Raw genomic sequence first — 55,805 nt, forward strand, 5'->3', positions numbered from 1 at the left:
AGGCCAGTGCCGACTCGCGAAGGCGCAGCCTGAGCGATGGTCAGCCCGGCCCCTTTGCGCGCAGGCGCAAAGGGGCCGGGCTGACCACGGCACTCGGGGGAACGACTTAGGGCTGCTTCTTCCGACCTGACCCGGTTCATCGCACCCCGATGCATGGGGCCCGGCTTGCCTCCAGGGTAGCCCGCAAAGGGTGTGCCGCGCCAGGGTAAGGCCCCTGCGCGGAGGCGCACCGGCCCTCGAAGTGCCGGATTTCATGGGGTTTTTTAATCGCTGGAAAAATCCGGTGCTGGACCCTTGACACCCCTACATGTTGGGGCCATCCTTTTCTCCCGGCACAACCCCTTGAGGTTTCCCATCAAACCCCCTCCACGGAAGGGGCAGGTTCGTGCGCCTCAAGCGGATGGGTCCCCACCCCGACCGTCCTCCACCCCCCTACCCAGGACCGCACCCATGAAGATCTCCCGCCACTTCACCAAGGCAGGCCACGACCCCCTGGAAGGCTTCCGCTTCGTCCCCCGGACGAGCCGGATCTCCAAGCTCGACGGCACCGTGGTCTTCGAGGCCAAGGACGTGATGGTCCCCGAGGCCTGGTCCCAGGTGGCCGTGGACATCCTGGCCCAGAAGTACTTCCGCCGGAAGGGCATCGACGCCCAGAACGGCGGGGAGAAGGACGCGCGCCAGGTCTTCCACCGGCTGGCGGGCTGCTGGCGGCACTGGGGCGAGACCCACGGCTACTTCGACTCCGCCGACGACGCCCAGGCCTTCTACGACGAGCTCACCTACATGCTCGCCGACCAGATGTGCGCGCCGAACTCGCCGCAGTGGTTCAACACGGGCCTGCACTTCGCGTACGGCATCGCCGGCCCGGCCCAGGGCCACAGCTATGTGGATCCCAAGACCGGCCAGATGATGAGGTCCACCTCGGCCTATGAGCGGCCCCAGCCCCACGCCTGCTTCATCCAGAGCGTGGCCGACGACCTCGTGAACGAGGGCGGCATCATGGACCTGTGGACCCGCGAGGCCCGCATCTTCAAGTACGGCTCCGGCACAGGCACGAACTTCTCCAAGGTGCGCGGCTCGGAGGAGCCCCTCTCCGGCGGCGGCCGCAGCTCCGGCTTGATGAGCTTCCTGGCCGTGGGCGACCGCGCCGCCGGCGCCATCAAGAGCGGCGGCACCACCCGCCGCGCCGCCAAGATGGTCTGCCTCGACCTGGACCACCCCGACATCGAGGCCTTCATCGACTGGAAGGTGACCGAGGAGCGTAAGGTCGCCATGATGGCCGCCGGCAGCGCCGTGGTGCGCCGCCACTGGGACGCCCTCTGCCAGGCCGTGGAAGGCTCCACCTCGAAGGACGCCGACCCCAAGACCAACGAGCCCCTGCGCAAGGCCCTGGCCCGGGCCAAACGCGAGGGCGTGCCCGCCGCTTTCCTCACCCAGTGCCTGGGCCGCCTGGCCGAGGGCGACTTCGAGCGCGACCTCAAGGGCTACGACACCTCCTGGGACGGCGACGCCTACTACACCGTGGGCGGCATGAACTCCAACAACTCCGTGCGGGTGCCCGACGCGTTCATGCGCGCCATGGAGATGGACGGCGACTGGGAGCTGAAGCGCCGCATTGACGGCAAGACCAGCAAGAAGCTCCGGGCCCGGGACCTCTGGGAGAAGGTGAACAAGGCCGCCTGGGCCTGCGCCGATCCCGGCATCCAGTTCGACACCACCATCAACGACTGGCACACCTGCCCCGAGGACGGGCCCATCAACGCGAGCAACCCCTGCTCCGAGTACATGTTCCTGGATGACACCGCCTGCAACCTGGCCTCCCTGAACCTGTGCACCTTCCTCACGGACGATGGCGGCTTCGACCTGGTGGGCTACCGCCACGCCATCCGCCTCTGGACAGTGGTCCTCGAGATCAGCGTGCTCATGGCCCAGTTCCCCAGCGAGGCCATCGCGCAGCGCAGCTACGACTTCCGCACCCTGGGCCTCGGCTACGCCAACCTGGGCGCCATGCTCATGCGCATGGGCATCCCCTACGACAGCGCCGAGGGCACCCAGTGGTGCGCGGCCCTGACGGCCATCCTCACCGGCGACGCCTACGCCGCCAGCGCCGAGATGGCCCATGAGCACGGCCCCTTCCCGGGCTACCAGAAGAATGCCGCCCAGATGCTGCGTGTCATCCGGAACCACCGCCGCGCCGCCTACAACGCCCCGGACTCAGAGTACGAGCAGCTGTCCATCCGGCCCCAGGGGCTCAAGGGCACCGGCGTGCCCAAGCGCATCGTCGAGGCCGCTCGCGAGAGCTGGGACACGGCCCTCACCTACGGCGAGCAGTGGGGCTACCGCAACGCCCAGGTGACGGTGCTGGCGCCCACGGGCACCATCGGCCTGCTCATGGACTGCGACACCACCGGCGTCGAGCCCGACTTCGCCCTGGTGAAGTTCAAGAAGCTGGCCGGCGGCGGCTACTTCAAGCTCGTGAACAGCGCCATCCCCGAAGCCCTCGCCCGCCTGGGCTACGCGCCCTCGCAGATCCAGGAGATCGTGCGCCACGTGGTGGGCTGGCAGGAGATCACCGACGAGACGCCCGGCATCACCCGCGGCATGCTGAAGGGGGCCGGCTGGGCGGAGGAGGAGATCGCCGCCGTCGAGCAGAAGCTCCCCACCGCCTTCGATCCCGCCTTCGCCATCGACGTGGCGCGGCTGAAGGGCGGCTTCAGCGCCGAGCAGGTGGACACCTTCCTGCTGGCCCTGGCCGGCACCATGACCGTCGAAGGCGCGCCCCACCTCAAGGACGAGCACCTCGCCATCTTCGACTGCGCCAACCGCTGCGGACGCACAGGCAGGCGCTACATCGCCCCCATGGGCCACCTGAAGATGATGGGCGCGGCCCAGCCCTTCCTCAGCGGCGCCATCAGCAAGACCATCAACCTGCCCGCCGAGGCCACGGTCACCGAGATCGGGAAGATCTACGACGCCAGCTGGCACCTCATGCTCAAGGCCGTGGCCCTCTACCGCGACGGCTCCAAGATGAGCCAGGCCATGGCGACGAACCTGGACCTGCTGGACGGCGCCGACACCCTGCTCGACGAGTCCGCCACCGCGGCGGAGAAGGCCCCCGCCGTGGCCCAGGCCCTCACGCAGCAGCTGGTGCGCACCTACCGGCGCCGCATGCCCAACCGCCGCGGCGGCTACACCCAGGCGGCCACCGTGGGCGGCACCAAGCTCTACCTCCGCACCGGCGAATACGAGGACGGCAGCCTCGGCGAGATCTTCCTCGACATCCACAAGGAGGGCGCCGCCTTCCGGGCCGTGCTCAACTGCTTCGCCATCGCCGTGAGCATGGGCCTCCAGCACGGCGTGCCGCTCGAAGAGTTCTGCGACGCCTTCCTCTTCACCCGCTTCGAGCCCGGTGGCATGGTCTCCGGCAGCGACACGATCAAGATGAGCACCAGCATCATCGACTTCGTCTTCCGCGAGCTGGCCATCAGCTACCTGGGCCGCTACGACCTGGCCCACGTGGAGCCCGATCAGATCGTGAACGCCGCCACGGGCCTGCGCCCCGGCAGCCAGGCCCCCGGCCTCGCCGCCGCCCTGCCCAGCCTGCCCACGGGCACGCCCCTGCCCTTCCCCGAGGCCGAGGCCACGGGCGCCGCGCCGGCCGCCGCCCCTGCCCCCGTGCAGCCCACCCTCCAGCCTGTCCTGGTGGGCGCACGCGCGGCCGTCAGCGCCGCCCAGGCCGCCCGCGAGAAGGGCTACACCGGCGACCCCTGCCCCGAGTGCGGCCACCTCACCCTCGTCCGCAACGGCGCCTGCATGAAGTGCCAGACCTGCGGCGCGACCACCGGCTGCAGCTGATCCGAGGATCAGATCCACCCCGAAGACGGGAAGACCACGAGGAGGAACGCCTGATTCACCTCGTGGTCTTCCCGTCTTCGGGGTTTCCTCTCTTCAGGTAGTACGGCGCTGGCTCTCCGCCACGGCCGCATCGATCATCCAGCGCGCGATACTGAGGGGGGCGGGAAGCGGGGGGAGGTCGTCGAGGCTGAACCAGCGGGCGTCCTCCAGCTCGGCCGGATCGGGGCGAAGCTCACCCTCCAGGTGCTCGGCGGTGAAGGCCACCATGAGGCCATTGGGGAAGGGCCAGGGCTGGCTGCCGAAATAGCGCAGGTTCTGGACCGTGATGCCCAGTTCCTCGGCCACCTCCCGCTGGACGGCCTGCTCCAGGGACTCGCCGGGCTCTGTGAAGCCCGCGATGGCGCTGTACACGCCGGGCTTGAAGTGGGGCGAACGCGCCAGGGCCAGTTCGCGCACGGTCCCCGCCCCGCGCTGGATGAGCACGATGATGGCCGTGGCATTCGAGGGGAACACCGTCCGGCCGCAGGCCGGGCAGCGCCGCCCGTGTCCCTCGCAGGGTTCCAGGGCCGTGGCGCAGGCGCCGCAGAACCGGTGGCCCGCCTCCCACTCCAGCCACTGGTAGGCCCGCCCGGCCCGCGCCCAATCCCCGGTGTCCATGCGCGGAAAGGCGTCCCGCAACCCGAGGGCCTCCACGCCTTCCGGCCGCGGGTGGTCCTCGGCCACCCGCAGGGCCACATGGCCTTCGGGCAGGCGAAGGCAGGCCTGGGGCTCGAGCGGTACTCCGGGCTCCCGGGGCCCTTCCTCCAAGGGAAGCCACAGCCGGTCGCCCTGGAAGATGAACCTGCGTCCGTCCATGAACCCCATGCTACCGGATACGGTTCGACCTACACGAACAGCACGGCGTGTACGGGCGGCAGGTGCTCGGCGAGGGTGATCCAGTCGTCGCCCTGGTTCTCGCTGATCCACACCGAGCCCGTGGTGGAACCGAAGGCCAAGCGCTCGCCGGTGGTGTCCAGATCGAGGGCGTGACGGTACACCAGGTCGTAGGCCCAGGATCTGGGCAGGCCCCGCTCCAAGGTCTCGAAGGTGCGGCCGCCGTCGCGGGTGCGGTTCACCACCACGCGGCCCTCGGCGGGGATGCGGCGCTCATCCTTGATGGCCGGCACGAACCACGCGGTGTCGGGGTCCTTGGGATGCACCACCACGGGGAAGCCGAAGACCGAGGGCTTCACATCGGTGATCTCGGTCCAGGTCATGGCGCCGTCCGTGCTGCGGAAGATGCCGTTGTGGTGCTGGATCCACCAGGTGTCCGGCGCGCCGGGGCACTGCACCATGCGGTGGGGATCCTGGGATTCCGGCGCCTCCACCAGCTCCGGCGGCGCGTAGTCGGCGCGCATGCCCTTGGTGTGGGCGCTCCAGGTCTTTCCGCAGTCCCGGGTGTGCCACACACCGCCGCTGGAGACGGCCACCACCACATGGTTTCCGTCCCGGGGATCCACGACGACCGAGTGGATGCCCGGCACGTCGGCGCCGCCGCCGGCCCACTTGCGGCGCTCCGGCATGTTCCAGAGGGCCTCCACCATCTGCCAGGTGGCGCCCAGGTCTTCGCTCCAGAAGAGGCCGCCCGGCAGGGTTCCGGCCCAGAGCAGGCCCGGCTGGGACGCCAGCCCCGGCGTCAGGCACCAGAAGCGCATGAGGCGCCAGGGGATCTCCCGGCCCAGGAAGTCCCTTTCGACATGGCCCTCCGGCGGGGTGGGGTAGGCCGGCACGCCGATCTCCTCCCAGGTGGCCCCGCGGTCTTTCGAGCGGTGCAGCTTGGCGCCGAAGTGGCCGTGGTCCAGGGCCGCGTACCAGGTCCCGTCGCGGGGATCCTGCATGGCCAGGGAGACGTTGTCCCCCAGGAAGGAGACCGCCTCGAGATCCCAGACGCCCCGGGCTGTCCTGCGGGCGGAGAAGAGCCCCTTGCGGGTGGAGATCAGCAGCTGGTCCATCTCAGCCTCCGGAAAGAGTCTGCATGACGTAGATCTCGCTGGCCGCGGACACGGGATCCGTGAGTCCCCGGCGATCCGCGACGGGGACGCCATCCACGAAGACCGCCATGTGGAACCTCAGGGCCCCGTGCTCGTCCAGCACGTAGCCGCGGAGCCTCGGATACAGGGCGAAGGCGGCTTCCAGGCTCTCCTGCACCGTGGCGCCCTCCACCGTGCAGGGCGGGCAGGCCACGTGGCGCTGGAGGTTTCTTGTGAATGCGACTCGGGACATGGCGATCCTGGAGGCCCGGACACTTTCCCCCAAGGGCACCTGGCTGTCAAGACAGCGAGTTCCTAGTCGAAACGATCGGAATCATCCCAGCGTTCCCGGTGCGCCTGGGCCCGTTTCTTCGCCTCCGCGAGCTGGGCCTGGGCCTCGTCGAACTCCTCGTCTTCGAGCCGCGTGGGGTCCGGCAGGGGATGTCCGTCCAGCTGGTGGAGAGGCGCGGCGCGGCGCTCCACGCCGACGATCCTGCTCCAGGACTTCTTGCGCCGTTCGACCTGTTCGATCATGGTCCACCTCCGGCTCAAGCCAAGCATAGGTTCCGGACCTGGACCTGCCATTGCAAAAAAGCGCAGGGGGATCGCTCCCCCTGCGCTCTCCGGAAAGGGCGCCCCTACTTGACGAGGCCCAGCTGCTTCACGGCCTGGCGCTCCTCTTCGAGCTCCTTGGCCGTGGCGTCCATCTTGGCGCGGCTGAATTCGTTGATCTCCAGGCCCTTCACGATCTCCACCTGGCCGTTCTTCACGGTGACGGGGTAGCCGTAGACCAGGCCCTCGGGCACGCCGTAGCTGCCGTCGGAGGGGAAGGCCATGCTGGTCCAGTCGCCCTCGGCGGTGCCCAGCGCCCAGGAGCGCATGTGGTCGATGGCGGCGTTGGCGGCGCTGGCGGCGCTGCTGAGGCCGCGGGCCTCGATGATGGCGGCGCCGCGCTTGGCGACGGTGGGGATGAAGGTCTTCTCGTACCACTCGTGGTCATTGACCAGGGCGTGGGCGTTCTTGCCCTCCACCTCGGCGTGGTAGAGGTCCGGGAACTGCGTGGTGCTGTGGTTGCCCCAGATGGTCATCTTCTTGATGGCGGTGACGGGCTTGCCGGTCTTCTCCGCCAGCTGGGAGATGGCGCGGTTGTGGTCCAGGCGCACCATGGCGTGGAACTGGCTGGGCTTGAGCTTGGGCGCGTTGGAGAGCGCGATCAGGGCGTTGGTGTTGGCGGGGTTGCCGACCACCAGCACCTTCACGTTGCGGCTGGCCACTTCGCTCAGGGCCTCGCCCTGGGGCTTGAAGATGCCGCCGTTGGCGGAGAGCAGGTCGCTGCGCTCCATGCCGGCCTTGCGCGGCAGGGCGCCCACGAGTAGCGCATAATCCGCATCCTTGAAGGCGACCTTGGGGTCATCGGAGGTGACGACGCCCGCCAGCAGAGGGAAGGCGCAGTCCTTGAGCTCCATGACCACGCCGTTCAGCGCCTTCAGGGCCGGGGTGATCTCCAGGAGCTGGAGGATCACAGGCTGGTCCTCGCCCAGCATCGCGCCGCTGGCGATGCGGAAGAGCAGGCTGTATCCGATCTGACCGGCTGCGCCGGTGACGGCCACGCGAACGGGGGGCTTCATGCGATCCTCCTGGAAGATGGCTCATTCTATACCTCGCCCCCGGGGTGAAACCCCACCGGCCGGGAATCCGTGATCTAGATCCCTCATCTTGTCAGCCTCATGGAAGAATCCACCGCTTCCGCACCAATAGGAAAGTTCCGTGGTTCATCCTCCGATAGGATGGAATCTGACCGAACCATGCGCCCCCTCCTCCGCTTCTTCCTGACCCTCCTGCTGGCCAGCCTCGCGCTGGCGGGCTCCGCCGCGGGCCTCCCAGGGTCCGGGCGCATGGTCTTCCGGAGCTACGGACCCACCGAAGGCCTGGAACACACCAGCATCACCACCCTGACCCAGGATGCCGAGGGCTTCCTCTGGATCGGCACCGAGGGCGGCGCCTACCGCTTCGATGGCTCGGGTTTCCGGCTCTGGAGCCTGCCCGAGGGCCTGCCTTCCGCCTGGGTGCGCGCCTTCTGGCCCAGCGGCGACGGCGGCCTGTGGATCGGCACCCGCGCCGGCCTCTGCCTGCTGAAGGATGGCCGGATCCGGACCCCGGAGGCCGGCGATCCCCTGGCCTCCGCCCAGATCCACCGCATCCTGGGCGACGCCCAGGGCCGCCTCTGGGTCGCCGCCGAATCCGGGCTGTTCGTGAGCCCCGATGGGACCCTCCGTTTCACGCCCGCCCGAGGCTGGCCCGGCGGCCCGGCCCATGCCCTCGCCCTGGATGGCGAGGGACTCTGGGTGGGCGGCACGGCGGTCCTCCACCACCGGGACGGGAGGGGGGCCTGGCGTGCCTGGGCGGCCGCCGAGGGCCTGCCGGCGGAGCCCGTGAAGGACCTCCTCAAGGTCCCCTCCGACACCCTCTGGATCCGCACCTCCAGCCAGCTCCGGGTGCTCGCCCCCGGGGGCACGCGCCTGGGGCCGCCGGCCCTGGGCCTCCCCTCCCTGGCCGTGAGCGTGTACGAGGAAACCCTCGCCGCGGACGGCGGCGACGGCGTGTTCGTCCCCACCGTCAAGGGGCTCCTCCACCTGACGGACCGGGCCTGGAGGCTCCTGGACGAGCGCCGGGGCCTGCCCTCGGGCTGGGCCAACCAGGCCTTCGTGGACCGCTCCGGCAACCTCTGGGTGGCCAGCCTGGGCCTGCACCGGCTCCAGGGCAGCGGCGCCTGGGAAAACTTCACGCGGCTGGATGGCCTGCCTGCGGACAACGTCTGGGGCCTGCTGCGCGACCGCACCGGCCTGCTCTGGATCGCCACCGCCGGCGGACTCGCCAGTCTGGATGCCAGCGGCCTGACGCCCTACCCACCCGGGGCGGATCTGGTGCTCTACACCCTGAAGGAGGGCCCGGACGGCTCCATTTGGGGGGCCGGCGAACACCCCTTCCTGATCCGCATCAGTCCGGACCGCGCCCGGCTGACCCGCATCCCCCTGCCGCCTTCCCCGAACCTGGCCGTGCCGGTGGCGCTGGCCTTCGATCGCGCCGGGGACCTGTGGGTGGGCACCACCCGCGCGGGCCTCTGGCGGGTCTCGGACCCCGGCGGCCGGGCGGCCTTCCACCAAGTGGAGCTGCCCGGATCCCCGGCCCCGGAGGCCATCACCGCCCTGCACGAGGACGGCCAGGGCCGCCTCTGGGTCGCCACGGACCGGGGCCTGGCGCGCCTGGACCAGGGCCGGTGGCAGCTCTGGGGCCGGGAGATCGGGCTCCATCCCGCTCCCCTCGCGGCCCTGGCCCCCCTTCCCGACGGCACCGCCTGGGTGGCCTACCGGGAGCCCCTGGGCCTCACGCTGATGGATCTGCGGGGCGATGCTCCCAAGGTCCTGCGCCACTGGATCCGGAAGGAGGGCCTCGCCAGCGACTCGGTCTACAGCCTAGCCTCCGACGCCTCCGGGCGCCTGTGGGTGGGCGGCCCCCGGGGTGTCCAGTGCGTGCAGGGGCGGGAGCACCACCTCTTCCGGCGGGAGGACGGCCTCACCAGCACGGACTGCAATCCCTTCTCCACCTGGGTGGACGCCGACGGCGGCGTGTGGTTCGGCTCCACGGCGGGCCTGCTCCACCACCGTCCCGAACCGGGTCCCCGGGCCCAGCGCCTGCCCGAGGCCCGCTTCATCTCCTTCCGCCTGGGATCGCGCCTGTGGGAGCACGCCTTCACGGGCCCCGTGGACCTGGGCGCCGTGCCCTACGGCGACCGCACCCTCTCCGCCCAGTTCACATCCCTCACCTTCGAGCACGAGGGCCGGATCCGCTTCCAGTCCCGCCTCGTGGGCCTGGACGAGGACTGGGTGGACATCGGCACCCGGGACCTGCGCTACTCGGCCCTCTCCCCCGGCACCTACCGCCTGGAGGTCCGCGCCCTCATCGAGGACGGCGGCGCCGGGCCGGTCGCCTCCGCCGCGTTCCGCGTGCTGCGCCCCTGGTGGCTGCGCTGGTGGGCCTGGCCCGTCTGGGCGGGGCTGGCGGTCTGCGCGGGCCTGGGCGCCTTCCGCTGGCGGCTGCGCCTTCTGGAGAAGCGCAACGAGGAACTGAAGGTCCTGGTCTACCAGCGGACGGAGGCCCTGGAGCTGAGCAACCTGGCCCTGGCCACCATCTCCACCACGGACCCCCTCACCGGCCTGCGGAACCGGCGCTACCTGGAGGAGGAGCTGCCCCCGGTCCTCGCCCTCGTCCTGCGCGCCCAGCGCGACCACCTGGCCATGGAGCACAGCCCCAGCGAAGCCTGCCTCGTCTTCGCCATGATCGACCTGGACCACTTCAAGCGCGTGAACGACACCTGGAGCCACGCCGCCGGGGACCTGGCCCTGAAGCAGGTGGCGGACATCCTCCGCCGCGAGGCCCGCGAATCCGACTTCCTCATCCGGTGGGGCGGCGAGGAGATCCTCTTCGTCGGCCACACCTCGGACCTCGACGGCGCGGCCACGGTCGTGGCCCGCCTCCACCAGGCCATCCGGGAGCACGCCTTCGAGCTCGGGACCGGACAGCCCGTGGCCATCACCTGCTCCATCGGCTTCTCGCTCTTCCCCTTCCAGGCGGACCACCTGGAGGCGGCCTCCTGGGAGGACCAGGTGCGCGTGGCGGATCGCTGCCTCTACGCCGCCAAGCGCTCCGGACGCGACGGCTGGGTGGGCGTTGCCGCCCGCGCGGGCCTCCCCGAGGGCCTGGCCCAGCGCTTCGACCAGGGTCCCGCCCTCTGCGCCCAGGCCGGCACCGTGCACCTGCGCCACAGCCCCCGCGAGGGGGACCTGGTCTGGCACTAGGCGCGGCTAGAAGGCCTTGGCCTCCATCTCCTTCACCATCTGCTCCCCGCCCAGCTGGCGCATCTGGCCCAGGATCCAGGCCTGACGTCCCCGGATGTAGTCGCTGGGGGCGTTCGCGCGGAACTTGCGCGGGTTGGGCAGCACCGCGGCCAACAGGGCCGCCTCGCCGGGCGTGAGCCGCTTGGCGGGCTTCCCGAAGTAGGTGCGGGCGGCGGCCTCGGCGCCATAGACGCCGTCTCCGAACTCCACGATGTTCAGGTAGACCTCGAGGATCCGCTTCTTCGACCAGCCCAGCTCGATCATCAGCGTGAACCAGGCTTCGGCGCCTTTCCGGGCCCAGGAGCGCGTGTTCCAGAGGAAGAGGTTCTTGGCCGTCTGCTGGGAGACCGTGGACGCGCCCCGCTTCCGGCGGCTGTGCTCGTTGTGCTGGATGGCCTTCTCGATGGCCTCCCAGTCGAAGCCGAAGTGGTCCGGGAAGTTCTGGTCCTCGGCGGCGATCACCGCCGCGCCCAGGCTGGGCGAGATGTCCTCCAGGGGCACCCAGCGGTGGCGCGAGACGTAGGGCTTGCCGCTGCCCCAGGATTCCACCCGGCGCTGCACCATGAGGGCCGACACCGGCACTGGCACCCAGCGGAACACCAGCACCAGGAGCAGGCTGAGCCCCAGGAACAGGCCCGCCACCCAGCCCAGGACCACCAGGATCCGTCCGCCCCAGCCGCGCTTCTTCTTCGCCATCCCTCCAGGATGCCAGCCCCAGGGCCCGGAATCGCCTCCGCGATTCCGGGATGGGAAAAGGAATCGGGGCCCGGGGCCGCTGTGGCATCCTCGCAGGCGGAGGACGGCATGCGCGAAGCCCTGACGGGACCTGAACTGGTGGCGCTGGTGCGGCGGGTGTTCCAGCCCCGGCCCGGGGAGAAGGCCCTGGCCATCCTGGTGGACCTGCCGGACGCCAAGGTTCCCGATGACCCCAGCTGGGCCGCCCGCCGGGAGATCGCGCGGGCCTGGACGACCGAGCTGAATGCCCACCGCGCCGAGCTGGGGCTGGAGACGCACCTGGTGGTGTACCCCAACGTGCACACCAACAACGGCGATCTGCCGGAGCGGGCCTGGTTCCACGCGGGCGGCCCCCTGCCTTCGGTGGAATCCCTGGATCCCGCGACGTCCATCCGCTTCGCGGACCTCTATGCCGGTCACCCCATCCTCATCGCCCTCACCAAGTTCTCCGCCACGGCGCCCCTCAAGCTGGCGGCGAAGACGCAGCCCATCCGCGCCGCCACCATGCCCGGCTTCCGCGAGGACATGATCCCCGCCCTGCGCCTGGACTACACGGAGGTGAACCGCCGCGTGAACCTCCTGAAGGACCTGCTGGACCGGGCCGAGGGCGCGAACTTCCGCTTCGCCACCCCCGCCGGCCCCTGCGAGCTGCACGTGGATCTGCGCAACCGCACGGGCCACGCCTCCGGCGGCTTGCTGCCCGCGCCCGGCGTGGCGGGCAACCTGCCCTCGGGCGAGGCCTACATCGTGCCCTACGAGGGCGAGCGCGAGGGCAATCCCAGCCGCACGGCCGGCGTCATGCCCGTGCAGTTCGGCGACGAGATCGTGCGCTACCGCATGGAAGGCAACAAGGCCCTGGAGGTGATCAGCGATGGCCCCAGGTCCCGGGAGGAGGCCACCCACCTCGCCCAGGAGCCCGCCTACGGCAACCTGGCGGAGCTGGGGCTGGGCGTGCTGGCCGCCTTCGGCGTGAAGCCCATCGGCGAGATCCTCCTGGACGAGAAGCTGGGCCTCCACCTCGCCTTCGGCCGTAGCGACCACTTCGGCGGCCAGGTGGGCCCCAAGGACTTCAGCGGCCCCGAGGCCGTCATCCACATCGACCGCGTCTACGTCCCCGAGACCCAACCCGACGTGAAGGTGGCCTCCGTGGACCTCCGGATGGCCGATGGGTCCGCAGTGGCGCTCATGCGGAACGGGGAGTACGCCGTGGGGTTCTGATCCCAGCAAACGTCCTCATTCGGAAGAATCAAGGATTCACCACCAAAACACCAAGAACTACGAAAACATTTCCTTTTGCATTTCTTGGTGTCCTGGTGCCTTGGTGGTGACCTTTTTTATTTCCTGATTATCGGCGAGCCTCAGCCAGAAAAGCGGAACGCAGAGGGCGCAGAGACCGCCCTTCGGGCGCACGGAGAGCGCGGAGGGGGCTCGACCCACCATGCGTGGGCCCGCCGAAGGCGGCCTCCGGCGTTGCCGGAGGTCATGGGGGGCGCCAGGGCCGCGCACCCCAAAAAGGGCGCGACCCTGGCGCCCCCCATGGAGCCCACGCTTGCGAAGCTGCACCCCCAAATCAGCCGCAGCCCCGTTTTTCAATCTGTGCAAATCTGTGGACCCGAGGCCGTTTCTCCGTCATCTCCGGCTCCAGCCTTTCATCTTGCGAACATGGGGCTGAGCTTGGCCGAATAAGCAGGTTTTATTTTCTAGATCTGCCGGTCACCCGGAGGTATCTCGGCGCAGCGGCGGCAGAGGCAGACGACGTTGCGGAGTTCCTCCGGGACCCGGGCCAGCGAGACCGGGTTGAAGGTGACGGTGGTGCACCAGCAGGGGGCCTCGAGGTTCCCGCAGGCAGAGGGCACGCAGCCGTTCGGCCCGCCGCAGAGGGGACAGGTCTGCCGTTGGGCGTCGTTCAGTCGGTGGTAGTCGAGGGGCATCGCTGGGGCCGCATCAGGGGCGCAGGGTGGCGATGGTCGCCTGCATGATCGCCACCACCTTCGGAGCGGCTTCAGGCCCGGAGAAGGCCTGGACCTCGCCGGTGCAGACCGTGAGGGACCGGCCCGCATTCTGCACCCGCCCGATGGCCAGGAAGCGCTCGCCGAGGGCGGGCCGCAGGAGGTTGATCTTGAACTCGGCGGTGACCACCTCGCAGCCTGGCGGCGCCTTCGTCAGGGCCGCGTACCCACAGGCGCTGTCGAGGATGCTGGCGATGGCCCCGGCATGGACATACCCGTGCTGCTGCGCCAGCCGCCCCGAGAACGGCAGCGCGATGTGCACCTCCCCCTCCGAGACCAGGGCCAGCTCCGCCCCGAGCGTCGCCATCAGGCCCTGGGCCTGGAAGCTGGTGGTGATCCGATCCTGGAGGTTGGTCATGGTTCGATGGTCCTGGACTGGCGCCGGCAGTTCAATGGCTGGTGAGCAGATTGATGCGGGGTTGCCCCTGTTTGGGATCCACCTCGAGGGTCTGCCAGGTCCAGACCCCCGCGTGCAGCTTGCCGGAGGCATAGAGTCGGGCCTCTCCGTTCGGCCCGCTGATCGGGATGGACATATCGGCTTCTCCCGAGGCGTCGCCACGGGTGCTGATGGAACCTCCGACGGGACCTCCCCCCTGGACGGGAGAACCGAGAAGCTGCACCACGCGCGGGTCCGCGGCTGCCTTCTGGATGGCTTGCTGGTAGGCCCCGGAGCCCTTGAAGGCGGATTCCACCATGCCCAGCGTGAAAAGGAGGAAGCCGGCGATCCCCACCGCCCCGGCGGCGGCCAGTCCGCCGAGGAACAGCCATCGCTTCTTCCTGGCAGCAGGCGCCGGCGCCGGGAGTGCCTCCTCGAACGGCGTGGTGCAGTACGGGCAGATCCTGGCGTGGGACTTGACCCGCTCCCCGCACTGGGAGCAGGCCTTCAGCGGGGCGGCGAACTGAAGCACCAGGAACGCGATCCACGCCCCGAACGGGTGAACGCCGAACCACATCCAATGCGGCGAGCGATGGTTCCGCCGGGCGGCCTTCAAGCCGAGCCAGATGGGCAGAACCCACAGACAGAGAAGCGCCAGGATGCAGCCTGAAATCTCGAGAAAATGCATGCCACCCTCGAAATTTGGTGGTGAACAGTGATGGGCGGTGATGGGCACCACTCTCCCATCCCCGCCCCTCTCCGGCTTGCTTTGTCTTTCCTGGCGCCTTGGCGGTGCTCCTTTTGTTCAGCCGCCCAGAATGCCTCTCACCGCTTCGGATACGCCGGCACCTCCGGGAAGCTCGGCGTCGGGCTCTCCTTGAGCTGCTTCAGCAAGGTCTCGATGCCCACCTCGAGCTGGCGGTCGTGGCCCTGCATGAGGCTGGCGGGGTCGTTCTCCACGGTGAGGTCGGGGTCGGCGCCGTGGTTCTCCACCCACCACTTCCCTTCGCGGCCGTAGAAGCCGTTGTTGCTCTGCTCCACGCGGCCGCCGTCCAGGGTGAACTGGGTGTTGATGATGCCGACGAGGCCGCCCCAGCTGGGCACGCCCACGATGGGGCCCAGCTTGCGGGCCTTCACGTGCTCGAGGAAGGCCTCACCGTCGCTGCCGTTCTGCTCGTTGGTGAGGAAGACGTAGCGGCCGTCGCTGGCGGTGCCGGGGTAGCGGAAGGGGCCCATGCCGCGCAGGACATTGAAGCCCACCTGCTTGCGCTCCAGCTTGTCGATCATGAAGAACTCGGTCCAGCCGCCGCCATTGCCCCGCACATCGATGACGATGCCCTTCTTGTAGCGGAAGGCCCGCCAGTACTTGTCGAACTGGCCGATGTTCTGGTCGCCCATGGCCGTGAGGTGCATGTAGCCCAGCTGGCCGCCCGAGGCCTTGTCCACGGCCGCGATGTTGTCCGCCACCCAGCGCTCGTAGCGCAGCTCCCGGTCCTGGGGGAGGGGCTCCACCTCGACGGTGCGGGCGCCGTCCATGGTGGGCTTCGCGTTCACTGTCAGCATGATCTTCTGCCCCTTGATGACCTGGAGGCGGGCGCCGATGGCCTCGGGCGCCTTCAACGGCCTGCCGTCCACCGCCAGCAGGTAGTCCCCCTCCTTCACCAGGGGCGCGGGGTTGGCCAGGGGGGCCTTGAGGTCGCGGGCATAGGCCGTGGGGCCGTACACCTTGGCGAAGCGGTAGAGGCCGTTCTCGGCGCGGAAGTCGGCGCCCAGCTGGCCCGTGTAGACCGGGCTCGGCAGGGGCCGGCCGGGACCGGGGTCGCCTCCGGAGACGTAGGTGTGGCTGACATTCAGCTCGCCCACCATCTGGCTCAGCATCCAGTTCAGCTCCTGGCGGGAGTTCAGCTCCGGCAGCCAGGCGCGGAACTTGGCGCCGATGGCGTTCCAGTCGTTGCCGTTCATGCTGGGGGACCAGAAGAAGTCCCGGTACCAGCGCCAGGTGTCCTCGAAGATCTGCTTCCATTCGGCCCGGGGATCGACGGTCATGGTCATCCGTTCCAGATCTAGCTTCTCCGGCAGGGCCTTGGTGGTGAACACCGTCGCGGCGTCGCCCGCATGGAAATTGGGGCCCTTGCGGAGGAGCAGGCGCCTGCCCTCGGCATCGAACGTCCAGTCGCTGATGGCGTCCGTCAGCACCACCTCCTTGTCCTTCTTGGCGGAGGCGTCGTAGAGGTGCAGCTTCCACTTGTCGGCGCCGCGGGGCGTGTAGAACTCCTCCACCACATTGTCGTCCCAGCCCTCGACCTCGCTCCAGCCCACCAGGCCCTTGCCCGCCTTGAGGTGGAAGAGGTTGCCCGGCTTCACGGGCAGGGGCGCGATGCGGTCCGAGAGGCCCGCCACGTCGATGCGGAAGGCGCCGGAAGCGGAGGACGAGGCCCCGCCCTTCTCCTCGCCGGCCCTCAGCTTCACGGCCATGACCTGCACGGGCGCGGACTGGATGTGGTTGTCCTGGCTGGGGTCGAGCTTCACATGGAAGTTGCTGTAGCTCAGGAAGTAGAGGGTGCTGCCGTCCTGGTCGAACCGGGGGTTGACGCAGTCGTAGAAGCCATCCGTGAGGGCCACCTTCTGCTTCGTGGCCAGGTTGAAGAGGACGATGCGGCCGTTGCGGCTGGGCTCCACCACCGAGTAGGCCACCCACTGGGAGTCCGGCGCCCAGGCGTAGTCGCTCACCTCCCAGGTGAACTGGTCGTTCTTCAGGTCGTGGAACTCGTCGATCTTGGTGAGCTTCTTCGTGGCCACGTCGATGACGTAGATGGCGAAGCTCTTGTCGCCGAAGAGGAGCTTGGTGCCGTCCGGGCTCCACTCCAGGTGGTAGAGGGTGGTGTTCAGACCCGTGGGGATGCGCTCCGCCGCGCCGCCGTCCGCGGGCTGCACGTAGAGGTCGTAGCCCCCGCTGGCATCGCTGAAGTAGGCCACGCGCCTGCCGTCGGGCGAGAGCCGGGGCATGCGCTCGCGCACACCGGGCGTCTGCGTGAGGTTCCTGGCCGGCTTCGTCGCATCCGTGGGCAGGAGGAAGACCTCGCCCCGGGCCTCGAAGACGGCCGTGCCGCCCGTCAGGCTCATGGCCTGGATCCAGTCCTTGGGGTTCACGGGCCGGGGCGCGGCCTTCCAGCCGTCGCTGGCGGTGGTGACGGGCACGGGATGGACGGCCTTCGTGGCCAGATCGAGGGCCTGGAGGTGACCACCCTGCACGAAGACGACCGTACGGCCGTCCGTGCTGGGCTGCTGGGCGTCGAAATCCTTGAGGTCCGTGAGCTGCTCAACGGCCTTGGTGGCGGGGTCCACGGCGTAGAGGTTGGTGATGCCGCTGGCGGCGCGGTCGGACTCGAAGAGCACCCGGCCGCCGGCCCAGATGGGGGCGCCGTTGCGGCCCACATAGTCCGTCAGCTCCGTGAAGGTCCCGGTCTTCAGATCCGCCAGCCACAGGTCCTGGCGTAGCCCGCCCTTGTAGCGCTTCCAGTAGTACTCGACATGCCCCTTGGAGCTGTAGGCGAGGCGCTGGCCATCCGGCGACAGGGTGCCCTGGACGGCCCGGGGAACCGCGAGGGCGATGGGTTCGTGCCCCTCGAGATCCACGGTGAAGAGCCGCTCGATGGGGCGGCGGTCATGCCCGCCGAGGGCCTTGACGACCACCTGGCGGCTGTCCGGCGTCCAGCCCTGTACCGCAACGTATCCGGTCCAGGTGAGGCGCTTCGGCGCGCCGCCCCCGGCGGGCATGACGTAGGCCTCAGTGGCCCCGTCGTACTGGGCGCTGAAGGCGATCCACCGGCCGTCGGGACTGAAGCGGGCCGCGGTCTCCAGACCCGGGTGGGTGGTCAGGCGCCGGGCGGGGCCGCCGCTGAGGGAGCCGAGCCAGAGATCGTCCTCCCAGGTGAACACCACCCGCTCCCCGCGCACATCCGGCGAGCTGACGAAGCGGGGCGCGCGATCCTGGGCCACGAGGGCGCAGGCCACGAGAAGCACGGCGGAAGCACGGAAGGGCATCAAAGACTCCGGTGGGGGTTGACCACCATACATCGTCTTGCGATGAAACCGCCACCGCCTGGGTCAGAAATCGTGAATCGCCTTGTGATACCTGGGGGTTGATGCTAATTTGACCTTCCAACAGGCTTCCCATGTCCCGCACCGGTTCCGCCCTCATCATTACCGCCGCCATCGCGATGATTCCGTCGCGCGAGGGGGCATAGGCCGGATCCGATCCACGATTCCAAGCCCCCCGCACCGCAAGGTCGGGGGGTTCTTCTTTATGCCGGAGCACCCATGAGTCCAGACACGGTCCATCCTCCCCAGGATCTCCTCGAACGGATCCTCACGGCCCTGGTCTACGATGTGGCCATCGAGTCCCCCCTCGAGCCCGCGCCGCGCCTGTCCAGCCGGGTGGGCCGCCCCGTGTGGCTGAAGCGGGAGGACCTCCAGCCGGTGTTCTCCTTCAAGCTGCGGGGCGCCTACAACAAGATCGCCCAGCTGGATCCGGCCGAGCGGGCCCGGGGCGTCATCGCCGCCTCCGCGGGCAACCACGCCCAGGGGGTGGCCCTGGCCGCACGCAAGCTGGGCTGCGACGCCGTGATCGTCATGCCTGTGACCACACCCCGCATCAAGGTGGACGCCGTCCGCCGCCACGGCGCGAAGGTGGTCCTCCACGGTGACTCCTTCGACGAGGCCTATGCCCATTCCCAGGCCCTCATGGCCGCCGAGGGCAAGGTCTACATCCACCCCTACGACGACCCCGACGTGATCGCGGGCCAGGGCACCATCGGCCTGGAGCTGCTGCGCCAGATGCCCCGGGACCTGCGGGCGGTCTTCGTGCCCGTGGGCGGCGGCGGGCTCATCGCGGGCATCGCCGCCTACCTCAAGCGGCTCCGTCCGGAGATCCGGATCGTCGGCGTGGAGCCCGTGGACGCGGACGCCCTGAGCCGCTCCCTGGCCGCGGGCCGGCGCGTGAAGCTGGAGCGGGTGGGCCTCTTCGCAGACGGCGTGGCCGTCAGCCAGGTGGGCGCCCTGCCCTTCGAGCTGTGCCGGCAGTACGTGGACGAGATGGTGCGGGTGGACACGGACGAGATCTGCGCGGCCATCAAGGATGTCTTCGAGGAGAACCGCTCCATCCTGGAACCCTCCGGGGCCCTGGCCCTGGCGGGGCTCAAGGCCTGGGCGGCCCGGGAGGGCGCGGATCCCGCCGGGGGCAACCTGGTGGCCATCCTCTCTGGGGCCAACGCCAACTTCGACCTCCTCCGCTTCGTGGCCGAGCAGGCGGAACTGGGCGAGAAGCGCGAGGCCATCCTCGCCGTCACCATCCCCGAGCGGCCCGGCAGCTTCAAGGCCTTCTGCGAGCTCATCGGCGCCCGCGCCATCACCGAATTCAACTACCGGCTGGCGGATCCGGAGCGGGCGCACATCTTCGTGGGCCTCCAGGTGGCCGACCGCTCGGAGATCGAGCCCCTCCTGGTCCGCTTGCGGGCGGAGGGTCTGGAGGCGCAGGACCTGAGCGACAACGAGATGGCGAAACTCCACGTCCGCCACCTGGTGGGTGGCCATGCGCCCCGGGCCACCCATGAGCGGCTCTACCGCTTCGAGTTCCCCGAGCGCCCCGGCGCCCTGCTCCGCTTCCTGGAGCGCATGAGCCGCGGCTGGAACATCTCCCTCTTCCACTACCGCAACCACGGCGCCGACTACGGCCGCGTCCTGGCGGGCATCCAGGTCCCTCCACAGGACCAGGCCACCTTCCAGGCCTTCCTGGACGGGCTGGGCTATCCGTTCGTGGACGAGAGCGACAACCCGGCCTACCGGCTGTTTCTGGGTTGAAGGATCCCTGAGCCTCAAGGCTCTCCACGAAGGGCACGAAGAGGCCCTGCGGGCCGAATAAGCTCACGAAGGGGTACGCATCAAAGGCCCTGTTGCCTCAGGTCAACTGGAGAGGTCCCGGGCTCAGTCCCATGGGTATTGACGCCTGCCTTCGCGCCCTTGGCTTTCCCTTCGCGCCCATCGTGGAGGCTTTTCTGCTCCCAGGAGAGAAACAACTGATCAGAACAGCTTCCCCACCAGGGCCGCCAGGGCGGTCTCGGTGCGGAGGATGCGGGGGCCGAGGTCGAGCGGCTTCAGGCCCGCCCTGAGGAGGCTCTGCACCTCGGCCTCCACCCAGCCTCCCTCCGGGCCGATGGCGAGGGTGATGGGGGCCGTCAGGACCTTCGGAACCGGGGCCCCCGTGCCGGGGTGGGCCATGAGGCCCGTGCCACCTGCCAGCAGGCCCGGCAGCGCATCCTCCACGAAGGGGCGGAAGAGCCGCGCCAGGCGCAGCTCGGGCAGTACGGTGTCCTTGGCCTGCTCCAGGCCCAGGATCAGCTGCTCGCGGAGGTTTTCGGGCTTCATCCTCGGGCTGGCCCAGTAAGCCTTCTCCACCTTCCAGGCGTTCAGCAGGACGATGCGGCTGGCACCGAGGCTGGCGGCGGCGGCCACCACGCGGTTCAGCACCTTGGGCCGCGGCACCGCGATCAGCAGCGTCAACGGCAGCTTGGGCGGCGGTGCCTGGTCCAGCCTCAGCTCCAGGTCGAGGGCCTCCTCATCCAGGCGCAGCACCCGGCCCCGGCCCATCTTGCCGCCCAGCAGGCCCACGGCCAGCTCGTCGCCCACCGCCGCGCGATGGACCTCCCGGACATGGGCCAGGCGCCGCCCCGTGAGGCGGGCCCGGTCCGGAGCCGTCAGGTCTTCCGGCAGCAGCAGCACCAGGTTCAAGGCAGGTCCATGGCCAGGAGCAGGTCGCGGTCCACCTGGTCACCGATCCTGAAGACATGCTCGCCCACCTCGCGGAAGCCGCTGCGGGCATAGAAGGCCAGGGCCCTGTGGTTGTTCTCCCACACGCCGAGCCAGAGGGTGTCCGCGCCCCAGGCGCGCGCCATCGCCACTGCCTCCGCCATCAGCGCCGCGCCGCGGCCCCCGCCCTGGGCCGCGCTCAGCACGTAGATGCGCTGCAGCTCCACGGGACGCTCGCCGGGAACGCCGGGCTCGCGGTGGCCCAGACGCAGCTGGAGGAAGCCGCAGGGCACGCCGTCCAGCTCCAGGACCCGGGCGGGCCGGGCGGGGTCCGCCAGCTCCGCCCGCTGGATGGCTTCGCCGTAGGCTCCAGCCAGGAAGGCGGCCAGGTTTTCGGGGGAGCTGACGGCCTCGAAGGTCTCGCGGAACGTGCGGATGCCCAGGTCTGCGAGGACGGTCGCATCTTCTGGCGTGGCGGGACGGATGGTGGTCGTGGGCATGAGGACTACTTTCGCTTGGGGTTGGAGCGGGTTCTGGTCTTGGCGCGGGCGGCCACGGCGATGGCCTTGCCCATCCAGATCCCGAGCTGGTCCGGGTCTTCCAGCACGTCCACGGGCAGCTCGTAGTACTGCATCGGCCGCGCGGGATCGCCGAAGGGCATGAAGGGGCCCATGCCCGCCGCTTCGAAATCGGGACGGTTCGTGTCGTCCGTCTTGAAGTAGAGCGTGTCATTCGCGGCCAGGGCGAAGGCACGGCCGTCGGCGAAGAAGCAGAGACCGCCGAACATCCGCCGGGAGTCCACGGGGCGGATCTGCCCCATCTGCTCCAGGAGGTATGTGCGGAAGCTCACGGAAACGGCCATGGCGCCATGGTACTCTCCTCGCGGCACCGCCGGGACGCCCGGCGTTTTCACAGGATCCTCCATGCGGATCAACACCCTCGACGACCTGCTCCGCGCCGTGAAGGACCGCCCCCGCAAGCGCCTGGTGGTGGCCTGGGCCAACGACGCCCACACCCTGGAGGCGGTGAACGCCGCCGTGGAGGCGGGTCTGGTGGAAGCCATTCTCGTGGGCGACGAGCCCGTGATGGTGCAGGTCTGCGGCGAACACGGCATGCCGAAGGAGCGCTTCCGCATGGTCCACGCCGCCACGGACACGGATGCGGCGGACAAGGCCGTGGCCATGGTGCGGTTCGGTGAGGCGGACCTGCTGATGAAGGGCCTGCTCAGCACCGAGAAGTACATGAAGGCCATCCTGAACAAGGAGCAGGGCCTGCTGGATCCCGGCGCCATCCTCAGCCACGTGACCGTGATGGAGCACCCGGGCCATCCCAGGCTGCTCATCGCGGGCGACGTGGCCGTGATCCCCGAGCCGGAGTTCAAGGAGAAGGTGGCCATCCTCGGCTACCTCGTGAAGACCGCCAAGGCCCTGGGCATCGAGACCCCCAAGGTCGCCGTGCTGGCGGCCTCCGAGCAGGTGCAGCCCAAGATGCGCGCCAGCGCCGAGGCGGCGCTGCTCTCGAAGATGGCCGACCGGGGCCAGATCAAGGGCGCCCTGGTGGACGGCCCCATGGCCCTCGACGGCGCCATCGATCCCGAGTCGGCCCGGATCAAGGGCATGACCGGCCCCGTGGCCGGCGACGCGGACTGCCTGCTCTTCCCCAACCTGGAGGCGGGCAACACCTTCTACAAGGCGGGCACCAAGCTGGGCGGCGCCGAGATCGCCGCCGTGGTGGCCGGCGCCAAGGTGCCCTGCGTCCTCAGCAGCCGCGGCGACACCGCCAGGACCAAGCTCAGCTCCATCGCCCTGGCGGCGCTGCTGGCCTGACCTGCCATCCCTTCTTCTCCCTGACCGGCTACTTCTTCTTCTCGAGGTTCAGCTCCGAGAAGGTCATGAGGATCTGCTGCTTGGCCGCGGCCCCCATCCAGACGCTGAGATCCAGGGCCACCGGGAGCGGCAGGTCCTGGATGGCCTTGTTGCTGATCAGGACCTTCAGCCGCATGGACGAGGCCGTGGACACGAACTCGGCGTCGTAGCCCGCCAGCACCAGGCCGCCTTTCTGGCGCTCGAAGGTGGGACGGATGGTGGAGTCGAAGGCCGGGCTCTTCACCTTCATGGTGGTGATGGCGAAGGACCGGTCCATCTGGAGGTGCACCTTGACGTCGCCCGTCTCCTCCCAGTCCACCAGGTAGTGGGTGCCGGCATCCTGCACCTTGGAAGCGGCGCCCTCCGGCGGGAACGGCGTGTTCACCATGAAGGGGGTCCAGGTCTGGAAGAAGCCCGTGAGGGTCTGTTCCATGCCGCTGTAGACCTGGTTCAGCCCCGCGGTGGTCTGGGGGTTCGGGCTGTCCACGGTGTTGTGCGAGACCTGGGCGTCTCCCTGGGGGCCCACCCGCACGTCGAACCGGACCTTCGCGAAGAGGTCCAGGGCCGCCCGGTAGCCCTCCGGGTTCGTCTTCTCCTGTTCCGCCAGCATGGCGGCCCAGTCCGGCGTGGCGACGAAGCGGTAGCGGCCGAAGCCCTTCCCGGCCAGGTTCACGTAGGCGGCGCGGGCGGGGCGGAGCACGCTCTCTGTGTCGGCCACGGCCTTGGGCGCCGCGGCGTGGAGGGCGGGTCCCCAGGCGGCGACGGCCAGGAGGGTGAGGACGATCGGGGCGAGGCGGCGGCTCAAGGGGCCCTCCGGGGTTCCAGGTTTCGTGGCGTGGATGATCCCAGTCTAGGGGCGATTTCAGGCCGGCGGGTAGTCTTTGGCCGCTTCCCGGCCCGACAGGACGCGCAGGGCGCCCTTGGCCAGGGCGGCCATCTCGTTCTCGCCCGGGTAGACCTTCACGGGGCAGCCCAGGGCCGCGGTGAGGCGCGTCAGCTCGCCCACCAGCTTCGGCGAGCGGGCCATGCCGCCCGTGAGCAGGATGGCGTCGATGGGCGCGCCATCGAAGGCGGGCGCCTGGCCCGTGATGGCCTTGGCGATCTGGTAGACCATCGCGTCGTAGACCAGCGTGGCCTCGGCGTCCCCGGCCTCCACGCGGCGCTCCACCTCCCGCATGTCCGACGTGCCCAGCAGGTCGATCATGCCGCCCCGGCCCTTGTTCTTGAGCTTCAGCTCGGCCTTGGTGTACTTCCCGGAGAAGCAGAGGTCGATGAGCTGACCGGCCGGCAGGGTGCCCGTGCGCTGGGGAGAGAACGGCCCCTCCCCGTCGAGGCCGTTGTTCACATCGATGTAGCGGCCCTTGCGGTGGGCGCCCACGGTGATGCCGCCGCCCATGTGGGCCACGATGACGTTGACGCGCTCGTAGAAGGTCTCGTGCTCCTCCGCATAGCGGCGGGCCGTGGCGATCTGGTTCAGGGCGTGGCTGATGACCCGGCGGGGCAACTCCTTCAGGCCGGAGATGTGCACCTTGGGATCGGCCTCGTCGACCACCACCGGATCCACGATGTAGGCGGGCCGGTCCGTGCCCGCCACCAGCTCGGCGGCGATGAGGGCGCCCAGGTTCGAGGCGTGCTCGCCGCGCCCCCCGGCCCGCAAGTCCTCCAGCATGGCCGGCCCCACCCGCCAGGTGCCGTGGGGGATGGGCCGGAGCAGGCCGCCGCGCCCGGCCACGGCGTCGAGGTCTGCCAGGGAGAGGCCCCTGCTGGCGAGGAAGCGCAGCACCGCCTCCTTGCGGAAGGCGAACTGCTCCGTGATGGGATGGCCCTCGAAGGGCTTCAGCTCCTCGGCAGAGTGCTGAAGTTCCTCGGTGTGCCGCTCCTCGTCGCCCTCGAAGATGGAGGTCTTGGTGGAAGTCGAGCCGGGGTTCAGCACCAGCACCCGGTGGCGGCGGAAGAAGGTGTCCCTGGGCGTGCGCTTCCACTCGCCGTAGGCGTGCAGACGCATGAGCGAGGCCTTCACCGCGAGGCGGATGTCCTCGGGCGTGCAGTCCATGGGCAGGTCCACGCCCTGGAACCAGAGGCCGAACATCACCGGGAACTTCTTGGCCTCGGGGAAGCGCGTGGCGTAGAGGTGGTAGAGCAGGTTCCCCATGTCGAGGTTGGGGCAGACGATCACATTGGGAACGCCCTCCCAGGGCAGGCCGTCGCTGTGGTAGAGGTCCGCCGAGCGGCGCGAGAGCGCCACGCTGACCTTCACCTCGCCGCGGATCTGGATGCTGGCGTAGCGGGGGCTGTGGGCGATGCGCTCCGCCAGGATCTGGGGCACGAGGTCCGCCGCCTGCCGCACCAGCTCCGGCGAGGGCCCCTCGTCGCTGCCCCGGTTGGAGTAGGACACCATGGCACAGCGGATCTCCGGCAGCACCTCCTCCGGGATCAGGTCCCGCGCCACGGCGCAGGTGCCCACGGCCACCTCCGCCAGGGTGCGCGGGGTCATGCTGGCGTTCACGCCCACGTCCCCGAAGATCACGATGTTGTGGGGGTAGACCTCCTCCGGGTGCTCGTCCGGCAGCACGAACACGCCCGCCTCACAAGTGACGCTGCGCTGGGCCAGGATGTCCACCATGGGCCGGAAGAAGGCCTTGGGCTCGTGGATGGCGCCGCCCACCACCATGTCGGCGTGGCCCAGCTTCACGGCCCAGATGCCGAAGCGGCCCGGCTCCCGGACCAGGGCCCGGGCCTCGTCCAGGCTCACGGGCCGCTGGTGCGCCCTCCCGAACTCCACGCAGGCCGCCGCGAAGGACTCCAGCAGGTCCGGCCGGGAGGCCGGATCCACGAAGGCGCTCTCGGACAGGGTGTAGGCCACCCGGTCCACCCCGAGGTGGGACAGCCGCTGGGCGGCCACGGCCCGCACCTCGGCCTCCGGGGCCAGGAAGACGGGCCGGATGAAGCGCCCGAGGAAGCAGGCGGCTTCCAGGGTGCGCGGGTCCAATGCCTCGGGGAACACCACCGTGGGACGGTTCCGGGGCACGGCCAGCAGGCGGCTGTCGAGGGACGCTTCGATGTCAAACATGGGGCTCCGCGGGGCTCTGGAGAGCCTTGCTGCGTGAGTCTAGCAGGCAGCGGATTCTATTTTGCCGATGGTCCGGTCACATATCCGGCGGGCGGTCTGCGACCTGGGCCGACTCCACCCAGATCACCTCGCAGGAGCCGTCCCCGGTATCCGTCCGGCTCAGGCTGCTGACCCAGTGCCAGCCGTCCTTCCCGTCCGCCCGCACGAGCATTCCCTTGAGGTGGACCAGCTGGCCCGCCCGGGCGGCCTTGAGGCGCCGGGCCACGCCCTCGCTGGCCGGGATCATGTGCATGTTGGCGCTGTGGCTGATGACATCCGATTCGGAGATGGGCATGTGGGCCGAGCGCCAGAAGTACCAGCGGTCGCGCTGCTCGATGGTGAAGGCTTCGAGGACCCGCGAATCGGACATGGGCCCCCAGCCCAGGGCCAGGTCCACGGGCGACAGCTCCGCGGGGCGGTCGAAGCGGTAGCGCTCCGCGCTCAGTACCCGGGCCTGGATCTCGAAGGCCGCGAGAGGGGTGAGGGTGTGGTTGTGGAAGGTCCAGGGCTTCCTGGATTCCGGGGGGCCCTGCACCGGATCCTCCGGTGCGAGGATCCCCGCGGGCTGGGACACGGCCCGGCCCTCCCACCACCAGAGCCCCAGCAGCGCGGCCACAGCCGCCACCGCCAGAGTTCCCTTGCGCTCGCGCAGCTCCCCGAACCATCCGTCCATGGCTCAAGCCTACCCTGGGGCTGCCCGGGGGCCACCCTGGGCGGACCTCCCTCAGAACTTCACGACATCCGTGATGATGAACTGGTGGTGCTCCGTGCCGGGATCCCGCACCAGGGGGTAGGCCACGGTGAGCAGGAACACCCGGCCGGTGGCACTCTTCAGGTTGCCGAAGCGCAGGCCGCCGCCCACGTCCACATAGGTCCGGCTCCAGGCCCCGGTATCCGCCCGGCGGATGGCCCCGGCGTCGGCGTACACCACGAACCCCAGCCGCAGGATGCCGAGCCAGTCATAGGAGGTATTGATCCGCTCCTCCAGCGAGGCCATCCACCGGCGATCGCCCAGCAGCAGGTGGTTCCCGTACCCCCTCAACCCCTCGAACCCGCCCAGGTAGAGGTGGTTCTCCGGTTCGGGCCGGAGGACCACGTCCACCTGCAAGTAGGCGGCCTGCGTCTGCGCACGGAAGCCCTGGTAGTAGGCCGTCAGGCTGAGGTTGAGCATGGCGTCCTGCCAGCCTCCGGACTCGTGGCGGCCCTCCGCCCGTCCCCGGGCCAGGAGGAGCGAGCTGGCCCACGGCGTCCAGCCCTTGGAGGCGCGAAGCAGGAGGAAGGGCGAGTTCACGTCGCTGCCCAGGCGCTTCAGGTGGGTGCCCAGGTTGACAGTCGCCTCCCAGCCGAGGTTGTAGTCCTCGGCATGGGTCATGCCTGCAAGATCCCGGAAGGTGCGGAACCGGTCCTGGAACAAACTCCAGGTGGCGTGGAGACCCCACAGATGGCGGTCCCGCAGCTGGGGGAGCGGGAGGCCCGCCGGATCCAGCGTCCGGATCGGACCGTATTCCGACTGCCTCAGGTCCAGACCCCCGCCCATGCGCAGCACCTGACCGTCCACCGGATCCATGGCCACGGACCCCTCCACGAGGGCGCCCGCCTGCCGAGAGGGGAAGGCGTAGGCGGCGCGCTCCAGGTTGTAGACCGACTGGATGGCATCCGAGCTGGAGGCCCGGAAGATCATGGACCAGGGGGTGTCGAGCGCGCGGTAGGGTCTCGCCACCTCGAGGAACCGCGTCTTCCCGTCCGAGAGCGACTGGTAGCGGGACTCCAGGGTCCATTGGGTGCCCAGGAGCTGCCGGTCCAGGTAGTGCACGGTGTTGATGGACCGCTCCGGCGTCCGCTCGTGGGCCAGGGTCAGGTCCTTGCCGAACCCCAGGAAGTTGCCCTCGTGCAGGGAGAAGCCGAAGTCCCGCTGGCCGCCCACCTGGGTGAACCCCACGCTGCCCTTCAGGGTCCAGGCATCCTGCGTGTGGACCACGGCGTGGACGGTCCCCGCCCGGTCCACCTGGGGCTCGATCCAGGCGTCCTTGAGGAACCGGAAGGTGCGCAGGTTCCGCTCGGACTCGCGGATCAGGCGGACGTTCACCACGTCGCCGGGCGCGAAGAGGAGCTCCCTGCGCACCACCTGCTCCCGGGTCTGGAGGTGCAGGGTGTTGGCCAGCCGGCCGATCCAGTGGTTCTCATGGGGATTCGCCAGGTCGAAGACATCGCCGATGCGGAGATCCACGGCGGCGATCCGCGCCTGCCGGGCTTCCAGTTCTTCCCAGCTGGGCGCCGTCTGGGCGGCAAGCGGAAACCCCACCAGAAGCGCGGCTACCGCGGCCCCGGGGATCTGGCGGCCTTGGCCCTGAGTCGCTCCGGAGGGGAGGGGCATGCCCAGAATGGTGACGTCCGTCACGGCGCCGTCAACAGTCCTGCCTATGATTCGTGCCTTCGTATGGTTCTTTCCGCGCAGGATCCCAGCCGCCCGCTCCCCCCGGAGCCGGGGCGTGGGCCCGCGGAAAGCCTCCGGAACCCGGGCGGGAGGGCGCGCCGGGCCGGTATTCTTCCAGAAACCCCTCCCCTGGAGTCCTCATGGACCTCACCTGGCTTTCAGCCAACCCCGGCCTGACCCTGCTCATCCTGCTCGGTCTCGCCTTCACGCTGATCCTCCTCAGCAAGTGGATCCGCTACATCCCCAACAACCGCGTGGGCGTGGTGGAGAAGCTCATCAGCGGGAAGGGCTCCGTCAAGACGGGCCTCATCGCCCTCGGCGGCGAGGCGGGCTTCCAGCCCCAGCTCCTGCGAGGCGGCTGGCACCTGCTCACGCCCTTCCAGTACCGCATCCACAAGATGCCCCTGGTGACCATCCCCCAGGGCAAGATCGGCTACATCTTCGCCCGCGACGGCAAGGATCTGCCCCCCTCCCAGGCCCTGGCCAGCAATGCCCACGGTGCCGACTTCCAGGATGTGGTGGCCTTCATCCAGGGCGGCGGCGAGAAGGGCCCCCAGCGCCAGATCCTGCGCGAGGGCATCTACGCCATCAACCTGGTGCAGTTCGTGGTGCTCACCGAGGACCGGCTCTTCTACCTGCCGCTGGATCCCGGCGAGCTGGAGACCTTCCAGAAGATGAGCGCCATCATCACCGAGCGCGCCGGCTGGCGGCCCGTGATCATCAAGGGCACGGACGACGCGGTGGGCATCGTGACCGTCCATGACGGGCCCAGCCTGGCCAGCGGCGAGATCATCGCCTCCACCGTGGGCGAGGATCCCAAACAGGTGGCCACCTACCACAACAACTTCCAGGACGCAGACAAGTTCCTGGCCGCGGGCGGGCAGCGCGGGCGCCAGTACCAGGTGCTGGTGGAAGGCACCTACTACATCAACCGCCTGTTCGCGACGGTGGAGCTGATCCCGAAGACTGTGGTGGAGGTGGGCACCGTGGGTGTGGTGGTGAGCTACACCGGTGCCATCGGCGCCGACATCAGCGGCCAGGAGTACCGCCACGGTGAGCTGGTGACCAAGGGCAGCCGCGGCGTGTGGAGCGAACCCCTGCTGCCCGGCAAGTACGCCTTCAATACCTATGCCGGCAAGGTGCTCATGGTCCCCACCACCAACTTCATCCTGAAGTGGTCCAAGGGCGAGGTGGGCAGCCACAAGTTCGACGAGAACCTGGCCGAGGTGAGCCTCATCACCAAGGACGCCTTCGAGCCCAGCCTGCCCCTCTCCGTGGTGGTGCACATCGACTACCGCAAGGCACCCCTCGTCATCCAGCGCTTCGGCGACATCAAGAAGCTGGTGGAGCAGACGCTGGATCCCATGGTGAGCGCCTACTTCAAGAACATCGGCCAGACCCGCACCCTCATCCAGCTCATCCAGGACCGCAGCGCCATCCAGGAGCAGAGCGGCACCCAGATGAAGGAGAAGTTCGCCCAGTACAACCTCGAGCTGCAGGAGGTGCTCATCGGCACGCCCACCAGCGGCGCGCCCGGCGGGCAGATCGAGCAGATCCTCGTCCAGCTCCGCAGCCGCCAGATCGCCGATGAGCAGGTGGAGACCTACGGCCGCCAGCAGAGCGCCGCGGTGAAGGAACGCGAGCTTCGCGAAGCTGAAGCCACGGCCAAGCAGCAGACGGCCCTCACCGAGTCGGCCATCAGCATCCAGGTCCAGAGCAACCAGGGCAAGGCCGAGTACGCCAAGGCCCAGCAGCAGGCGGCGCAGATCCAGACGCTCGCCGGAGCCGAGGCCGAGAAGGTGCGCCTCATGGGCGAGGGCGAGGCCAAGCGCATCAAGGTCATGGCCGAGGCCCAGGCTGAGCAGGCCGCCCGGGTGGGCATCGCCCAGGCCATGGCCATCGAGGAGCAGGTCCGCGCCTACGGCGGCCCGCAGTTCCAGCTGGTGCAGCAGGTCATGAGCCGCTTCGCGGAAGCCATCGAGAAGTCCCAGGTCGACGTCGTCCCCAAGATCCACATGGGCGGCGGCGACAAGGGCGGCGGCAGCCTCATCGAGAGCCTGCTGGGCCTCCTCCTCAGCGAGAAGGCCGGCCAGCTGGCGGGCGTGGTTCCCACCGCGCCCAATCCGGAAGCTGAAGCCCTGAAAGCCTCGCTGCGGCAGAACCTGGCGAAGTAGGCGGCAACCCGGACTCCCACCAGGGGCGGCACCTGCCGCCCCTGGTCCTGTGCTAGGTTTGGGGACCGATTCCCGAGGCCCTTCCCTTCCCCTCCTCCCGGGGTGTTCATTGTTCCTGCCCTTGCAGCCGCCTCCGGCACAGATCCAGAATCTGAGCATTCTCCCGCCGCTCCCCCCGGTCCCTGACGCCCTCGCCAAGGCGAAGGACTGGGCGGGCTTGGCCGACTGGTTCGAGACCGTTCCGCCCGGCACCCGGGGGGCCTACTACGAGTGGTGGCTCCTGGGCCTCAAGCGGAGCCAGCGCTGGGATCGCCTCCTGACGGTCTGCGAGGCCCTGCAACCCCAGGTTGAAGCCAAAACCGGCCCCCGCCTCGCCTCCTATCGCCTCTACCGGGCCCAGGCCCTGGGCCAGCTGGGGCGACACGCCGAAGCAGCCCGGGCCCAAGCCGAGAACGGCCTGCTCGGAGACCCCGACGGCCTCCCCAATGCCTGCACCGAGGCGCGGATGGCCCAGGACTGGACGGCCCTGCTGGCCTACGCGGACGAGCAGCTCGCCAAGAAGCCGGGGGACGCCTACGCCCTGGCCTGGAAGGGCGAGGCTCTGGCCCGTATGGACCATTTCGCCGAAGCCGAGCCCATCCTCCGCGAGGCCCTGGCGAAGGATCCCAAGATCGCCTACGCCTGGAACAACCTGGGCCGCTGCCTGAACGAGCGGAAGGCCTGGGCCGAAGCCGACGAGGTCCTGAACCAGGCGCTGGCCCTGCAACCTGGCCAGTTGGAGGCCCTGTTCAACCGGGGCCGCGCCCGCTTCGAACTGAAGCGCTACAAGGAGAGCCGCGACGACTTCCGCGCCGCGCTGGCCCTGCAGCCCGACAACCCGGTGATCGCCGAGAACCTCCGCCAAGCCGAGCGCTACGCCGCCCTCCCCGCGCCACGGTCGAGGCGCTGAGAGGGCGGCCGAGCGCCATTTCGCGAGTTCACACCTGCTGGGTGAGCATCGCCAGGGACTTCTTGAGGCTCACGCGCATCCGCTCGAAGGCCCGGATCAGGAGGCCGATCTCGTCCTCCCGGTCCGTCTCCAGCTTCAGGTCCACGTTGCCCATGCTGATCTCCTTGGCCTGCCCGGCGAGCTGCACCAGGGGGCCGAGGATCTCGACCCGGAGGTAGGCGAGGGCCAGGACGAAGCTGCCGGCGAAGACCAGCGCCGTGATGAGGACCAGCGTCCACATGGCCTGGCGCTCATTGCGCTTCATGCTGGTCACATCGTTCAGCGTCAGCACCACACCCACCTGCTTGCCGGAGGAGTCCTTCAGCGGGAAGGCCCCCTTCGCCAGGCTCGCGCCGCGCTGATCCATCGTTCCAAAGTATTCCGGCGCCGCCGTCTTCCGGAAATCCTCCTCGGACACGAGGGCCGCGGCGGTCCGGGCGTCGGAAAGGGTGGTGCTCACCATGACGAATTCCTTGAACTGGCCCCAGCTGTCCGTCTTCCCGGCGGCCTTCATGGTCTTCCGGTACTGGGCTTCATCCAGGTAGCGCTTGTCCACCATCACGGCCACATCCACGCTCGTCTCGCGCTTCACCAGCTGGTCGAAGTGGTCGATCTCCTCGCCGAACTCGAGGAACCCGACCAGATTGCCCGCATGGATGTACGGGGTCACCACCCGCAGGGCGAAGGCGGTCTTGCCCAGCTCGATCCCGCTGACGGTCTTTCCGGCGGCCCGCGCCTGGAGGAAGGTGTCCCGCTGGATCTGATCGCCGAAATTGCCGGGATCGTGGGCCCTCAGGAAGCAGGTGCCGTCCTTGTCGATGAAGTAGAGGTGGGTGATCCCGTAGCGGGACTTGTTCGTCTGGTAGATGTCCTTGACGGCATCCAGGAGCTTCTGGCGGTCCTGGTGCTCCGCGTAGACCTGCCGCACGGCCGCATTGGTGGAGAAGCTGTCCATGGCCGCGGAGAGCATCTTCGCGTCGCCCTGGAGGATGAGGTTGTAGGCGCCCTGGGACCGCTCCACCGCCTTCGTGGCGTTCAGCGCCAGATCCTTCCGCGCCGAGGTGAGCAGCACCCCGGAGAAGACCGCCACCATCAGCAGCTCCAGGATGAGGATTCCGCCCAGCATCTTGAAACGGATGCTTCGCTTGAGAGCTCCAAAGTCCATGCATGACCTCCAGGGTTCGGTTTCAGCCGAGAATGGCGCGCGCTTCCTTCAGAAAAGCCTTCTGGTCGCCGGGATCGTCCAGTTCCTTGGCCAGGCGTGCCACGAAGTCCCAGAGATCCCCTGATTTGCCTCCGGCGGACCAGTCGGCCTGGGTTCTGGTGAAGAGGAGCTCGCCGATGGGCCCGATGCGGACCACGAAGGCCTCCTTCAGGGCGCTCAGCGCGGAGTATTTCGGGGGCGGGGGCGGTGCAGGCGGAGCGGCAGGAGCCGGGCGGACCGGCGCGGCCTCCGCCTTCTCGAGCCGGTGCGCCGCCTGGACCAGCGCCAGGTTCACCAGCTGCAGGTTGATCCCGCCGCCGCACAGGGCGAGGAGTGCCCCGCGCGAGAAGGCCCTCAGGACCAGGCGGCCATTCTGGTAGCGGAGATCCAGCCCCCCGCCCTCGCCCTGCAGGGCCTGCTGGACCATCACATCCTCCGCCAGGAGCCGCGCCATGTCCTGGAGGGTGTCCATGGGGTACTCGGCCGGGAAATCCGAGGCCAGGATCGCCCCCTCCGGACTGTAGGCCATGGCCCCGACGGCGCCGGGGATGCTGAGGATCTGGTGGAGGATCTCGCGCGCGTCCGTCATCGCCCCGTCCTGCGGGTGCTCAGGGCCTGCCGGATTCCGTTCTCCACATCATCATGGATGGCCCCCGCCGCCAGACTGACGGCGAGGCCCGTCTCCTTCGACCGGAACAGGAGCATCCGGTCCGGTCCGCCGTGGGTGGCGGCCACCTGCAGCTCACCCAGCCGGAAGGCCTCGGCGAGGGGCGCAGCCACCATGCCCGCCAGGTAGGCCCCCCGGGCCGCCAGCCCCTCGGCCTGAGCCCCGGAATGGCCCCGGGGCGCTCCGTTCCGGTCCATGAAGACCCCCAGCGCCACGCCGGGAACCCGTTCCACCGCCGCCAGGGGATCGGCGGGTTGGACGGGCGCCGGAGGGGCGGGCTCGGACTCCGCCGGACCGCGCCGGGTCTCGTCCAGCCACTGGTGGGCCGACAGGAGCAGGTGCTCGCGGCGCTTCTGGATGGACCGGCGCAGGCTCGTCACATTGGGCTGCAGCCGGAAGCTCCCCCCGGGCCAGCCCATGATGTGGTTGAAGGCCTCTTCGCCGCTGAGGGTGCCCACTTCGGCATGGACCACTTCCCCCTGCTGGAAGAAGACCTGGCCTTCCCGCTCCTGGTAGACCACGAGGATGGACCCCGAGAACTGGTTCTGCCCTTCCAGCTGGATCACGTCCGCCAGGGCGAGGTGGGAGATGGCCCCTTCGAAGCCGCCGGGGTCCGGATCCAGGGCCTCCGGCTGATGGCTCCGTGAGATGCCGAAAACGTCCTTCGCCGCCATCGCCATGGGAACGCCTCGAAAGGAAGGTTTTGCCAGGAAGTTTTCGAGCAGGAGCCCACCCGGTGTTCGAATCTCCCCAGGAAAGGGCCACCAAATTGTCTACCACAAGGTGGTGTATCGCCACCCCTCCAGGTCAACTGTGTCCGAAGTCACGGACCTGACCCTTCCGGCCATCCATGGAGGCGCACCGCGACCGGACGGACACCCTACACTGGGCCCATGTCCGACGCCCTCCTCCACGACCTCCTCGACGGCTGCCGCCGCCTCCATGCGGGGGGTCTGCTGGCCGCCTCGGACGGCAACCTCTCCGTGCGCCTGCCCAACGGGCTCATCGCCATGACCCCCAGCGGCGTGCCCAAGGCCAAGGTGAAGCTCGGGGACTTGGCCCATCTCACGCTGGAGGGCGAAATCCTCTCGGGCCGGCCCAGCAGCGAGCGGGCCATGCACCTGGCCATCTACCGCGCCGTGCCGGAAGCGAAGGCCGTGGTTCACGCCCACCCGCCCACGGCCATCGCCTGGAGCCTGGCCCGGCCTGATCTGGAAGAACTACCCTCGGACGGCCTGCCCGAAGTGATTCTCGCCGCGGGCCGCATTCCCGTCGTGCCCATGGCCATCCCCGGCACCGAGGCCATGGGCACGAACCTCCTGCCTTTCCTGCCCGCCCACCGCCTCATGATCCTGGCCCGCCACGGCGGCCTCTGCTGGGGCGAGCACCTGGACGAGGCCGTGGGCGGCCTGGAGCGCCTGGAGCAGGTGGCCACCATCCTCTGGAAGGCCGAGGCCCTGGGCGGAGCCAAACCCCTGCCCGAATCCGACCTCGCCGACCTCCGGGCGCTTCGGGCCAAGCTCGGGCCGAGGATCATCTGATGGAATCAATGAATGGGAACACTCGCTGAGAAAGGAGGAGACAGCGGAGGGTCGCTGGGCAGGATCTTCTGGTTCTTCTCCGGGATCTCCGCCTTCTCTGCCACCTCTGCGAGCGTCTTTCTTCCTTCTTACCAGCGTCTTTGAGCAGGAACTCTTGATGAACCCCTTCGAATCCCTTGGCCTGAAACACGATGGACGCACGCTCTGGGTGCTGGACCAGACACAGCTGCCGGATGCGGAGGTGTGGCTGGACGGCAGCGAGCCCGAGGCCATGGTCGCCCTCATCAAGCGCCTGGCCGTACGGGGCGCGCCGCTCATCGGCGTGGCGGCGGCGGCGAGTCTGGCAACCTTCGCCCGCCGGGGCGCCTCCGCTTCCGAATACGCCGCCGCCTGCGCGGCCCTGCGGGCGGCGCGGCCCACGGCCGTGAACCTCATGTGGGCCATGGACCGCATGAAGGACACCACCAACCCCGTGGCCGAGGCCCAGACCATCTTCGAGGAGGATGTGCGCCTCTGCGAGGGCATGGCTGAGCACGGCGCGGCGCTGATCCAGGACGGCGAGGGGATCCTCACCCACTGCAACACCGGCGGCCTGGCCACAGCGGGCATCGGCACCGCTCTGGGCGTCATCCGTCGCGCCCATGAGCAGGGCAAGCGCATCCACGTCTACGCCGACGAGACGCGGCCCCTGCTCCAGGGTGGCCGCCTCACGGCCTGGGAGCTGCGGAAGCTGGGCATCCCCTCCACGCTGATCACCGACAGCATGGCCGCCCTGCTCATGCGAGACGGCAAAGTTCAGCGCGTCCTGGTGGGCTCGGATCGGGTGGCCGCCAACGGCGACTTCGCCAACAAGGTGGGCACCTACGGCGTGGCTGTGCAGGCGCGGCACCACGGCGTGCCCTTCCACCCCGTGGCCCCCTTCTCCACCGTGGACCTGGCCTGCCCGGACGGCGCAGCCATCCCCATCGAGCTGCGGGGCGAGGCGGAGGTGCGCGGTTACGGAGCCTGGCGATGGGCCCCGGCGGACATGCCCGCCTGGAACCCCAGCTTCGACGTGACCCCCGTGGCCCTCGTCACCAGCCTGGTGCTGGACCGGGGCGTCTACACCTCGGACCAGCTCCGGTCCGGGATCCTCGCGAAGGTCTGCGGGTAGGGGACCGTAGGTTCAGTGCCCGCGCCCGCTCAGCGCCTGCAGCCCCACGCCGATGACGATGACGAACAGGGCCACCCAGCGCATGGGTGTCATGGCCTCGCCCAGGAAGGCGCGGGCCATGAGCGCATTGGCCACGAAGCCCAGGGCCAGGAAGGGGTAGGCGTAGTTCACCTGCACCATGGAGAGCGCGCCCAGCCACACGACGACGCTCACCGCGTAGCAGGCGAGGCCCGCCAGCACCCAGGGCTCGAGCATCAGCCGGAAGAGCGGGCCCACGGCCACCTGCATGCCGCCCGCGGCCTGGAGGCCCTTCTTGAGGCAGATCTGGGCCGCGGCGTTGAGCAGCACGCCCAGCACGATGAGGGGGATGGCCTTCACATTGGGGCTCACGGAACCTCCGGGACCGGCGTGGCGAGGTGGGCCTCGAGGGCCGCCCAGATGGCCTCGGGGGACACCTGGGTCATGCAGGGATGATCGGGCAGCGGGCAGTGCCAATGCTGGCACTCCAGACAGGCGAGGCCCTCCTTGCGGAGCACCGTCACCACCTGGCCCCGGGGCGCGGTGTGGCGCGGGATGGTGGGACCGAAGACCGCCACCACGGGGACGCCGCAGGCCGCCGCCAGATGGGCGAGGCCGGAATCGTTGGCCAGCACCGCCCGGGCGCCCGCCAGCCAGGCGGCACTCTGGGACCAGGGAAGCCGGGCCGTGAGGTCCAGCACCTCGGGCACCTGTTCCTTCAGGCGGCCAGCCCAGATCACATCGTCGCCGGGTCCGCCCAGGACCACGATGCGGAAGCCAGCAGCCAGGGCGCGCCGGGCCTGGTCCACCAGCAGGTCCAGGCCCAGCCGCTTGGCGCCCGCCGCCGCACCGATGGCGAAGGCCAGGTAGGGCTGGCCATCAAGGCCCTGGTCGCGGCGAGCCGCCGCCACGGCCTCGACGCTCGCCGCCCGGGGGCGGAAGGGCATGAAGGCGGGGGGTCCCAGCTCCGGATAGCCCTGGCGCACGATGTCCCGGTAGCGGTCCAGGGAATGGTCGTCCCGACCCCAGTACTTCAAGCTGGCCGTCAGCAGCAGGGAGCCGCCCCCGTCCCCGCAGCCCACCCGGCGGGGCACCCGGGCCAGGAAGGCCGCGGCGGGGGCGCGGAGGCTCTTGGAGAGGGCCAGCAGCGAGGCGGGCCGATGGGTTCGCAGCAGCCGTGCCGCCTCCAACAGGCCCATCTTCTTCGGCGGATCGGCCACCGCCCCGACGTAGCCCTCCGCCCCGTCGAAGAGTTCCACCGTGGCCGCCGGACCCCAGGCTACCAGGGGCAACCCCGCGGCGATCAGCGGCGCCGCGGCCTGGTGCATCATCACCGCGTCGCCCACGAAGCGCGGCATGCGGATCCAGTGGGCGCCCGCGGGGATCATGGCTTCTTCTTCAGCAGGAGGATCTCCCCGCCGCCCGTGGGCACGGCCAGCAGCACCTCGAAGCGGGCGCGCAGGGCCGGGCTCATGCCCCAGGCGTCCTGCTCCCACTCGCCCCGCTGGGCCACCAGGCGGGCCTCCGGACCCAGGCGCTCCAGCGCTTCGGCCGTGCGCAGCTCGGGCATGAGGTGGTCCGTGTAGACCATGACGCCGCTTCGGATGGTCTGCCAGTAGAAGACCTGGCGCCCGGCGATCATCGGCTGGACAGCGGTTGTCCACCGGCGGTAGCTCTTCTGCGGATCCAGCAGCCGGAAGCCCCAGGTGCTGCCCACGAGGTAGAGCAGGCCCAGGGAGAGGGCTGCGGCCGGAACGAGGCTCCCTGCCCAGTTCCGCCAGGCCAGGAAGGCCACGGCGCCCGTGCCTGCGGCCATCACCAGGGCCAGGAGACGCACGGGGCCCAGAAAGGGGGCCAGCTGCGCCTGCGTTTTCACGCCGCCCACCCCCAGGGCCGCTGCCGCGAGGACCAGGGCCGGCAGGGCCAGACCCGCCGCCAGCAGGAGGCCCAGCCGCCGTATGCGGACGCCTTCCAGCCGGCGGAAGAGATCCCCCAGCAGGAGGGCCAGGAAGGGATAGCTCATGAGCAGATACTTGCCCTGCTTGCTCTGCACGGCGCTGAGGAAGGCGAAGGGCACCAGGAAGGCCACGAGCAGGAAGCGCTTCGCCGGGTCGCCCAGGCTCCGCTCCCGGCGCAGGTGCAGGGCCAGGGCCGGCAGCAGCAGCACCCAGGGGAAGAAGTCGCCCAGGATGTACTCGAAGTACTTCCACCAGGGGTGGATGTGGTCCCAGGCCTTCGTGGCCCGCTCGAAGTTCTGGAAGATGATCAGCTCGTAGGCGTAGTGGGCGCCCCCCCTCAGGCCCGCGGCCACGTACCAGGGCGCCACCAGCACCAGGGTGATGACGAGGCCGGCGACGATGCCCGAGCGACGCAGCACGGCGAGGTCCCGCTGCCAGGCCAGGAAAGCCGCCAGCACCAGCACGGACAGCACCGGGGCCAGGGGGCCCTTGGCGAGGAAGGCGAGGGCCAGCCAGACATAGGCCTTCAGGAACCAGCGCCGGTGCTCGTCCGGCACAGCCTCGCCGCCCTGGCGGCGCAGCAGGAGGTAGCCCCCCAGCCAGGCGAGCCAGCTCCAGGCCAGCAGCGCCGAGAAGAGCAGGTCGATCTGGATGAACTGGCTCTGCCAGAACCAGAGGGGCGTGGTGGCCAGGATCAGGGAGGCCGGCTCGGCGGCGCCCGGCTCCAGGAAGCGCACGGCCCAGCGGCGGAAGGCCGAGAGGAAGGCCACGCCCGCGATCACCGAGGGCAGACGCAGGGCCCAGGCCGCCACGCCCTGAGTGAAGCCGAGGCCGCCCGTCAGCGCATCCAGCAGCACTGAAGAGGCCTTCATGACCCAGTAGTAGAGGATGGGCTTCTCGCTGTAGGGCGCGCCGTTGAGGTAGGGCAGCAGCCAATCGCCGCGGAGGCGCATCTCCTTCACGCACTCGGCGAAGTCCGGCTCGTCCGGGGCCCAGAGGTCGCGCATGGGCAGCACCGCCAGGAGCAGGACGGCGAAGAGCAGCTCGGGTGCGTGGGCGCGCAGCCAGGCTGGGAGGCGGCCCGAGGGCGAGGCGTGGGTCTGTCCGTCCATCCCTCCATCTTCGCCCATCAGGCGGGGATCCCCAAAGGCCCTACAATGGAGTCATGACGCCCGCCCTCCTCAGCCTCCTGCTCCTGGCCGGCCCCATGCCGGCGGACGGCGTGAAGGAGGACATCAAGCAGGCGGCCCGGCAGATCGGCCAGGGCTTCAAGAAGGGTGGCAAAGCCGTGGGCCACGCCGCCAAGGAAGGCGGGAAGGCTGTGGGCCGCGGCGCCAAGGAGGGGGGGAAGGCCGTGGGTCGCGGCGCCAAGACCGCCGGCAAGGGCGTGGCCAAGGGCGCCAAGGAAGCTGGCCGAGGAATCAAAGAGGCCGTGAAGTAGGGCCTGGACTCCAGACTGACTAGCGCCGCCGAGCGACGACGGCCGCCGGATTGCGGGCGACTTCCTCCCAGCGGGCCTTCTCCTCCGGGCCGAGCCGCTTCCAGCTGGAAGCCTTGGCCATCACCAGGACCGGACGGACGGGATCCTCCTGCTTCAGGCGGTCGGCCACGGCGCCCAGGGCGGCGGGATCCTCGTCGAACCAGCGCCCGGCGTCGGCCAGGTGATCCCGGCCATAGGCCAGCTCCCCGGTGCCAGCCACCACCACCGCCCGGGTGCGCGCGTAGAAGGGCAGCCCCTGGAAGTAGGTGCCGTAGCTGATCCACCTGGCTTCCGGCGGCCCGAGGCGGGCCAGGTCGGCCACGGACTTGCCAGGGCCCGCCGCGGCCTGGGCCGCGAGCACCAGCAGCCACAGGGCGGCGCCGAGGGCGGCCATCAGGCGGGGGCCCGTGAGCCCCTTCGCCCGCAGGGCCCAGGCGCCCAGGCCCGCGAAGGCCAGGCCGAGCGCGGCCATCCAGGCCAACCCGCCCAGGTCCTTCCGGAAGACCGCCGTCGCCAGGAGGAAGATGCCGCCCAGCGCCAGCAGCTCCCAGCCCATGCGCCGCAGGGCTGCGGATTCCTCACCCTCCCGCTCGAAGGCGCAGGCCAGGGCGGCCAGGGGCACGAGGACCGGCAGGATGTAGGGGGGCAGCTTGGAGCCCGAGAGGCTGAAGAAGGCCAGGGGCCAGAGGAAGGCCACGAGGGTGACGCCGACGGTCCACCGGGCGAGGTGATCCGCGCCCTGGGGGCCGCGGCCCCGCAGGAAGGTCCAGGTGCGCCTGAGTCCCGCCACCGTGGCCGACAGCCAGGGCAGCAGGCCCACGGCGAGGATGCCGAGGAAGTAGAGCTTGTCCAGCAGCCAGTTGTTGGAGCCCTGACGGGCGTGCTCATGGGTGAGGAAGCGCGTGAAGTGCTCGTGGATGAAGAAGAACTGCGCATGGCCGGGGTTGGCTCGGTCCACGAACCAGAACCAGGGGGCCGCGAGCGCGAGGTAGAGCAGCCAGCCGAGGGGATCGAAGCCCGTGCGCAGGACGGCCCGGCGGAGGGCGGCATCCTTCCAGGCGAAGGGCAGCGAGAACAGGAGGATGCCGCCCATGAGGATCACCTGGGCCAGGCCCTTGGTGAGCATGGCCCCGGCCATGAAGGTGAAGGCCGCCAGGGTCCAGCCCAGGCCGCCCCGCCCTTCCCGGCGCCGGGCCACGGCCTCCACGAAGGCGGCCAGGGCCGCCACCAGGAAGGCGCTGAAGAGGGCATCCAGCGTGAGGATCTGGCCCACCAGGAAGGCCAGCAGGCCCGTGGCGGCCATGAAGGGTGCCCAGCGGGCATCCCGCGCGCCGAGGCGCTTCGCCAGCCGCCAGGCCGCCCAGATCACGAGCCCCGAGGCCAGGGCCAGGGGCAGCCGCGCGGCGGCGCCGTTCAACCCGAAGAGCTTCATGCTCAGGGCCGATAGCCAGTACTGGAGGGGGGGCTTCTCGAAGTAGAGCACCCCGTTGAGGCGCGGCGTCAGCCAGTCGCCCGTGGCCAGCATCTCCCGCGGGATCTCCGCATAGCGCCCCTCGTCCGGCTCCCACAGCGGCCGCACCAGCAGGGGCAGCAGACCCAGGAACACCCAGAGGGCGAGAAGCGTGTACCGTTCGCGGCGCGTCATGGGTTTCGGAATTCCCCGGGGATAAATCTCACCACCAAGACACCAAGGCACCAAGAACTGCAAAAGCCTTCGGTCTTTTCTTGGTGTCTTGGTGCCTTGGTGGTGATCAGTTGCAGTCCGAAAAACCTAGTTCTCAGTCTCGACGATCTTCTCCAGGGCCTTGTGCTCTTCCACGAAGAAGTCGATGGCCTTCTTGAGGGAGTCCTTCATGGAGACCTTGGGCTGGAAGCCGAAGGTCTGCTGCATGCGCTTGATGCTGGGGGTGCGGCGGGCCACGTCCTGGTAGCCCTTGCCGTAGAACTCGCCGCTGCCGGTCTCCACCATGGTGCCTTCGGGGATGCCGCGCTCGATGCGGAAGGGGTGGTCCTTCCAGATGGCGATCATCATCTCCGCGATCTCACGCACGCTGTAGTCGTTGGCGGGGTTGCCGATGTTGAAGATCTGGCCATCGGCCTTGCCGCCCTCGTTGCGCAGCACGGCCATCAGGCCATCCAGGGCGTCGGCCACATCGATGAAGCAGCGGCGGGCGGTGCCGCCATCCACCAGCTGCAGGGGCTCCCCGTTGAACAGGTTCCAGCTGAACTGCGTCACCAGGCGGCTGCTGCCCTCCTTGGCGGTGTTGAGGCTGTCGAGCTTGGGGCCCATCCAGTTGAAGGGCCGGAAGAGGGTGAAGCGCAGGCCCTGCTGGAAGCCGTAGGCCCAGATCACGCGGTCGAGCAGTTGCTTGCTGGTGCTGTAGATCCAGCGGTTCATGGGGATGGGGCCGGTCACCAGGGGCGACTCGTGCTCGTCGAACTCCGCGTCCGGGCACATGCCGTAGACCTCGGAGGTGCTGGGGAACACGACGCGCTTCTTGTACTTCACGCACTGGCGGACCACGCGGAGGTTCTCCTCGAAGTCCAGCTCGAAGACGCGCAGGGGGTCGGTCACGTAGACCTTGGGTGTGGCGATGGCTACCAGCGGCAGCACCACGTCGCACTTCTTGATGTGGTACTCGATCCACTCCTTGGAGATGGTCACGTCCCCCTCCACGAAGTGGAAGCGGGGGTTGGCCAGGTGGTCCGACACCTTGTGGGTGCCCAGGTCCAGGCCGTAGACCTCCCAGTCCGTGTCCTTCATGATGCGGTCCACCAGGTGGGAACCGATGAAGCCATTGACACCCAGGATGAGGACTTTCACGGGGACTCCTTGCGCAAACGTTTCAGTCTAGCCGCTTGGAAGCCAGGACGCAGCAGGCGATTACCGCAGCCACCCCTTCTTCCGGAACCAGGCCCAGATGGCCAGGGCCGTGAGCGCCATGGCAGCGATGACCAGCGGGTAGCCGAAGCGGTGTTCCAGCTCGGGCATCCGCCGGAAGTTCATGCCGTATACGCCGGCGATGAAGGTGAGGGGCAGGAAGAAGGCGCTGAAGACCGTGAGCACCCGCATGACCTCGTTGGTGCGCTGGCTGGCCAGGTTGATCTCCAGGTTCATCAGGTGGGTGGCGCTCTCCAGCAGCTCGTCCGCCCAGGTGTGCAGGCGGTCCGCCTCCTCCACCACGTCCGCCAGCAGGCCCAGGTCGTCCCGCGCCTGCTCCCGGAGGGGTCCCAGCGCCGCCGTGATGCGCCCCAGGGTCCGCTTGATGACGGCGCAGCGGCGCTTGAGGCCGTACACCTGCCGGATGCCCAGGTGCGGGAGCTTCCGGTTGAAGAGGGCCGCCTCGATCTGGTCCAGCTTCTCCTCGCTCTCCCGCAGGGGTTCGTCGAAGGAGGCCACGGCCCTGGCGCAGAGGGCCAGCACCAGCTGTTCAGGCCGGAGGGACTGCCCCTTGGCCGCCCGCTCCGCCGCCTCGGCGAAGAAGGGCTGCTCCCGCCGGTGCACGGTGATGACAACGCCTTCCATGATCAGCACCACCAGGCGCCGGGTCATGGCCTGGATGGTGTCGCCCCGCTTGGCCACCTCGTCGTAGGCGCGGAGGATGAGGAGCTGCTGGCCCGGCAGGCGCTCGTACTTGGGCAGGTGGGGCTGGTTGAGGAGATCCCGCACCGCCGCCGGGTGGAGCCCGTAGCGCCCGGCCACCTCCGCCATCTCCGCCGCCGTGGGATCCACCAGGTCCACCCAGGCGAAGGTGGAGCCCTCCGGAAGGGGCAGGTTCCGCAGCATCAGGACACCCGGCACACCACCTTGCCGAAGCCCTGGCCGGCTTCGAGGTGGCGCTGGGCCGCGGGATACTCCGCCAGGTCGAAGACACAGTCGATCACGGGCCGGAAGGGCGGGTTGGTGGGGTTCTTCCTCAGGAGCGCGAGCAGGGTCCACAGGTGCTCCCGGCGGCCCATGTACGAGCCCCGGATCTGGATCTGCTTGGCGAAGAGGGCCTGCAGGCTGAAGGGGGTCTCCGGCCCGGTGGTGGCGCCGCAGGTGACGACGCGGCCGCCGCGGGCGCAGGCGGCCATGCTCGTGCTCCAAGTGGCCGCGCCCGCGTGCTCGAAGACCACATCCACCCCGCGCTTGCCCGTCAGCTCGCGCACCTTGGCGGCCAAGGCCTTCAGGTCGTCGCGCACGAGGACATGCTCGGCGCCCAGGTCCCAGCACTTCATGGCCTTCGCCTCGCTGCCCACCACGGCGATGGCCGAGCCGCCCAGGGCCCTCACCAGCTGGATGGCTGCGCTGCCCACGCCGCTGCCGCCGCCCCACACCAGCACAGTCTCGCCGGGTCGCAGGGCCGCCTTGTGGACGAGCATCTCCCAGGCCGTGAGGAAGACCAGGGGGAAGGCCGCCGCCTGCTCGAAGTCCCAGTTCGGCGGGATGGGCACCAGGTTGGCCGCGGGCACCAGCACATGAGTGGCCGCGGTGCCGTCGCAGACGTGGCCCAGCACGCCATAGGACGGGCAGAGCATGTCGTCGCCCCGCAGGCAGGCCGGGCAGACGCCGCAGCTCAGGCCTGGCGCGATCATGGCGCTGCCGCCGGCCTCCAGGCCCGGCGGCAGGACTGTGCCCTCCCCCACGGCCTCGATGATCCCCGCGCCATCGCTGCCCGGCGTGAGCGGAAGGGGCAGCCGGACGCCGGGAATCCCCTCCGTGGTCCAGAGGTCGAGGTGGTTCAGGGCCATGGCCTTCAGCTCCAGCCGAACCCACCCAGGCTTGGGATCCCCGGGAGTGAGGGGTTCGCGGACCGGAGAGCCCGCCGGGCCGTGCTGGAGGATGCGGAAGCGGAACGGAGCGGCCATGGGGCCTCCTATTCGGACTTCAAGGACCTCGTCATCAGGCGGCGCACGGCCTCCTCGGGCCGCTCACCGTTCAGGAGGCGCTGCACCTCGGCGGCGATGGGCAGGTCGAGGCCGTGCTCTTTGGCCAGGGCCAGGGCCGCATCGGTGGTGAACATGCCCTCGATGATCTGGCCGCCCAGGGCGTCCCGTGCGGCCTCCACACTGTTGCCCTTCCCCACCATCTCGCCGAAGGTGCGGTTGCGGCTCTGGGGGCCCGTGGCCGTGAGCAGCAGGTCGCCCATGCCGGCCAGGCCCATCACCGTGGATGGCTGCCCGCCCAGCACCTCCACCAGCCGGGCCATCTCGGCCAGGCCCCGGGTGATGAGGGCGGCCCGGGCGTTGTAGCCCAGCTTCAGGCCATCGACAAGACCCGCCGCGATGGCCAGGACGTTCTTGAGGGCGCCGCAGAGCTCCGTGCCCACCACATCGCGGCTGAGGTAGATGCGCAGCTTCTCCGAGGCCAGCTGGGCCTGGAGGGCCTTGGCCCGGGGATCGGGGACGGTCTCCGGCAAGGCCAGCACGATGGCCGAGGGCACCCCCCGGCTGACCTCATCCGCGAAGGTGGGGCCCGAGAGCGCCCCCACGGGCACGTCCAGCACGCCCGTGAGGGCCTGGGACAGCGTCTGGTGGGTGCTCTGGAGGATCCCCTTGCTCACGTGGATCACCAGCTCCGGCGCCTTCGCAGCTTTCGGGCGCAGAGTCCGCCAGGCGTCGGGCGTGACCTGGGTGGGCATGGCGGAGATCCAGAGAGGCGCCGCGAAGGCCGCCGATGGGTCGTCCGAGGTCTGGAGGTTGTCCGGGAACGTCACGTCCTTCAACCGGAGGTGGCGCCGCGTGGCCGCCATCTGGGCCATCTCCTCCGGGAAATTGCCCCAGAGCGCGACCTTCGCACCCGCCCGCGCCCAGGTGATGGCCAGGGCCGTGCCCCAGGCGCCGGAGCCGAAGACGCCGATGTCAGCCCTGGACATTCGCATCCTCCTTCTTCGCGCCCCACAGCTTGGATTCGGTCCCCGCCTGGAGCCGCAGGATGTTCTCCTGGTGCTTCCAGATCACCAGGAAGGCCAGGGCCGCCCAGGGAAGGACCGGCGCCGGGCCCTGGCCGAGCAGCTCCGCCACGGGGCTGTGGGAACTGCGGGTGATGAAGAGTTCCACGGGCACCATGGCCGCGGCCAGGATGCTGCCCAGGCTCACGTGGCGGGTGAGCCAGAGGGCGAAGATGAAGATCCCCAGGGGCAGCAGGACCATGGAGGGATCCGCCGCCAGGATCACGCCGAGGGCGGTGGCCACGCCCTTGCCGCCCTGGAACTTCAGCCAGGGGGTGAACACGTGGCCCAGCACCGCGGCGAGGGCCATGAGAGCCAGCAGGTCCACGCCCACGCCCGCCTTCCTCGCCAGGAACACGGGGAGGAAACCCTTGGCGATGTCCAGCAGCAGGGTGACGATGCCCAGGGCCTTGCCCCCGACACGGCTGACGTTGGTGGCGCCGATGTTGCCGCTGCCGTGGGCCCGCACATCCCCCTTCCCCGCCAGCTTCACCAGCAGCAGGCCGAAGGGGATGCTCCCGCAGAGGAAGGCGGCAAGGCACCACAGGATCGGGGAAGGCACGGACGTTGATGGCATGGACGCAGTGTATCAGCCGTTCCGCAGGGCCCGCCGCAGCAGGTCCAGGGCCGAGGCGGCGGCGCGCAGCTGCACGTCGGCCCGGTCGCCGGGGAGGGTGAGGGCCTTGGCGATCGTCCCGTCCGGTCCTGCCAACGCGATGAACACGGCGCCCAGGGCCGCCTTCCCCTCGGTGCCAGGCCCCGCATTCCCCGTGAGGCCCAGCCCCCAGGTGGCGCCCAGCCTCGCCCGCACGGCCTCCGCCAGGGCCCGGCTGGTGGCCTCGGACACCGTGCCCTCCCGGGCCAGCAGGTCCGGGGGGAGCCCCAGTAGGTCCATCTTCGCCCGGGGGGAATAGACCGTGGCCCCACCCAGGAACGCCTCGCTGGCGCCGGCGATGGCCGTGAGCCGCGCGGCCAGCAGGCCGCCGGTCATGCTCTCCGCCAGGGCGAGGGTCTCGCCGCGGGCCTTCAGGTCCTCGAGCACGGCGTCCTCGAGGTTGCCCGCTCCCAGGCCCACCAGGTCCTCGCCCAGCACCGGCAGGAAGTCGGCGCGGGCGGCCTCCAGGGCCGCGGGGTCCGCGCCCCGGGCCAGCAGCTCCACCTGGGTGAGGCTGGCGAGGATGGTCCAGTCCAGGTCGCCGTGCCGCTGGCGTACCTCGCGGATGCGCTCGTCCAGGGCGCTCTCGGGCACGCCCGCCACCACCATGCGCAGCGTGTGGGTGGGAGCGCCCGCCAGGGCGCGCAGGCGGGGCTCCACCTGCTCCTCCCACATGCGCTTCATCTCCCGGGGCACCCCCGGCATCATGACGATCCGCACGCCGGGATGCCCCTTCGGATCCTGCCACCATACGCCGGGGGCTGTGCCCACGGGGTTGCGCAGGGCCTCGGCCCCAACCGGCAGCAGGGCCTGCTTGAAGTTCGATTCGGGCGGAACCCGCTTGCGGGCGGCGTAGAAGGCCAGCATGTCCTCGCGGCTCTGGGCGTCCTCGCGCAGCTCCACGCCCAGCACTTCCGCGAAGCACTCCTTGGTGAAGTCGTCGAAGGTGGGCCCCAGCCCCCCCGTGGTGAGGATGAGGTCCGAGCGGGTCAGGGCCTCGCGGAAGAGCGCGGCCAGATCCTCATGGCTGTCCCCCACGGCCGTCTTGCGGTGGAAGGCCAGGCCCAGGGAGGCCAGGCGCTCGCCCAGCCACACCGAATTGGTGTCCAGGCGCCGCGTGGTGAGCAGCTCCGTCCCGATGGCGATGCATTCGATCCGCATCCTAGAATCATGCCCCAGGAGGCGCGCCCATGATCATCCCGGATCTCGATGACCTGGTGCTGGAATCCGACGAGGAATCCGGCATCCAGGAGCTGGGCCGGCGCTTCCTGGCCCGGGGCCCCTGGACCACGGTGGTGTTCCTCGTGAAGACGAAGACGGATCCTGAGGGAGACTGGGAAGGCCCCTTCCTCTGGCTGCACCGCTACCAGAAAGTGGCCCAGGGCTGGAAGCTCGTGAGCCGCTTCCGCACCACGGAGACCGCCCAGCTCCTGAAGCTGGCGGATGCCCTGGAGGAATGGAGAGACTACTTCAGCGCCGGCAGGTAGCGCTCCCGGATCACCCCCAGGTGGTGGGCCGCGTGGCCCAGGGCGATGTAGGGGATGCAGCGGGCGGTGATGGCGCGATTGTTCGTGGTGCCCTGGTTCAGCCAGGCCGCATCGGGAAGGCCGCGGAAGAGCGTGAGGCTGGCCGTGCGCACGGCCCGCCAATCCGCCAGCAGATCGGCCATGGTGCGGCCATCGGCCTTGGCGGCCGCGGCGTAGGCATCCTCCTCGAAGCCCGGCATGGGCGTGGCGTCGCCCCGGCCGATGCGCAGGCAGCGGTAGGTGAAGATGCGCTCGGCGTCGCTCAGGTGCAGGAGCAGGTCCTTCAGGCTCCACTTGCCGGGGGCGTAGCGGAAGGTGCCCTGGGCCTCGGAGAATCCGGAGAACAGACTCTCCACCTCGCCCAGCTGCGCCTGGAGCAGGGCCAGCACATCGCCATCGGCTGCTTCGAGGATGTAGGGTGCGTAGCCCTCGGCGTATTCACCGGGAAGCGGTCGCGTGAGGCTCATGGGCCCTCCTTCAGAAGGTCATCACCTTCATGGTGTTCGTGCTGCCGGTCTTCCACAAGGGGAGGCCCATGGTCATGACCACGCGATCGAGGCTGCCCAGCTCGTGCTTGGCCACCAGCAGCTCGCGCACCACGGCCACCATCTCATCCGTGCTGCTCACCCGGGGGATGAGCAGGGCGGTGACGCCCCGCAGCAGGCCCATGCGCCGGGCCGTGACCTCGTCCACGGTGGCGCCCAGAACCGGGGTGCGGCCTGCCAGGCGGCTCACCATGCGGGCCGTGCCGCCGCCCTCGGTGAAGGCCACGATCCAGCGGGCGTTGATCTCGTCCGCCGTGCGGCAGGCGGCGAAGGCCACGGAGATGTCCGTGCGCGAGAGCACCTTCTCCGCCAGCTCGTCCGGCAGGGTGGGCGTGCGCTGCTTCACGTTGGCGTCCGCCTCCGCGGCGATGCGGGCCAGCCACTGCACGGCCTCCACGGGATGGGCGCCCGTGGCGCTCTCGGCGCTGAGCATCACGGCATCCGTGCCGTCCCAGATGGCGTTGGCCACGTCGCTGGCCTCGGCGCGGGTGGGCTGGGCGTGCTCGACCATGCTCTCCAGCATCTGGGTGGCGGTGATCACGGGCTTCAGCGCCTTCCGCGCCGCCCGGATGATCTGCTTCTGGAGGGTGGGGACCCGCTCCACGCCGAGTTCCACGCCCAGGTCGCCGCGGGCCACCATCACGCCCCAGGACACGTCGAGGATCTCGCCCAGGTGGGCCAGGGCCGTGGGGTGCTCGATCTTGGCGATGATGGGCTGGGTGCCCCCCAGGTGCTGGATGATGGCCTGGAGCTGCTGCACATCGGAGGCCCGGCGGACGAAGCTCTGGGCGAAGAGGTCCACCTCGTGCTCCACGCCCCAGCGGATGTCAGCGTGGTCCTTCTCCGTCAGCGGGTCCGTATTGATGTCCATGCCGATGGGATGGACACCCTTGCGCGCCTTGAGGGGCCCGCCGATGACCACCTGGGCCTTCAGCAGGTCCGCGCCCTTGGCCAGGATCTTCACGGTGATGGCGCCGTCGTCCAGGAGCCAGAGCTGGCCCGGCTCCGCTCCCTCGAAGAGCTCGGGATGCGGCAGGGGCGCGGCCCAGGCCACGCCGGCGGGGGCGGAGGCGCCGAGCGCGTGGAAGACCCCCTCGCTGCCCTCCACCAGGTCCAGGGGCGCGTCCAGCAGGCCCACCCGCCACTTCGGCCCCTGGAGGTCCAGGAAGACGGGAATGGAGCGGCCGAGTTCCGCGGCCAGGGCCCGGACCTTCTGGAGCGCCTCCAGGCGCGTGGCGGGGTCTCCGTGGCTCGCGTTCAATCGCACGGCATCGGCTTCGCGGAGGGATTCCCGCAGCCGGTCCCCCTGCATCAAGGCGGGCCCCAAGGTCATCACGAGTTTGGTCTTGCGCACGTCCACTCCCATTCCATGCACAGGCATTCCACACACTTTTCCACAGTCTGCGCCCGCGAATTATCGTTGTCACGGGGCTTTCGCTCTTCGCACCGCGGTGCTACCTTCGTTCTCCCGATACGGATATTGGAGAAGACGGAATGCGCGAGAAGCTGCGTATCCTCGTGGCCGAGATGGTCCATGGAGGCGTGCCGCTGGACATGGCCCGCCGCGAGTTCGAGCGGGTGTACCTGGAGGAGGTGCTGGCGGCCCACGAGGGCAACCACAGCGCCGCGGCACGGGAGCTGGGCATCCACCGGAACACGCTCGCCAAGAAGCTGGAGGCGCCGCCCAGCCGGCTCAGGCGCGTGAGCCTGGCCAGCTGATCCATCCCCCTCCCGCGGACGGAAACCCGGCTCTGCCGGGTTTCCTTTTTACAGACCGCGCTCCCCTTTTCTTTCGACAGCGCCGGCCGGGGCCGGTACAACAAGGGATTCGGAGGGCTCCATGAAGAAGGTGGCCATCAACGGGCTGGGGCGCATCGGACGGCTGGTGCTGAGGCACCTGATGAAGGTCCCCCACGTGAGCGTGGTGGCGGTGAACGACCTCACGGATGCCGCCACGCTGGCCCACCTGATGAAGTACGACTCCGTGCACGGTCCCGCGGACTTCCCCGTGGCCTCCGACCGGAACTACCTGGTGCTGGACGGCCGGCGCATCCGGGTCTACGCGGAGAAGGATCCCCAGCTCATCCCCTTCGGCGCCCAGGGGGCCCAGGTGGTGCTGGAGTGCACGGGCAAGTTCACCAAGCGCGCCCAGGCCGCCGTCCACCTCCAGGGCAGCGTGAGCCACGTCATCATCAGCGCGCCCTCCAGCGACGCGGACCGCACCGTGGTCATGGGCGTGAACGAGACCACGCTGGACCTCGAGACCGAGCGCGTGATCTCCAATGCCAGCTGCACGACCAACTGCCTGGGACCCGTGGTGAAGGTGATGGATGAGGCCTTCGGCATCGAATACGGCTTCATGACCACGGTGCACAGCTACACCAACGACCAGCGCCTGCTCGACCTGCCCCACAAGGATCTCCGCCGGGCCCGGGCCGCCGCCCTCAGCATGATCCCCACCAGCACCGGGGCCGCCAAGGCCATCGGGCTGGTGCTGCCCCACCTCAAGGGCCGCCTCGACGGCCTGGCCGTGCGCGTCCCCACGCCGGACGTGAGCATCGTGGACCTCACCGCAACGCTCAAGACCGACGCCACCCTCGAGGCCGTGCAGGAGGCCTTCCGGAAGGCCGCCGAAGCGGGCCCCCTGGCCCCCTACCTGGAGGTGCTCGACGCCGAGCTGGTGAGCGCCGATCTGGTGGGAAGGACCGCCAGCACCCTGTACGACCCGTACCTCACCAAGGTGCTGGGACCGCGGCTGGTCAAGGTCTTCGCCTGGTACGACAACGAGTTCGGCTACGCCGCCCGCCTGAAGGACGTGTGCGTCTACCTGCTGGAGCGGATCTAGCCGATGAGTGTGCTCGCCCTGAATGGCCTGGGCCGTATCGGCCGGCTGCTGGTGCGTCGCCTGGGAAACGTGCATCGCGGGCTGCTGGGCGCCGTAAATGATCCCGCACCCCTGGACCAGCTGGTGCACCTGCTCCGGTACGACTCCGTCCACGGCCCCTGCCCCTGGCCCATCGAAGGCCTCACGGAAGATGGCCAGGACTACCTCTTCCTGGATGGCCGCCGGGTGCCCCTCTTTCATGCCAGCGACCCCGGGCAGATCCCCTTCCCCGCCCCCACGCGCCTGGTGGTGGAGGCCAGCGGGCGGTTCACGCGCCGGGCGGACGCCGCCGGGCATCTGAAGGACGGCGTGTCCCACGTGGTGATCAGCGCGCCCAGCCCCGACGCGGACTACACAGTCATCGCCCCCATCAACGGCGGCGGCCTGGATCCCGGCCGCCATCGCGTGATCTCCAACGCCAGCTGCACCGCCCACGCCACGGCCCCCATGCTGAAGGTCCTGGACGAAGCCTTCGGCCTCGAGCACGCGGGCATGAGCACCGTGCATGTGGTCACCAACGACCAGCGCCTCCTGGACCTTCCCCACAAGGATCTCCGCCGCGCCCGGGCCGCCTTCAAGAGCATCATCCCCACCACCTCGAGCGCCTTCGGGGCCCTGCACCGGGCCATGCCCGACCTGCCCGCGGCCTTCGACGGCGTGGCCCTCCGGGTGCCCACCCTCAGCGTCAATCTGGTGGACGTGGTGGCGACCCTGCGCCGGGATGCGGACCTCGCCTCCGTGAGGGCCGCCTACGAGTCCGCCGCCGCCGGCTCCTGGAGGGACCTCATCGGCATGGCCCCTCCCTTCGCCGTCAGTACCGACATCACGGGGCGGGCCGAAAGCGTGCTGATGGACCTGGACTTGACCATGCTGCTGGGCCCCCGCTTCGTGAAGGTCTTCGGCTGGCACGACAACGAGACCGGCTATGCCGCCCGCCTCTGCGAGCTGGTGGTGGATCTGGCAGGGCGGATCTAGGGTGCCTAACAAAATCCCCATGGGGTCGTGCGAGGGTCGCCAGGCGGGCGCCCCGCGGCGTCACGGCCCTTGAACGATGTCCCGCATCGCCCTGCGGGCCCTTCCCTCTCGGTATCGCCTCCGGCGATACACGAGACATAAAGATATCTGCGGTGCATCCCGCCTGGCTTTCTCGCGGCCCCGTCGGGTTTTGTTAGGCACTCTTAGATCGTCCCGGCCGCGTAGCCGGTGCTGAAGGCGGCCTGGAGGTTGTAGCCGCCCACGGGGCCGTCGATGTCCAGCAGCTCGCCGCAGACCCGCAGGTTCTCCCAGCCTCGCAGGGCCATGCTGCGGGGATCCACGGCGGCCAGGTCCACCCCTCCGGCGGCCACTTCGCCCCGGGCCAGGGGCACGGGCTGGGGCGCGCCCAGGGGCAGGGCCGTCGCCAGCTCCACCAGGGCTTTCCGTGCGCCCTTCGCGAGGTCCTTGAGCATGAGGCCGCGGGTGAGCCCGGCCTCCTCCAGGAGGTCGTCCACCAGGCGCTCCGGCAGGTGCCGCTGCAGCCAGGTGGCCGCCCGCAGGCGGGGGTTCGCGCGGGCCTCGGTCTGGAGCCCCGCATCCACGGCCTCCTGCGCCTCCCGGACCGCGGCATGCACGAGCCACGCCGCGCCATTCCGCCGGGCCCGCTCCACGGCCTGGCTCAGCTCCAGGGCGGCCGGGCCGCTGACACCGCTCTTCGTGAAGAGGAGGTCTCCCGCGAAGGCCGCGAGACGGCGCCCGCCGGGCCCCGCGCAGAGGCGCAGCTCGCCGTCCCGCAGGGCCACGCCCTCCCAGGCCGAGCGCGGACGTGCGAGGGGGATGGGCGCCAGGGCCGGGAACCAGGGCCTCACGGGGATGCCGAGGGGCCGCAGCCAGCCCGGCACCTCGCCGCGGGTGCCGGTCTCGGGGTAGCTGGCCCCGCCGGTGGCGAGGATGTAGATGTCCGCATCCAGCCTCCTCCCGTCTGCGAGCAGGGCGTCCAGGCGCGGGGCCCTGCCCTCCAGCGCCGTCACGCGGGCCCCCGTGCGCACGTCCACGCCCGCGCGCCGGGCCAGCGTCTCGAAGGCCGCCACCACGGCCGCCGCGCTCCCGGGACGGTCCAGGGGAAACACCCGCCCGTTGTCGCGGGTGTAGGTCTCCACCCCCTCGCGGCGCAGCAGATCCAGCACGGCTCCATTGCCGAAAGCGTGCAGGGAGGGTCGCAGGAAGCGCGCCTGATCCGCGGGGAAGGCTGCCAGCAGGGCCTTCGGCGGACCGTCATGGGTGATGTTGCACTTGCCCCCGCCGCTGATGCGGAGCTTCACGCCCAGGCGGCCGTTGGCCTCCAGCAGCGTGACCCCATGGCCCAGCGAGGCCGCCCGCCAGGCCGCCACCAGCCCCGCCGCGCCCCCGCCCACCACGATCACCTTGGCCATGCATCCATCATGGCGGATCGGAGGTTTCAGCTGTCAGCTATCGGCTATCAGCTATCGGCTGCCAGCTGTCAGCTATTACTGAGAGCTGACAGCTGATGGCTGAGAGCCCCTACTGGAAGATGCCCTTGAAGAACTTCCGGATCTTCCCATCGCCGGAGCCCTTCTTGCCCCGCTTCTGGAGGTGGACCGGGTCCGGCAGCGGCTTGTGGCGCTCGGGGATGGCGCTCCAGGGCAGGTAGCCCTCCAGCTCGAGGCGGAGCTGGTGGCTGCCTTCGCCGGGGATCTCGAGGGCGGCGGGAGTCTTTCCGTGGGGCTCGCCGTCCAGGAAGATCGCCGCGCCGGCGGGCTCGCTGGCCACCTGGACCTGGAACGGGGCGGGCTGGAGGCGCAGGGTCAGGTCCTTGTCCTCGGCCTTCAGGCGGTAGACCAGGGGCTGATGATCCGGCTTCTCCAGGCGCAGCAGGTCGGCCTTGCCCTTCACCACCACCTGGCGCAGCGGGGTCCGTCCCAGGGAGGTCCCGTCGAGGAATACCTCGGCCCCGCCGGGCTTCGATTCGATGGACAGCACGCGGCTGGGTTCGGGGCGGAAGAACAGGAATCCCAATCCCAGGATCGCCAGGAGGAGGCCGATCCCCCAGAACCAGCGGCTTCGCGGGGAGACGGCCTTGGCGGACAGGTCGATCCGGAGGGTGCCTGTGGCCTTCACAGGGGCGGTGGAGGCAAGCTGGGCGAGGTGGGCCGCGCGCCGCTCCGGCGCCAGCGGCAGGGCCTCCAGGAGGGCCACGAGGAAGGAGGGGATGTCGGCGAACCGCTTCTGCGGATCCTTGTCCAGGGCCTTCCCGAAGACCTCCGCCAGTCCTGGAGGAAAGTCCTGCGGCCAGACGGGCGGATCATGCACGATGCGGTAGAGGGTGGCGCCCACGCTGTCGCCCGCGAAGGGCAGCAGGCCCGTCAGCATCTCGAAGGCAGTGATCGTCAGGGCCCAGCGGTCGGCGGCGGGGGTGGCCTTCTCGCCGTTGAGCACCTCCGGCGCCGCGTAGGCCGGCGTGCCCAGGAAGGTCGAAGTGGTGGTCAGGCGCCCGGTCTGATCGCCCCTCGCGATGCCGAAGTCCATGAGCTTCAGGCGGCCGTCCTTGGCCACCATGAAGTTGTCGGGCTTGATGTCCCGGTGGAGGATCCCCAGGGCGTGCACGGCGGCGAGGGCGTCCGCGGCCTGGATCAGCAGGCCCGCCGCCTCGTCGGCATCCATGGGCCCCCGGCGGATCCGGTCCGACAGGGACTCCCCCTCCACGTACTCCATCACTAGATAGGGCCCCAGATCCGGCGCCTCGCCCACATCGAAGACCGTGATGGCGTTGGGGTGGTTCAGGCGGGCGGAGATCTCCGCCTCGCGCTTGAAGCGGAGCAGCACCTCGGCGTCGCCGGTGCCCTCCCGCACGACCTTGATCGCGAGGGCCCGCTTGAGGAGGGGATCCTCCGCCAGATACACCGTACCCATCGCGCCGGAGCCGAGGGTGCCCAGGACCTTGAAGCGGCCGATGGTGGAAGGATCCAGACTCATCCTTCCATCGATCATGCCAGAGGCGGAGGCGGAGCGCCGCCCCGGCTACACTTGGAGCATGTCCGACGCAGGCTTCTCCACGCCCCGCCCCGCCCAGCTCCGCCGCTTCGGCCGGGTGTTCTATCCCGCGGGGCTCCGCATGCAGAAGGCCCTGGCGGCCCATGTGAGCCAGGAAGGAAATCCCGACCAGCTGGTGATGCTGGAGCACGATCCCGTCTTCACGCTGGGCAGAAACGCCACCCCTGCCGACATCCACATGAGCGACGATTTCCTGGCAGCCCAGGGGGTGAGCGTCCACCGTACGGACCGCGGCGGCGAGGTCACCTACCACGGCCCGGGCCAGATCGTGGCCTATCCCATCTGCAACCTGCGGGGCGGCCGCGAGGACGTGGGCCGCCTGGTGCGCGGCCTGGAGGAGGCCATGATCCGCACGGCGGCGGATTTCGGCGTGGCCGCCGACCGCCTGAAGGGCGCGCCGGGCATCTGGGTGGAAACCCCGCGGGGCCTGGAGAAGCTCGGCGCCATCGGCCTCCACCTCAGCCGCTGGATCACCACCCACGGCATCGCCTTCAACGTGCGGCCCAACCTGGACCACTTCCGCTGGATCACGCCCTGCGGCTTCACGGACAAGGGCGTGTGCAGCCTCCTGTCCCTGCTGGGCGAAGCGGCGCCCACCTGGGAGGCCGCGGCGGACCGGCTCCAGGCCCATCTCACGGCCTGCCTGGCCCTGGACCTCCAGCCCGTGAGGCAGCCCAGCCGCAGTGTCTCCGCCATGACCTGGCGCCGCGGTGCCGATGGCCCCGAGATCCTCATGATGCTGCGGGTGCCCGAGCACGGGCTCTGGTGGCAGAGCGTCACCGGCATGATGGAGCCGGGCGAGACGCCAGAGCAGACCGCCCATCGGGAGCTGATGGAGGAGACGGGCCTGGCCGGCACGCTGCGCCCCCTGGGCCTTTCCCACAGCTTCTGGGTGGATCCCTCCATCGTGCGGTTTCCCGACGCCGAGCCGAGATTCAACA

General features: G+C 69.8%; 49 protein-coding genes, 1 other RNA gene and 1 pseudogene (1 of these 51 cut by a window edge). 15 read left to right on the plus strand and 36 right to left on the minus strand.

The features are described 5' to 3' along the window. Positions 1-70: 70 nt before the first annotated feature. Positions 71-166, minus strand: an RNA gene (gene ffs, locus G398_RS20470) — signal recognition particle sRNA small type. A 284-nt stretch (positions 167-450) separates the two neighbouring features. Between ffs and G398_RS0112335 the strand changes: the two genes are divergently transcribed. Continuing rightward, complete coding sequence (locus G398_RS0112335) at positions 451-3,855, plus strand: adenosylcobalamin-dependent ribonucleoside-diphosphate reductase (RefSeq protein WP_026853803.1); 3,405 nt, start codon at positions 451-453, stop codon at positions 3,853-3,855. 93 nt (positions 3,856-3,948) lie between these two features. Here G398_RS0112335 and nudC read toward each other — a convergent pair whose 3' ends face one another. The 5 genes from nudC to G398_RS0112360 form a co-directional block, all read right to left on the minus strand. Then, the gene (gene nudC / locus G398_RS0112340; protein WP_169720665.1) at positions 3,949-4,710 is read right to left on the minus strand and encodes an NAD(+) diphosphatase; all 762 of its coding nucleotides are present in this window, start codon (positions 4,708-4,710) and stop codon (positions 3,949-3,951) included. 29 nt (positions 4,711-4,739) lie between these two features. Further along, positions 4,740-5,846, minus strand: coding sequence for a sialidase family protein (locus tag G398_RS0112345; protein ID WP_026853805.1), 1,107 nt, complete (start codon positions 5,844-5,846; stop codon positions 4,740-4,742). Position 5,847: 1 nt separating this feature from the next. Beyond that, positions 5,848-6,117, minus strand: a complete 270-nt coding sequence (locus G398_RS0112350) for a MoaD/ThiS family protein (protein ID WP_026853806.1) — start codon at positions 6,115-6,117, stop codon at positions 5,848-5,850. Positions 6,118-6,179: 62 nt separating this feature from the next. Then, a complete protein-coding gene (locus G398_RS0112355; protein ID WP_026853807.1) occupies positions 6,180-6,398 on the minus strand; it encodes a hypothetical protein in 219 nt (72 codons plus the stop codon). Positions 6,399-6,502: 104 nt separating this feature from the next. Further along, a complete protein-coding gene (locus G398_RS0112360; protein WP_026853808.1) occupies positions 6,503-7,492 on the minus strand; it encodes a malate dehydrogenase in 990 nt (329 codons plus the stop codon). Between the two features lie 177 nt (positions 7,493-7,669). Between G398_RS0112360 and G398_RS22040 the strand changes: the two genes are divergently transcribed. Next, positions 7,670-10,720: a ligand-binding sensor domain-containing diguanylate cyclase gene (locus G398_RS22040; protein WP_043484919.1), complete on the plus strand. Its 3,051-nt coding sequence runs from the start codon at positions 7,670-7,672 to the stop codon at positions 10,718-10,720. Between the two features lie 6 nt (positions 10,721-10,726). Here the strand turns inward: G398_RS22040 and mtgA are convergent, their stop codons facing one another. Then, on the minus strand, positions 10,727-11,455 hold the full coding sequence (gene mtgA, locus G398_RS0112370; protein WP_026853809.1) for a monofunctional biosynthetic peptidoglycan transglycosylase: 729 nt from the start codon (positions 11,453-11,455) through the stop codon (positions 10,727-10,729). 108 nt (positions 11,456-11,563) lie between these two features. Between mtgA and G398_RS18310 the strand changes: the two genes are divergently transcribed. Beyond that, positions 11,564-12,712, plus strand: coding sequence for a M29 family metallopeptidase (locus tag G398_RS18310; protein WP_052571914.1), 1,149 nt, complete (start codon positions 11,564-11,566; stop codon positions 12,710-12,712). Between the two features lie 482 nt (positions 12,713-13,194). Here G398_RS18310 and G398_RS0112380 read toward each other — a convergent pair whose 3' ends face one another. From G398_RS0112380 to G398_RS0112395, 4 genes are all read right to left on the minus strand, one after another. Further along, positions 13,195-13,425, minus strand: coding sequence for a cysteine-rich CWC family protein (locus G398_RS0112380; protein WP_052571915.1), 231 nt, complete (start codon positions 13,423-13,425; stop codon positions 13,195-13,197). 13 nt (positions 13,426-13,438) lie between these two features. Next, positions 13,439-13,861, minus strand: a complete 423-nt coding sequence (locus tag G398_RS0112385) for a PaaI family thioesterase (protein WP_026853811.1) — start codon at positions 13,859-13,861, stop codon at positions 13,439-13,441. 31 nt (positions 13,862-13,892) lie between these two features. Continuing rightward, complete coding sequence (locus tag G398_RS19860) at positions 13,893-14,567, minus strand: cytochrome c oxidase assembly factor Coa1 family protein (protein ID WP_052571916.1); 675 nt, start codon at positions 14,565-14,567, stop codon at positions 13,893-13,895. 137 nt (positions 14,568-14,704) lie between these two features. Then, a complete protein-coding gene (locus G398_RS0112395; protein WP_026853812.1) occupies positions 14,705-17,923 on the minus strand; it encodes a S41 family peptidase in 3,219 nt (1,072 codons plus the stop codon). Between the two features lie 276 nt (positions 17,924-18,199). Here G398_RS0112395 and ilvA point away from each other — a divergent pair, with 276 nt between their 5' ends. After that, entirely contained in the window at positions 18,200-19,738 is a 1,539-nt protein-coding gene (ilvA, locus tag G398_RS0112400) for a threonine ammonia-lyase, biosynthetic (RefSeq protein ID WP_026853813.1), read from the plus strand. Positions 19,739-19,957: 219 nt separating this feature from the next. Here ilvA and G398_RS0112405 read toward each other — a convergent pair whose 3' ends face one another. From G398_RS0112405 to G398_RS0112415, 3 genes are read right to left on the minus strand one after another with little or no spacing between them, the layout of a single operon-like run. Further along, positions 19,958-20,665, minus strand: coding sequence for a 16S rRNA (uracil(1498)-N(3))-methyltransferase (locus tag G398_RS0112405; RefSeq protein ID WP_026853814.1), 708 nt, complete (start codon positions 20,663-20,665; stop codon positions 19,958-19,960). Then, positions 20,662-21,183, minus strand: a complete 522-nt coding sequence (locus tag G398_RS0112410) for a GNAT family N-acetyltransferase (protein WP_026853815.1) — start codon at positions 21,181-21,183, stop codon at positions 20,662-20,664. The genes G398_RS0112405 and G398_RS0112410 overlap by 4 nt, the downstream gene beginning before the upstream one ends. 5 nt (positions 21,184-21,188) lie before the next feature. Next, complete coding sequence (locus G398_RS0112415) at positions 21,189-21,545, minus strand: TfoX/Sxy family protein (protein ID WP_026853816.1); 357 nt, start codon at positions 21,543-21,545, stop codon at positions 21,189-21,191. 61 nt (positions 21,546-21,606) lie between these two features. On the opposite strand from G398_RS0112415, the gene G398_RS0112420 reads away from it, so the two are divergent. Beyond that, a complete protein-coding gene (locus G398_RS0112420; RefSeq protein WP_026853817.1) occupies positions 21,607-22,509 on the plus strand; it encodes a bifunctional enoyl-CoA hydratase/phosphate acetyltransferase in 903 nt (300 codons plus the stop codon). 28 nt (positions 22,510-22,537) lie between these two features. On the opposite strand, the gene G398_RS0112425 is transcribed toward G398_RS0112420, so the two are convergent. The 5 genes and pseudogenes from G398_RS0112425 to G398_RS0112440 form a co-directional block, all read right to left on the minus strand. Next, the gene (locus tag G398_RS0112425; RefSeq protein ID WP_026853818.1) at positions 22,538-23,353 is read right to left on the minus strand and encodes a hypothetical protein; all 816 of its coding nucleotides are present in this window, start codon (positions 23,351-23,353) and stop codon (positions 22,538-22,540) included. 57 nt (positions 23,354-23,410) lie between these two features. Continuing rightward, on the minus strand, positions 23,411-24,553 hold the full coding sequence (gene buk, locus G398_RS22130) for a butyrate kinase (RefSeq protein WP_052572031.1): 1,143 nt from the start codon (positions 24,551-24,553) through the stop codon (positions 23,411-23,413). A 36-nt stretch (positions 24,554-24,589) separates the two neighbouring features. Beyond that, positions 24,590-25,618: pseudogene (locus tag G398_RS22135) on the minus strand (phosphate acyltransferase); the annotation flags it as partial. A 76-nt stretch (positions 25,619-25,694) separates the two neighbouring features. Further along, complete coding sequence (locus G398_RS0112435) at positions 25,695-26,330, minus strand: hypothetical protein (RefSeq protein WP_157492411.1); 636 nt, start codon at positions 26,328-26,330, stop codon at positions 25,695-25,697. A gap of 51 nt (positions 26,331-26,381) precedes the next feature. Then, entirely contained in the window at positions 26,382-28,055 is a 1,674-nt protein-coding gene (locus G398_RS0112440; protein ID WP_026853821.1) for a BamA/TamA family outer membrane protein, read from the minus strand. Positions 28,056-28,231: 176 nt separating this feature from the next. Here G398_RS0112440 and G398_RS18320 point away from each other — a divergent pair, with 176 nt between their 5' ends. Both G398_RS18320 and G398_RS0112450 read left to right on the plus strand, forming a co-directional pair. Beyond that, the gene (locus G398_RS18320) at positions 28,232-30,265 is read left to right on the plus strand and encodes an SPFH domain-containing protein (RefSeq protein ID WP_052571917.1); all 2,034 of its coding nucleotides are present in this window, start codon (positions 28,232-28,234) and stop codon (positions 30,263-30,265) included. A 217-nt stretch (positions 30,266-30,482) separates the two neighbouring features. After that, positions 30,483-31,214, plus strand: coding sequence for a tetratricopeptide repeat protein (locus G398_RS0112450; RefSeq protein ID WP_157492412.1), 732 nt, complete (start codon positions 30,483-30,485; stop codon positions 31,212-31,214). A 28-nt stretch (positions 31,215-31,242) separates the two neighbouring features. Here the strand turns inward: G398_RS0112450 and G398_RS0112455 are convergent, their stop codons facing one another. Genes G398_RS0112455 through G398_RS22045 form a run of 3 tightly spaced genes read right to left on the minus strand, consistent with a single transcriptional unit; the run spans position 31,243 to position 33,804 of the window. Continuing rightward, a complete protein-coding gene (locus G398_RS0112455; RefSeq protein ID WP_026853823.1) occupies positions 31,243-32,418 on the minus strand; it encodes a cache domain-containing protein in 1,176 nt (391 codons plus the stop codon). A 22-nt stretch (positions 32,419-32,440) separates the two neighbouring features. After that, positions 32,441-33,046 (minus strand): DUF8082 domain-containing protein, encoded by a 606-nt coding sequence (locus G398_RS0112460; protein ID WP_026853824.1) that lies wholly within the window; start codon positions 33,044-33,046, stop codon positions 32,441-32,443. Further along, on the minus strand, positions 33,043-33,804 hold the full coding sequence (locus G398_RS22045) for a DUF4388 domain-containing protein (protein WP_052571918.1): 762 nt from the start codon (positions 33,802-33,804) through the stop codon (positions 33,043-33,045). Before G398_RS22045 ends, G398_RS0112460 begins: the two co-directional genes overlap by 4 nt. Positions 33,805-34,017: 213 nt before the next feature. Between G398_RS22045 and G398_RS0112470 the strand changes: the two genes are divergently transcribed. Continuing rightward, positions 34,018-34,665, plus strand: a complete 648-nt coding sequence (locus G398_RS0112470; RefSeq protein WP_026853826.1) for a class II aldolase/adducin family protein — start codon at positions 34,018-34,020, stop codon at positions 34,663-34,665. A 157-nt stretch (positions 34,666-34,822) separates the two neighbouring features. After that, a complete protein-coding gene (mtnA, locus tag G398_RS0112475) occupies positions 34,823-35,818 on the plus strand; it encodes an S-methyl-5-thioribose-1-phosphate isomerase (RefSeq protein WP_026853827.1) in 996 nt (331 codons plus the stop codon). Positions 35,819-35,830: 12 nt separating this feature from the next. Here the strand turns inward: mtnA and G398_RS0112480 are convergent, their stop codons facing one another. The 3 genes from G398_RS0112480 to G398_RS0112490 are packed head-to-tail and all read right to left on the minus strand — an operon-like array spanning position 35,831 to position 38,906. Next, a complete protein-coding gene (locus G398_RS0112480) occupies positions 35,831-36,208 on the minus strand; it encodes a DMT family transporter (RefSeq protein ID WP_052571919.1) in 378 nt (125 codons plus the stop codon). Further along, positions 36,205-37,224: a glycosyltransferase family 9 protein gene (locus G398_RS19865; protein ID WP_052571920.1), complete on the minus strand. Its 1,020-nt coding sequence runs from the start codon at positions 37,222-37,224 to the stop codon at positions 36,205-36,207. The genes G398_RS0112480 and G398_RS19865 overlap by 4 nt, the downstream gene beginning before the upstream one ends. Then, entirely contained in the window at positions 37,221-38,906 is a 1,686-nt protein-coding gene (locus G398_RS0112490; protein WP_026853829.1) for an ArnT family glycosyltransferase, read from the minus strand. The genes G398_RS19865 and G398_RS0112490 overlap by 4 nt, the downstream gene beginning before the upstream one ends. Positions 38,907-38,959: 53 nt before the next feature. Here G398_RS0112490 and G398_RS18330 point away from each other — a divergent pair, with 53 nt between their 5' ends. After that, on the plus strand, positions 38,960-39,235 hold the full coding sequence (locus tag G398_RS18330; RefSeq protein WP_052571921.1) for a hypothetical protein: 276 nt from the start codon (positions 38,960-38,962) through the stop codon (positions 39,233-39,235). Positions 39,236-39,254: 19 nt separating this feature from the next. Here G398_RS18330 and G398_RS18335 read toward each other — a convergent pair whose 3' ends face one another. From G398_RS18335 to G398_RS0112525, 7 genes are all read right to left on the minus strand, one after another. After that, entirely contained in the window at positions 39,255-40,919 is a 1,665-nt protein-coding gene (locus tag G398_RS18335; protein WP_052571922.1) for a glycosyltransferase family 39 protein, read from the minus strand. A gap of 126 nt (positions 40,920-41,045) precedes the next feature. Then, positions 41,046-42,098, minus strand: a complete 1,053-nt coding sequence (locus tag G398_RS18340; protein ID WP_052571923.1) for a bifunctional UDP-4-keto-pentose/UDP-xylose synthase — start codon at positions 42,096-42,098, stop codon at positions 41,046-41,048. 60 nt (positions 42,099-42,158) lie between these two features. Beyond that, a complete protein-coding gene (locus G398_RS18345) occupies positions 42,159-43,061 on the minus strand; it encodes a CorA family divalent cation transporter (protein ID WP_043484923.1) in 903 nt (300 codons plus the stop codon). Further along, positions 43,061-44,125 carry a zinc-binding dehydrogenase gene (locus G398_RS18350; RefSeq protein WP_043484926.1) on the minus strand — a complete coding sequence of 355 codons (1,065 nt, stop codon included), beginning with the start codon at positions 44,123-44,125 and terminating at the stop codon, positions 43,061-43,063. Before G398_RS18350 ends, G398_RS18345 begins: the two co-directional genes overlap by 1 nt. 8 nt (positions 44,126-44,133) lie before the next feature. Further along, the gene (locus tag G398_RS0112515) at positions 44,134-45,132 is read right to left on the minus strand and encodes an NAD(P)H-dependent glycerol-3-phosphate dehydrogenase (protein WP_052571924.1); all 999 of its coding nucleotides are present in this window, start codon (positions 45,130-45,132) and stop codon (positions 44,134-44,136) included. Then, positions 45,119-45,769: a glycerol-3-phosphate 1-O-acyltransferase PlsY gene (plsY, locus tag G398_RS0112520; RefSeq protein WP_026853831.1), complete on the minus strand. Its 651-nt coding sequence runs from the start codon at positions 45,767-45,769 to the stop codon at positions 45,119-45,121. Before plsY ends, G398_RS0112515 begins: the two co-directional genes overlap by 14 nt. A 27-nt stretch (positions 45,770-45,796) precedes the next feature. Continuing rightward, complete coding sequence (locus G398_RS0112525) at positions 45,797-47,023, minus strand: CinA family nicotinamide mononucleotide deamidase-related protein (protein WP_026853832.1); 1,227 nt, start codon at positions 47,021-47,023, stop codon at positions 45,797-45,799. A 29-nt stretch (positions 47,024-47,052) separates the two neighbouring features. Here G398_RS0112525 and G398_RS0112530 point away from each other — a divergent pair, with 29 nt between their 5' ends. Next, positions 47,053-47,349 (plus strand): hypothetical protein, encoded by a 297-nt coding sequence (locus G398_RS0112530; RefSeq protein WP_026853833.1) that lies wholly within the window; start codon positions 47,053-47,055, stop codon positions 47,347-47,349. On the opposite strand, the gene G398_RS0112535 is transcribed toward G398_RS0112530, so the two are convergent. Together G398_RS0112535 and pyk are read right to left on the minus strand one after the other, a co-directional pair. Continuing rightward, a complete protein-coding gene (locus G398_RS0112535) occupies positions 47,328-47,855 on the minus strand; it encodes a DinB family protein (RefSeq protein WP_026853834.1) in 528 nt (175 codons plus the stop codon). The genes G398_RS0112530 and G398_RS0112535 overlap by 22 nt on opposite strands. A 10-nt stretch (positions 47,856-47,865) precedes the next feature. Further along, a complete protein-coding gene (gene pyk / locus G398_RS0112540; protein ID WP_026853835.1) occupies positions 47,866-49,287 on the minus strand; it encodes a pyruvate kinase in 1,422 nt (473 codons plus the stop codon). Between the two features lie 140 nt (positions 49,288-49,427). On the opposite strand from pyk, the gene G398_RS18355 reads away from it, so the two are divergent. From G398_RS18355 to G398_RS0112555, 3 genes are all read left to right on the plus strand, one after another. Continuing rightward, positions 49,428-49,652, plus strand: coding sequence for a helix-turn-helix domain-containing protein (locus tag G398_RS18355; RefSeq protein WP_052571926.1), 225 nt, complete (start codon positions 49,428-49,430; stop codon positions 49,650-49,652). A gap of 121 nt (positions 49,653-49,773) precedes the next feature. Continuing rightward, positions 49,774-50,778, plus strand: a complete 1,005-nt coding sequence (gene gap, locus G398_RS0112550) for a type I glyceraldehyde-3-phosphate dehydrogenase (protein WP_026853836.1) — start codon at positions 49,774-49,776, stop codon at positions 50,776-50,778. 3 nt (positions 50,779-50,781) lie between these two features. Next, on the plus strand, positions 50,782-51,792 hold the full coding sequence (locus G398_RS0112555) for a type I glyceraldehyde-3-phosphate dehydrogenase (protein ID WP_026853837.1): 1,011 nt from the start codon (positions 50,782-50,784) through the stop codon (positions 51,790-51,792). 203 nt (positions 51,793-51,995) lie between these two features. Here the strand turns inward: G398_RS0112555 and G398_RS0112560 are convergent, their stop codons facing one another. After that, positions 51,996-53,225, minus strand: a complete 1,230-nt coding sequence (locus tag G398_RS0112560; protein ID WP_026853838.1) for a BaiN/RdsA family NAD(P)/FAD-dependent oxidoreductase — start codon at positions 53,223-53,225, stop codon at positions 51,996-51,998. A gap of 109 nt (positions 53,226-53,334) precedes the next feature. Beyond that, a complete protein-coding gene (locus tag G398_RS19870; RefSeq protein ID WP_052571927.1) occupies positions 53,335-54,786 on the minus strand; it encodes a serine/threonine-protein kinase in 1,452 nt (483 codons plus the stop codon). A gap of 58 nt (positions 54,787-54,844) precedes the next feature. On the opposite strand from G398_RS19870, the gene lipB reads away from it, so the two are divergent. Beyond that, a protein-coding gene (gene lipB / locus G398_RS0112570; RefSeq protein ID WP_169720666.1) for a lipoyl(octanoyl) transferase LipB crosses the window boundary here: on the plus strand, positions 54,845-55,805 show its 5' portion. Its footprint extends 170 nt past the window's final position; 961 of the gene's 1,131 nt are visible here — the first part of the coding sequence; the start codon lies at positions 54,845-54,847; its stop codon lies off the right edge, out of view.

Source organism: Geothrix fermentans DSM 14018, from assembly GCF_000428885.1.
GTDB classification, from domain to species: domain Bacteria; phylum Acidobacteriota; class Holophagae; order Holophagales; family Holophagaceae; genus Geothrix; species Geothrix fermentans.

Bases quoted from the DNA above. Each gene is read 5' to 3' on its own strand.
- G398_RS19870 (WP_052571927.1), bottom strand. From the start codon at position 54,786: ATGAGTCTGGATCCTTCCACCATCGGCCGCTTCAAGGTCCTGGGCACC.
- G398_RS0112525 (WP_026853832.1), bottom strand. From the start codon at position 47,023: ATGCGGATCGAATGCATCGCCATCGGGACGGAGCTGCTCACCACGCGG.
- gap (WP_026853836.1), top strand. From the start codon at position 49,774: ATGAAGAAGGTGGCCATCAACGGGCTGGGGCGCATCGGACGGCTGGTG.
- G398_RS0112435 (WP_157492411.1), bottom strand. From the start codon at position 26,330: ATGGACGGATGGTTCGGGGAGCTGCGCGAGCGCAAGGGAACTCTGGCG.
- G398_RS0112460 (WP_026853824.1), bottom strand. From the start codon at position 33,046: ATGACGGACGCGCGCGAGATCCTCCACCAGATCCTCAGCATCCCCGGC.
- nudC (WP_169720665.1), bottom strand. From the start codon at position 4,710: ATGGACGGACGCAGGTTCATCTTCCAGGGCGACCGGCTGTGGCTTCCC.
- G398_RS0112530 (WP_026853833.1), top strand. From the start codon at position 47,053: ATGATCATCCCGGATCTCGATGACCTGGTGCTGGAATCCGACGAGGAA.
- G398_RS18310 (WP_052571914.1), top strand. From the start codon at position 11,564: ATGCGCGAAGCCCTGACGGGACCTGAACTGGTGGCGCTGGTGCGGCGG.
- G398_RS0112350 (WP_026853806.1), bottom strand. From the start codon at position 6,117: ATGTCCCGAGTCGCATTCACAAGAAACCTCCAGCGCCACGTGGCCTGC.
- G398_RS0112410 (WP_026853815.1), bottom strand. From the start codon at position 21,183: ATGCCCACGACCACCATCCGTCCCGCCACGCCAGAAGATGCGACCGTC.
- G398_RS0112560 (WP_026853838.1), bottom strand. From the start codon at position 53,225: ATGGCCAAGGTGATCGTGGTGGGCGGGGGCGCGGCGGGGCTGGTGGCG.
- G398_RS0112455 (WP_026853823.1), bottom strand. From the start codon at position 32,418: ATGGACTTTGGAGCTCTCAAGCGAAGCATCCGTTTCAAGATGCTGGGC.
- G398_RS18330 (WP_052571921.1), top strand. From the start codon at position 38,960: ATGACGCCCGCCCTCCTCAGCCTCCTGCTCCTGGCCGGCCCCATGCCG.
- G398_RS0112535 (WP_026853834.1), bottom strand. From the start codon at position 47,855: ATGAGCCTCACGCGACCGCTTCCCGGTGAATACGCCGAGGGCTACGCA.
- G398_RS0112470 (WP_026853826.1), top strand. From the start codon at position 34,018: ATGTCCGACGCCCTCCTCCACGACCTCCTCGACGGCTGCCGCCGCCTC.
- G398_RS0112385 (WP_026853811.1), bottom strand. From the start codon at position 13,861: ATGACCAACCTCCAGGATCGGATCACCACCAGCTTCCAGGCCCAGGGC.
- G398_RS22040 (WP_043484919.1), top strand. From the start codon at position 7,670: ATGCGCCCCCTCCTCCGCTTCTTCCTGACCCTCCTGCTGGCCAGCCTC.
- G398_RS0112395 (WP_026853812.1), bottom strand. From the start codon at position 17,923: ATGCCCTTCCGTGCTTCCGCCGTGCTTCTCGTGGCCTGCGCCCTCGTG.
- mtnA (WP_026853827.1), top strand. From the start codon at position 34,823: ATGAACCCCTTCGAATCCCTTGGCCTGAAACACGATGGACGCACGCTC.
- G398_RS0112490 (WP_026853829.1), bottom strand. From the start codon at position 38,906: ATGGACGGACAGACCCACGCCTCGCCCTCGGGCCGCCTCCCAGCCTGG.
- G398_RS19860 (WP_052571916.1), bottom strand. From the start codon at position 14,567: ATGCATTTTCTCGAGATTTCAGGCTGCATCCTGGCGCTTCTCTGTCTG.
- G398_RS0112355 (WP_026853807.1), bottom strand. From the start codon at position 6,398: ATGATCGAACAGGTCGAACGGCGCAAGAAGTCCTGGAGCAGGATCGTC.
- G398_RS0112420 (WP_026853817.1), top strand. From the start codon at position 21,607: ATGCGGATCAACACCCTCGACGACCTGCTCCGCGCCGTGAAGGACCGC.
- G398_RS22045 (WP_052571918.1), bottom strand. From the start codon at position 33,804: ATGGCGATGGCGGCGAAGGACGTTTTCGGCATCTCACGGAGCCATCAG.
- G398_RS0112515 (WP_052571924.1), bottom strand. From the start codon at position 45,132: ATGTCCAGGGCTGACATCGGCGTCTTCGGCTCCGGCGCCTGGGGCACG.
- G398_RS0112415 (WP_026853816.1), bottom strand. From the start codon at position 21,545: ATGGCCGTTTCCGTGAGCTTCCGCACATACCTCCTGGAGCAGATGGGG.
- G398_RS18355 (WP_052571926.1), top strand. From the start codon at position 49,428: ATGCGCGAGAAGCTGCGTATCCTCGTGGCCGAGATGGTCCATGGAGGC.
- G398_RS18320 (WP_052571917.1), top strand. From the start codon at position 28,232: ATGGACCTCACCTGGCTTTCAGCCAACCCCGGCCTGACCCTGCTCATC.
- G398_RS18345 (WP_043484923.1), bottom strand. From the start codon at position 43,061: ATGCTGCGGAACCTGCCCCTTCCGGAGGGCTCCACCTTCGCCTGGGTG.
- G398_RS19865 (WP_052571920.1), bottom strand. From the start codon at position 37,224: ATGATCCCCGCGGGCGCCCACTGGATCCGCATGCCGCGCTTCGTGGGC.
- mtgA (WP_026853809.1), bottom strand. From the start codon at position 11,455: ATGGCGAAGAAGAAGCGCGGCTGGGGCGGACGGATCCTGGTGGTCCTG.
- G398_RS18335 (WP_052571922.1), bottom strand. From the start codon at position 40,919: ATGACGCGCCGCGAACGGTACACGCTTCTCGCCCTCTGGGTGTTCCTG.
- G398_RS0112345 (WP_026853805.1), bottom strand. From the start codon at position 5,846: ATGGACCAGCTGCTGATCTCCACCCGCAAGGGGCTCTTCTCCGCCCGC.
- G398_RS0112555 (WP_026853837.1), top strand. From the start codon at position 50,782: ATGAGTGTGCTCGCCCTGAATGGCCTGGGCCGTATCGGCCGGCTGCTG.
- G398_RS0112360 (WP_026853808.1), bottom strand. From the start codon at position 7,492: ATGAAGCCCCCCGTTCGCGTGGCCGTCACCGGCGCAGCCGGTCAGATC.
- G398_RS0112380 (WP_052571915.1), bottom strand. From the start codon at position 13,425: ATGCCCCTCGACTACCACCGACTGAACGACGCCCAACGGCAGACCTGT.
- G398_RS0112335 (WP_026853803.1), top strand. From the start codon at position 451: ATGAAGATCTCCCGCCACTTCACCAAGGCAGGCCACGACCCCCTGGAA.
- G398_RS18350 (WP_043484926.1), bottom strand. From the start codon at position 44,125: ATGGCCGCTCCGTTCCGCTTCCGCATCCTCCAGCACGGCCCGGCGGGC.
- ilvA (WP_026853813.1), top strand. From the start codon at position 18,200: ATGAGTCCAGACACGGTCCATCCTCCCCAGGATCTCCTCGAACGGATC.
- buk (WP_052572031.1), bottom strand. From the start codon at position 24,553: ATGCGTCTGCACGCCTACGGCGAGTGGAAGCGCACGCCCAGGGACACC.